Annotated in this window: 51 protein-coding genes (1 of these 51 only partly in view); 13 read left to right on the top strand and 38 right to left on the bottom strand. The window is 65.5% G+C overall.

The window, feature by feature from the left end:
- The 5 genes in view from ABIB95_RS20810 to ABIB95_RS20790 are tightly spaced (at most 10 nt apart) and all read left to right on the top strand, a layout consistent with a single transcriptional unit that may run on beyond the window.
- Positions 1-987, top strand: the 3' portion of a protein-coding gene (locus ABIB95_RS20810; protein WP_354241645.1) for an ABC transporter substrate-binding protein. Its footprint begins 255 nt before the window's first position; the window shows 987 of its 1242 coding nt (coding positions 256-1242); the start codon falls outside the window, past its left edge; it ends in the stop codon at positions 985-987.
- Positions 988-997: 10 nt separating this feature from the next.
- A complete protein-coding gene (locus tag ABIB95_RS20805; RefSeq protein ID WP_071911591.1) occupies positions 998-1873 on the top strand; it encodes a branched-chain amino acid ABC transporter permease in 876 nt (291 codons plus the stop codon).
- The gene (locus ABIB95_RS20800; RefSeq protein ID WP_354241642.1) at positions 1870-2868 is read left to right on the top strand and encodes a branched-chain amino acid ABC transporter permease; all 999 of its coding nucleotides are present in this window, start codon (positions 1870-1872) and stop codon (positions 2866-2868) included. The genes ABIB95_RS20805 and ABIB95_RS20800 overlap by 4 nt, the downstream gene beginning before the upstream one ends.
- Positions 2865-3620 (top strand): ABC transporter ATP-binding protein, encoded by a 756-nt coding sequence (locus ABIB95_RS20795; protein ID WP_354241639.1) that lies wholly within the window; start codon positions 2865-2867, stop codon positions 3618-3620. The genes ABIB95_RS20800 and ABIB95_RS20795 overlap by 4 nt, the downstream gene beginning before the upstream one ends.
- The gene (locus tag ABIB95_RS20790) at positions 3613-4332 is read left to right on the top strand and encodes an ABC transporter ATP-binding protein (RefSeq protein WP_354115746.1); all 720 of its coding nucleotides are present in this window, start codon (positions 3613-3615) and stop codon (positions 4330-4332) included. Before ABIB95_RS20795 ends, ABIB95_RS20790 begins: the two co-directional genes overlap by 8 nt.
- 27 nt (positions 4333-4359) lie before the next feature.
- Here ABIB95_RS20790 and ABIB95_RS20785 read toward each other — a convergent pair whose 3' ends face one another.
- From ABIB95_RS20785 to ABIB95_RS20675, 23 genes are all read right to left on the bottom strand, one after another.
- Positions 4360-4881, bottom strand: coding sequence for a hypothetical protein (locus ABIB95_RS20785; protein WP_354241635.1), 522 nt, complete (start codon positions 4879-4881; stop codon positions 4360-4362).
- Between the two features lie 15 nt (positions 4882-4896).
- Positions 4897-8079 carry a DUF6519 domain-containing protein gene (locus ABIB95_RS20780; protein ID WP_354241632.1) on the bottom strand — a complete coding sequence of 1061 codons (3183 nt, stop codon included), beginning with the start codon at positions 8077-8079 and terminating at the stop codon, positions 4897-4899.
- Between the two features lie 21 nt (positions 8080-8100).
- Positions 8101-10230 (bottom strand): hypothetical protein, encoded by a 2130-nt coding sequence (locus ABIB95_RS20775; RefSeq protein ID WP_354241629.1) that lies wholly within the window; start codon positions 10228-10230, stop codon positions 8101-8103.
- Positions 10227-12866 (bottom strand): putative baseplate assembly protein, encoded by a 2640-nt coding sequence (locus ABIB95_RS20770; RefSeq protein ID WP_354241626.1) that lies wholly within the window; start codon positions 12864-12866, stop codon positions 10227-10229. The genes ABIB95_RS20775 and ABIB95_RS20770 overlap by 4 nt, the downstream gene beginning before the upstream one ends.
- Complete coding sequence (locus ABIB95_RS20765; protein WP_354241623.1) at positions 12863-15409, bottom strand: putative baseplate assembly protein; 2547 nt, start codon at positions 15407-15409, stop codon at positions 12863-12865. Before ABIB95_RS20765 ends, ABIB95_RS20770 begins: the two co-directional genes overlap by 4 nt.
- On the bottom strand, positions 15406-15777 hold the full coding sequence (locus tag ABIB95_RS20760; RefSeq protein ID WP_354241620.1) for a GPW/gp25 family protein: 372 nt from the start codon (positions 15775-15777) through the stop codon (positions 15406-15408). The genes ABIB95_RS20765 and ABIB95_RS20760 overlap by 4 nt, the downstream gene beginning before the upstream one ends.
- Before the next feature lie 12 nt (positions 15778-15789).
- The gene (locus ABIB95_RS20755; protein WP_135216069.1) at positions 15790-16104 is read right to left on the bottom strand and encodes a hypothetical protein; all 315 of its coding nucleotides are present in this window, start codon (positions 16102-16104) and stop codon (positions 15790-15792) included.
- A gap of 9 nt (positions 16105-16113) precedes the next feature.
- The gene (locus ABIB95_RS20750) at positions 16114-16626 is read right to left on the bottom strand and encodes a phage baseplate assembly protein V (protein WP_063981952.1); all 513 of its coding nucleotides are present in this window, start codon (positions 16624-16626) and stop codon (positions 16114-16116) included.
- Positions 16623-17753, bottom strand: coding sequence for a hypothetical protein (locus tag ABIB95_RS20745; protein WP_354114052.1), 1131 nt, complete (start codon positions 17751-17753; stop codon positions 16623-16625). Before ABIB95_RS20745 ends, ABIB95_RS20750 begins: the two co-directional genes overlap by 4 nt.
- A 14-nt stretch (positions 17754-17767) precedes the next feature.
- Positions 17768-18118, bottom strand: coding sequence for a Base plate wedge protein 53 (locus tag ABIB95_RS20740; RefSeq protein WP_354241617.1), 351 nt, complete (start codon positions 18116-18118; stop codon positions 17768-17770).
- An 11-nt stretch (positions 18119-18129) separates the two neighbouring features.
- Positions 18130-18795 (bottom strand): hypothetical protein, encoded by a 666-nt coding sequence (locus ABIB95_RS20735; RefSeq protein ID WP_354241614.1) that lies wholly within the window; start codon positions 18793-18795, stop codon positions 18130-18132.
- Positions 18792-19340: a hypothetical protein gene (locus ABIB95_RS20730; RefSeq protein ID WP_354241612.1), complete on the bottom strand. Its 549-nt coding sequence runs from the start codon at positions 19338-19340 to the stop codon at positions 18792-18794. Before ABIB95_RS20730 ends, ABIB95_RS20735 begins: the two co-directional genes overlap by 4 nt.
- Positions 19341-19343: 3 nt before the next feature.
- Positions 19344-21704 (bottom strand): eCIS core domain-containing protein, encoded by a 2361-nt coding sequence (locus ABIB95_RS20725; protein WP_354241609.1) that lies wholly within the window; start codon positions 21702-21704, stop codon positions 19344-19346.
- Positions 21701-21934, bottom strand: a complete 234-nt coding sequence (locus tag ABIB95_RS20720; RefSeq protein WP_354241606.1) for a hypothetical protein — start codon at positions 21932-21934, stop codon at positions 21701-21703. Before ABIB95_RS20720 ends, ABIB95_RS20725 begins: the two co-directional genes overlap by 4 nt.
- Positions 21931-23907, bottom strand: coding sequence for an ATP-binding protein (locus ABIB95_RS20715; RefSeq protein WP_354241603.1), 1977 nt, complete (start codon positions 23905-23907; stop codon positions 21931-21933). Before ABIB95_RS20715 ends, ABIB95_RS20720 begins: the two co-directional genes overlap by 4 nt.
- Positions 23904-25253 carry a Pvc16 family protein gene (locus tag ABIB95_RS20710; RefSeq protein WP_354241600.1) on the bottom strand — a complete coding sequence of 450 codons (1350 nt, stop codon included), beginning with the start codon at positions 25251-25253 and terminating at the stop codon, positions 23904-23906. Before ABIB95_RS20710 ends, ABIB95_RS20715 begins: the two co-directional genes overlap by 4 nt.
- Entirely contained in the window at positions 25250-25897 is a 648-nt protein-coding gene (locus ABIB95_RS20705; RefSeq protein ID WP_354241597.1) for a KAR9 family protein, read from the bottom strand. Before ABIB95_RS20705 ends, ABIB95_RS20710 begins: the two co-directional genes overlap by 4 nt.
- Entirely contained in the window at positions 25894-26598 is a 705-nt protein-coding gene (locus tag ABIB95_RS20700; RefSeq protein WP_354241594.1) for a hypothetical protein, read from the bottom strand. The genes ABIB95_RS20705 and ABIB95_RS20700 overlap by 4 nt, the downstream gene beginning before the upstream one ends.
- Before the next feature lie 8 nt (positions 26599-26606).
- Positions 26607-27131: a phage tail protein gene (locus ABIB95_RS20695; RefSeq protein WP_071911630.1), complete on the bottom strand. Its 525-nt coding sequence runs from the start codon at positions 27129-27131 to the stop codon at positions 26607-26609.
- Between the two features lie 24 nt (positions 27132-27155).
- Positions 27156-28676 (bottom strand): phage tail sheath family protein, encoded by a 1521-nt coding sequence (locus tag ABIB95_RS20690; RefSeq protein ID WP_354241591.1) that lies wholly within the window; start codon positions 28674-28676, stop codon positions 27156-27158.
- Positions 28677-28712: 36 nt separating this feature from the next.
- Positions 28713-29081 (bottom strand): hypothetical protein, encoded by a 369-nt coding sequence (locus ABIB95_RS20685; protein WP_085405637.1) that lies wholly within the window; start codon positions 29079-29081, stop codon positions 28713-28715.
- A 233-nt stretch (positions 29082-29314) separates the two neighbouring features.
- Complete coding sequence (locus ABIB95_RS20680; protein WP_354241588.1) at positions 29315-30097, bottom strand: LuxR C-terminal-related transcriptional regulator; 783 nt, start codon at positions 30095-30097, stop codon at positions 29315-29317.
- A 248-nt stretch (positions 30098-30345) separates the two neighbouring features.
- Entirely contained in the window at positions 30346-32355 is a 2010-nt protein-coding gene (locus ABIB95_RS20675; protein ID WP_354241585.1) for a putative bifunctional diguanylate cyclase/phosphodiesterase, read from the bottom strand.
- 490 nt (positions 32356-32845) lie between these two features.
- On the opposite strand from ABIB95_RS20675, the gene ABIB95_RS20670 reads away from it, so the two are divergent.
- Positions 32846-34162, top strand: coding sequence for an alpha/beta hydrolase (locus ABIB95_RS20670; RefSeq protein ID WP_354241582.1), 1317 nt, complete (start codon positions 32846-32848; stop codon positions 34160-34162).
- Positions 34163-34181: 19 nt separating this feature from the next.
- Here the strand turns inward: ABIB95_RS20670 and ABIB95_RS20665 are convergent, their stop codons facing one another.
- Both ABIB95_RS20665 and ABIB95_RS20660 read right to left on the bottom strand, forming a co-directional pair.
- Positions 34182-34460: a Plug domain-containing protein gene (locus ABIB95_RS20665; protein WP_187387984.1), complete on the bottom strand. Its 279-nt coding sequence runs from the start codon at positions 34458-34460 to the stop codon at positions 34182-34184.
- Between the two features lie 63 nt (positions 34461-34523).
- Positions 34524-35894, bottom strand: coding sequence for a hypothetical protein (locus ABIB95_RS20660; RefSeq protein ID WP_354242041.1), 1371 nt, complete (start codon positions 35892-35894; stop codon positions 34524-34526).
- 125 nt (positions 35895-36019) lie between these two features.
- Between ABIB95_RS20660 and ABIB95_RS20655 the strand changes: the two genes are divergently transcribed.
- The gene (locus ABIB95_RS20655; protein ID WP_354241580.1) at positions 36020-36427 is read left to right on the top strand and encodes a hypothetical protein; all 408 of its coding nucleotides are present in this window, start codon (positions 36020-36022) and stop codon (positions 36425-36427) included.
- 179 nt (positions 36428-36606) lie between these two features.
- Positions 36607-37416 carry an ABC transporter substrate-binding protein gene (locus ABIB95_RS20650; RefSeq protein ID WP_354241578.1) on the top strand — a complete coding sequence of 270 codons (810 nt, stop codon included), beginning with the start codon at positions 36607-36609 and terminating at the stop codon, positions 37414-37416.
- On the opposite strand, the gene ABIB95_RS20645 is transcribed toward ABIB95_RS20650, so the two are convergent.
- The 3 genes from ABIB95_RS20645 to pstS form a co-directional block, all read right to left on the bottom strand.
- Positions 37390-38088 carry an ABC transporter permease gene (locus ABIB95_RS20645; protein ID WP_354241576.1) on the bottom strand — a complete coding sequence of 233 codons (699 nt, stop codon included), beginning with the start codon at positions 38086-38088 and terminating at the stop codon, positions 37390-37392. The two genes, ABIB95_RS20650 and ABIB95_RS20645, sit on opposite strands and share 27 nt — an antisense overlap.
- Complete coding sequence (arsC, locus tag ABIB95_RS20640; RefSeq protein WP_354241574.1) at positions 38085-38456, bottom strand: arsenate reductase (glutaredoxin); 372 nt, start codon at positions 38454-38456, stop codon at positions 38085-38087. The genes ABIB95_RS20645 and arsC overlap by 4 nt, the downstream gene beginning before the upstream one ends.
- 182 nt (positions 38457-38638) lie before the next feature.
- Positions 38639-39694, bottom strand: coding sequence for a phosphate ABC transporter substrate-binding protein PstS (gene pstS / locus ABIB95_RS20635; RefSeq protein ID WP_354241572.1), 1056 nt, complete (start codon positions 39692-39694; stop codon positions 38639-38641).
- A 244-nt stretch (positions 39695-39938) separates the two neighbouring features.
- Between pstS and ABIB95_RS20630 the strand changes: the two genes are divergently transcribed.
- The 4 genes from ABIB95_RS20630 to ABIB95_RS20615 all read left to right on the top strand — a co-directional run bounded on the left by ABIB95_RS20630 (position 39939) and on the right by ABIB95_RS20615 (position 44213).
- A complete protein-coding gene (locus ABIB95_RS20630) occupies positions 39939-40850 on the top strand; it encodes a 3-hydroxybutyryl-CoA dehydrogenase (RefSeq protein WP_354241570.1) in 912 nt (303 codons plus the stop codon).
- 135 nt (positions 40851-40985) lie between these two features.
- On the top strand, positions 40986-41450 hold the full coding sequence (locus ABIB95_RS20625) for a group III truncated hemoglobin (RefSeq protein WP_063981973.1): 465 nt from the start codon (positions 40986-40988) through the stop codon (positions 41448-41450).
- 264 nt (positions 41451-41714) lie between these two features.
- Entirely contained in the window at positions 41715-42368 is a 654-nt protein-coding gene (locus tag ABIB95_RS20620; protein ID WP_354241568.1) for a QcrA and Rieske domain-containing protein, read from the top strand.
- Positions 42369-42485: 117 nt separating this feature from the next.
- Positions 42486-44213: a methanol/ethanol family PQQ-dependent dehydrogenase gene (locus tag ABIB95_RS20615; RefSeq protein WP_354115723.1), complete on the top strand. Its 1728-nt coding sequence runs from the start codon at positions 42486-42488 to the stop codon at positions 44211-44213.
- A 165-nt stretch (positions 44214-44378) separates the two neighbouring features.
- Here the strand turns inward: ABIB95_RS20615 and ABIB95_RS20610 are convergent, their stop codons facing one another.
- From ABIB95_RS20610 to xoxF5, 7 genes are all read right to left on the bottom strand, one after another.
- Positions 44379-44639 carry a hypothetical protein gene (locus tag ABIB95_RS20610; protein WP_085405658.1) on the bottom strand — a complete coding sequence of 87 codons (261 nt, stop codon included), beginning with the start codon at positions 44637-44639 and terminating at the stop codon, positions 44379-44381.
- A 55-nt stretch (positions 44640-44694) separates the two neighbouring features.
- The gene (locus tag ABIB95_RS20605; protein WP_354241565.1) at positions 44695-47007 is read right to left on the bottom strand and encodes a xanthine dehydrogenase family protein molybdopterin-binding subunit; all 2313 of its coding nucleotides are present in this window, start codon (positions 47005-47007) and stop codon (positions 44695-44697) included.
- A 1-nt stretch (position 47008) separates the two neighbouring features.
- Positions 47009-47461, bottom strand: coding sequence for a (2Fe-2S)-binding protein (locus ABIB95_RS20600; RefSeq protein ID WP_085405661.1), 453 nt, complete (start codon positions 47459-47461; stop codon positions 47009-47011).
- Between the two features lie 649 nt (positions 47462-48110).
- Positions 48111-48674, bottom strand: coding sequence for an S-(hydroxymethyl)glutathione synthase (gene gfa, locus ABIB95_RS20595; RefSeq protein ID WP_063981977.1), 564 nt, complete (start codon positions 48672-48674; stop codon positions 48111-48113).
- Positions 48675-48707: 33 nt separating this feature from the next.
- Positions 48708-49817, bottom strand: coding sequence for an S-(hydroxymethyl)glutathione dehydrogenase/class III alcohol dehydrogenase (locus tag ABIB95_RS20590; protein WP_014493614.1), 1110 nt, complete (start codon positions 49815-49817; stop codon positions 48708-48710).
- 57 nt (positions 49818-49874) lie between these two features.
- Positions 49875-50396 (bottom strand): c-type cytochrome, methanol metabolism-related, encoded by a 522-nt coding sequence (locus ABIB95_RS20585; protein ID WP_502917849.1) that lies wholly within the window; start codon positions 50394-50396, stop codon positions 49875-49877.
- An 81-nt stretch (positions 50397-50477) separates the two neighbouring features.
- A complete protein-coding gene (gene xoxF5 / locus ABIB95_RS20580; RefSeq protein ID WP_063981978.1) occupies positions 50478-52289 on the bottom strand; it encodes a lanthanide-dependent methanol dehydrogenase XoxF5 in 1812 nt (603 codons plus the stop codon).
- Between the two features lie 513 nt (positions 52290-52802).
- Between xoxF5 and ABIB95_RS20575 the strand changes: the two genes are divergently transcribed.
- On the top strand, positions 52803-53771 hold the full coding sequence (locus ABIB95_RS20575; protein WP_014493617.1) for a helix-turn-helix domain-containing protein: 969 nt from the start codon (positions 52803-52805) through the stop codon (positions 53769-53771).
- Positions 53772-53812: 41 nt separating this feature from the next.
- Here ABIB95_RS20575 and ABIB95_RS20570 read toward each other — a convergent pair whose 3' ends face one another.
- From ABIB95_RS20570 to ABIB95_RS20560, 3 genes are all read right to left on the bottom strand, one after another.
- Positions 53813-54238 carry a hypothetical protein gene (locus ABIB95_RS20570; protein WP_354241563.1) on the bottom strand — a complete coding sequence of 142 codons (426 nt, stop codon included), beginning with the start codon at positions 54236-54238 and terminating at the stop codon, positions 53813-53815.
- Between the two features lie 134 nt (positions 54239-54372).
- A complete protein-coding gene (locus ABIB95_RS20565; RefSeq protein ID WP_354241561.1) occupies positions 54373-55362 on the bottom strand; it encodes a Bug family tripartite tricarboxylate transporter substrate binding protein in 990 nt (329 codons plus the stop codon).
- A gap of 100 nt (positions 55363-55462) precedes the next feature.
- Positions 55463-56485, bottom strand: a complete 1023-nt coding sequence (locus ABIB95_RS20560; RefSeq protein ID WP_354241559.1) for an FUSC family protein — start codon at positions 56483-56485, stop codon at positions 55463-55465.
- Between the last annotated feature and the right edge of the window lie 188 nt (positions 56486-56673).

The following is a 56673-nucleotide window of genomic DNA, read 5'->3' as shown; positions in this document are numbered from 1 at the left end:
GACGACAAGCTCAATGCCGGCGAGGCCGCGACCCGGACGCTGGAGCTGATCGAGAAGGACAAGGTCCACGCCGTGGTGGGCGCGCTTTCCAGCGCGGTGCAGCTCGCCGTCAACGAGGTCACCCGCGCCCGCGGTGTGATCTACGTCTCGATCAGCCAGTCCGACACGATCAATGAGGCCAAGGATTTCAGCAAATACACCTTCCATGAGGCGCTGAACCCGCACATGACGACCGCCGCCGTGGCGCGGCAGACCCTGAAGAAGGGCATGAAGGTCGCCCATCTCGTGGCCGACTATGCGTATGGCCATGAGATGCTGCGCGGCTTCAAGCGCGCGCAGGCGGCGATCGGCGCTGATAACGTTGGCGAGATCCTGCATCCGTTCGGCGCCGCCGACTATTCCACATTCATGCCACGGCTGATGTCGATGCGGCCGGACGTGCTCTGCATCTCCAATTTCGGCCGCGACCAGGCCAACGCGATCAAGCAGGCGGTGGATTTCGGCGTCAAGCAGCAGATGAAGATCGTCGTACCCGTCATCCTGCACAACCAGCGCCTCGCTGTCGGCCCCGACGTGTTCGAGGGCGTGGTCGGCGGCGCCAATTATTACTGGGGCCTGGAGACTCAGAGCAAGACGGCGGCCGCTTTCAACGCGGCGTTCAAGGCCGCCAATGCCGGCGCAATTCCGACCGATTACGGCGCCTACGGCTATTCCGGCGTCGGATCGCTGCTGGCAGCCATACAGGCCGCCGGCGGTACCGACACCGACAAGGTCGTCGATGCCCTCGAGAAGCTGCAATATGACTTGACCAAGGGCCCGCAGCATTACCGCAAATGCGACCACCAATCGGTGCAGTCGGTGCTGGTGCTGGAGTCCAAGAAGAAGTCCGCGATGGCGAATGACAACGATCTGTTTGCGATTCTCGCCAACGATTCTGGTTCCGACGATATGCTGCGCAGTTGCAGCGAGCTCGGCCACGCGACGTAAGCCTCAACCGATGGACCTGTCGCTGATCATCATGCAGCTTCTTTCCGGGATCGCCCTTGGGGCGGTCCTGGTGATCACTGCGCTTGGACTGACCATCGTATTCGGCATGCTCGGGGTGGTCAATTTCGCCCATGGCGCGCTGTTCATGATCGGGGCCTATGCGGGGCTGTATCTGGCATCGCTCACCGGCAGCTTCTGGTGGGGATTGCTGCTCGCTCCCATTTTGATCGGCGCGTTCGGCATGCTGATCGAGTTCGTCCTGATCCGCAGGCTCTATGGACGCTCGATCGACGATCCGCTGCTGCTCACCTTCGGCCTCAGCTACATCCTGGTCGAGGGCGTGCGCATCGTGTTCGGCAGCGACGGCATTCCGTTTCCGACCCCGCCGCAGCTCGTCGGCGTGCTCGATCTCGGCATCGGCTTCTTCCCGCGCTACCGCCTGTTCGTCATCGCGCTGGTGGCGGTGGTGCTGCTGGTGCTCTGGCTGACGCTGGAGAAGACCCGCATCGGCCTCATTGTGCGCGCGGGCGCCCGCGATCCCACCATCATGCAGGTGCTCGGCGTCGATATCGGCCGGGTCTGGCTCGCGATTTTTGGCCTTGGCGTCGGACTTGCCGCGCTGGGCGGTGTGCTCGCGGGTCCGATGCGCAGCGTCAATCCGGAGATGGGCTCGCTGGTACTGGCGGAGGCCTTCGTCGTGACCGTGATCGGCGGGCTCGGCTCGATCGTCGGCGCGGTCGTCGCCGGCCTCATGGTCGGCATCTCCATCAGCCTGGTGGCGCTGTTCGCGCCTGAAATGGCGACCATCGTCATGTTCGCGCTGATGGCGATTGTGCTGTTGATCCGCCCGCAAGGCCTGTTCGGCGTGAGAGGGAGGACCGCGTGACGTCACCATCGAGCGGCGAAGCGGTCGCCAAGCCCTCGTCCCGCGGGCTCGGCTGGCTTCTCGAGCAGCGCGTGCTGCTGTCGATTGCGGTGCTGGCCGTGCTGCCCTGGCTGCTGCCGTCGCAGGCGCTGGCCGTCAACGTCCTGATCTACGGCGTCGTGGTGATGGGCTACAATCTGCTGTTCGGCTACACCGGGCTGCTGTCGTTCGGGCAGGCGGCGTTCTTCGGAGCCGGCGCCTATTTCACCGGTATTGCGATCGGCCGCTATGGCGTGCCCTGGTTCGCCGCGGTGCCGATCGCCGTCCTCCTCAGCACCGGCCTTGCCGCCGCAATCGGCATCGTCTCGACGCGTACCCGCGGCATCTATTTTTCCATGGTGACGCTGGCGCTGGCCCAGCTCGTCTATTACGTCGCGCTGCAGGCCTCGTCCTTCACCGGCGGCGAGAACGGCCTGCGCGGTTTCACCGTCGACCGCATCAGCCTGTTCGGCTTCCCCGTCAATTTCCTCGACCCCGTCAACAAATACTATGTGCTGATGGCCTTCGCTGCGCTGGCGATGTGGTTCCAGTCGCGGATCCTGAACTCGCCGTTCGGCGCCGTCATCGAGGCGATCCGCGAAAACGAGCAGCGGGCGCGGGCGTGCGGCTATGACGTCGAGCGCAGCAAGCTGATCGTGTTCATGCTGTCGGGTGCGATCTCCTCGCTTGGCGGCTGCATGCTGGCGCTGCACCTTTCGATCGTGCCGCTGGATCTTTTGCACTACCAGACCTCGGGCATGATCGTGATGATGGTGCTGCTCGGCGGCGCGCGCAGCTTCTTCGGGCCCTTCGTCGGCGCGGCGAGCTTCCTGATCCTGGAGGATGTCATCTCGCTTTGGACGCCGCATTGGCAGATTTTTGTCGGCGCGATCTTCGTGCTGTTCGTGCTGTTCCTGCCCAAGGGGATCTGGGGAACGCTGCTCGACACGCTCGGCATCGGAAAGGCGCGGCCATGAGCGGCGAACTGCTTCGCGTCGAGGGGGTCGGCAAGCATTTTGGCGGCTTCGTCGCGCTCGAAGACATTACCGTGTCCTTTGCGGCGGGACAGCTCACCTCGATCATCGGGCCGAACGGCGCTGGCAAGAGCACCTTCTTCAACATCCTCTCCGGCGCGCTGGCCCCGACGTCGGGCACGCTGCACTTCAGGGACCGCGAGCTGAACGGCCTGCCGCAGCACCGCTTCGTGCATCAGGGCATCTCGCGCTCCTACCAGATCACGAACATCTTTCCGGACTTGTCCGTGCACGAGAATGTGCGCGTGGCGGCCCAAGCGCTGACCGTGAGCTACGATATCTGGCGCAACCGCGCCCGGCTGACGGAGCTGAATGCGCGCGCCGACGCGGCGCTCGAGGCGGTCGGACTGCTCGGCAAGCGCGCCGAATTGGCAAAATTCCTCTCGCACGGCCAGCAGCGCGCGCTGGAGATCGCGATCGCGCTGGTCTCGGAGCCCGAGTTGCTCCTGCTCGACGAGCCCACCGCCGGCATGGGTCCGGAAGAGACCAAGGACATGGTCGCGCTGCTCGAACGGCTCGCGGAGAAGCGCACGGTGCTGCTGGTCGAGCACAAGATGAAGATGGTGCTCGGCCTGTCCAAGCGTGTCGTGGTGCTGCATCACGGCCGTCTGCTGGCGGACGGCGCGCCCGACGAGATCAGGAGCAACCCGGAAGTCCGGCGGGTTTACCTCGGACAGAGTGAGGGCTATGGCTGAGACCGCGCTGCTCGAAATCGATGACCTCCACGCCTGGTATGGCGCAAGCCATATCCTGCACGGTATTTCCCTGCACGTGAAGGAGGGCGAGGTGGTCGCTCTCGTCGGCCGCAACGGCGCCGGCAAGACCACCACGCTGCGGGCCATGATGGGTCTGATGCCGAAGGCGACCGGCCGCGTGCGCTTTGCGGGCAAGGAACTGCTGCCGCTCCGCGCTCATCAGCGCTTCCATCTCGGTTTGGCCTATGTGCCGGAGGAGCGCCGCATCGTTCCCGGTCTCTCCGTGCGCGAAAATCTCCGCCTCGGCCTGGTCGCGGCCGGAAGCGAGATCGAGGAGCGCGCCGCGATCGACGAGATCGCCGAAACCTTTCCGCGCCTGAAGGAACGCCTCGATCAGGAGGGCGTCACGCTTTCGGGCGGCGAGCAACAGATGCTCGCGATCGCCCGCGCGCTGATCGCAAAGCCCAAGATGATCCTGCTCGACGAGCCCTCGGAAGGCATCATGCCCGTCCTGGTCGAGGAGATGGGCGTGCTGTTCCGCCGCCTGCGCGACGAGGGCAAGACACTGCTGCTGGTCGAGCAGAACGTCGAATGGGCCCTGCGGCTGGCCGACCGGGCGGTGATCATCGACCAGGGCGAGGTCGTGCATCAAAGCAGCGCCGCGGCGCTGCTGGCGGACAAGGACATCCAGGAGCGCTACTGCGCGGTGTGACGGCTCCGAGGGCCGCACGCGAGCAGGTCATCCAAGCAGCTTGCCGAGCTCGTTGAGCTTTGCGATCGCGGCCTTGCCGACCTCGGTGATGTTCTTCTCCGCGCGCGCGGCGAGCTCGCGATCGGCCTCGAAGCCTTTCCTGGCGGCATTGACGCTTTCGCGGATCTGGCCGCCCACGTTGGGGTCGCCGATCGCTTTCTTCACCGCACCGTCGTCGAAGGCCTTGACGGTCTGCTCCTGATCCGCTAGCCGCGCGTTGCTGCCGGCTGTGGTCTCCTCGAGCGCGAGGCCGAGCGCCTCATCCAGGAGTTCGTGCAAGGCTGCGAGCGGACCCTCGGTGGCGGAGCTTGTGGTGCTGACCTTGAAGCCCGGCGTATCCGGCACGAACAACACGGTGCCGCGCGCGAGCCTGTTGAGATCGGCATGCGGATTAGCCTGCTGCAAGGCTTTCAGCGCAGCCTCGCTGCGAACCTGGCTCAGATTGGCATGCAGCAGCTTCTCGCTGACAGCCTTGAGTTTCGTCTCGTCTCCAACGATGAAGGTGCGCATCGAAATCTCCGCGGATTAGCCGATCACGTTGAGTGGCGCCCACGGCGTGTTGGCAATGCCGCCGGGGATGATGATGTTGCTGGTCGTGATGTTGCCGATCACGGTCACTGCCCGCGCGCCGGTGAGGCGGATCGAGCTTTCGCCGCCGCGCACCCGGTTCGCGCTGATGATGGCGACCGCGCTCTCCAGCGAAACGGCGACGCTTCTGCTGCCGGATTCCACCCGGTTGTCGTTGAACAAGCATTCCTGGCCGGCCACGACCAGAACGGCGGGTGCTGGCCCGCGCGCGGCCAGCATGTTGCCGATGATGCCGGCGCGCGCGCCCTCGGTGTCGTTGGCGGCAAGGCTTGCCCTGACGAACGCATAGTCGGCGCCAAGCGCGAGGATCCGCCCGTCGCCGAGCCGGATCGCGACCTTGTCGCCGGCCTGTCCGAACGGCACCTTCGGATTGACCTCCGCCGTGGTGAGCGCGAACCAGTTGCCGTCCGAATTGTCCACGCCCGGCGTGAGGTCGCGCTGCACGCTGTTGTGATTGACCTCGATCTGGGTCTGCGGCGCGCGCAGCATGATGCCGGCGCTGGTGCCGACAAACCCCTTGGCGGGCGCGACCTCGACGATCTCGTTGCCGCTCACGCGCGGGCGGTTGACGCCGAAGGTGACGACGCCGGCGCGCAGTGCCGACTTGACCGCCGTCAGGCCGATCGCGCGAACCAGATTGCCCGCAATCGTCGCGCTGTCGGCGCGGATCACCTCGATGCCGACCACGGTGCCGTTCTCGCTCTCGGTGACCGGCTCGATGTTGCGGATGTGGTTGTTCTCGATCGAGACGGCTGCGGCGTCGGTCGCGCCGCCGAGCATGATCCCGGCGCCGCAGGCGTCGATCGCGTTGAGCTTGATGATCAGGTCCTGTGCTCCGGCAATCACCTTGATTCCGGCCGTGCCGAAGCCGTGGATCTGGTTGGCGAGGATATGCGCGGTGGCGGTGCTGCGGCGGTCGAGCCCGGGGATCAGCCCGATGCCGACGTGATCGCCGGGCGACCAGTTGCGCAGCTGGTTGCGCTCGATCCACAGCCCCGCCGCGGCGCAGGCGATACCGTTGGCCGTGACGTTGCAACTGTTGCCGTCGATCGCCAGCGAGGCGCCGGGAAGCGCAAGGCCCTGCGCGGCGATGGCGGTGTCGGTGCAGCCGATGATCTCGTTATGCGCGATTCGCGTGGCGAGCAGATGCAGCACCTCGTCGGCGAAGGCGATCGCGCCGCGCTGGCACAAGAGGACGTTCTCCTCGATGGTCACCGCGGCCGTCAGCAGGAAGCCGGCACCGTTCTCCACGCCCTTGAGCGCGCCGCCCGCAATCCCAACCGGCGCGAAGATCGCGTTCTCGGCGAGCTTTGCAGCGCCAACCACGCCGCGCAGCACCACCGCCGGGAGCTGTGCATTCTCGGTGCCGAGTGCCGCGATGGCGAGACGGGTCAGGCCGAGGCCGATGCAGGTCGAGACGTCGATGGTGGGATCGCGTGCGAGCGAAAGGATCGCGAGGTCCTCGATTGCGATCGCAAAAGAGTCCTGGATGGCGAAGGTGCCGGTCGGCGCCACCAGCAGCGTCGCCGGGCCCTTGCCGGCGATGCGGACCGATTTCGCCTGGTTGATCGCCACGGCCTCTTTGAGCACGTAGCGGCCGGGGCCGAGGCAGATGGTGCCGCCGGTCTCGCGCACCTTGTTGACGGCGTCCTGAATGGTGAAGCTGCCGCTCTCGTGCTGCTCGACGGTGACGCAGGCCGTGCAGGCACAGTCGTGGCCTTCGCCTTTCGGCGGCCACGGGTGGCGGCAGTCGGTGACGCTCTTGGCATCGACATCCCAGATGCCGAGCCGTGCATAGTGGTGATGGATGCCGCGCGGCGGGGCGCGGTCGAGCAACTCGACGCTGGCATCTGCCGTGCGCGCGGCGAAGGCCCACCAGTCGCCGGCACGACAGCCCGCAGCCCCGGTCGAATCGAAGCTCACGGTGACGCCGTCCTCGAGCAGGACGGTCGTACCCGCGGCCGGCACCTTGATTACGCCGGTCGATCCGGCGGCATCGAGATCGCCGATCTGCACCGGTGTGCCGCTGGCGTCGGTCCGGAACACCTTTCCTTTCTGATCCCAGCGGCGCACCCGCAAATTGGTCTGCTTCGGCCAATCGCTGTTGGGGAACCCCGACGGCAGCATCAGGCCCGGCAGTGCCGGTGTGAAGCTGATGCGGCGGGTCGCTTCGGTGACGGTGATGCGGCGCATCTCGCCGCCCTTCTGCGAGGACTCTCTGGGGTCGTCGATGATCTCGACCCAGTCGCCGGTGTTGAAACGCAGCACGTCGTCGCGCCCGAGACTGTCGAGCTCGAGTTCGGTGGCCGAGATCATGCTGGCGACGCGCGAGCCGACGCTGGCATTTTCGCGCGACCATTTGAAGGTCGCAGTGCCGCCGGGCTGGCCGGGGTCGTGGATCTCGACCCGGTAGAGCTGGTTCTCGAGGCCGCGGAAGCCGCCGGTCGGCGGCAGCTCGCAGGGGTCGGTCACCGGAGCTGCGTCGAACGTGCCTGTCGTGAGCACGCCGGTCGATGGCGCGATCACTGTGGTCCAACCCGGCATGTCCTCGTCGGGCGTCGCGCAGCTGGTGTTGGCGCCGGCATCAGTGTCGAGCACGCGCACCTGCCACACCGTCTGGAGCCGCGAGCTGGTCTCGACGCCGACGGCGATCTCGACCAGTTCCGGCCGCTCGAGCCAGGTCAGCTCGCGATTCCAGACGTCGAGATAGACGAGATGACGGCCGGCGGTCGGCAGTGGCGGCCGCACCTTGGCCGGCAGATAGGGCTGGGTCTCATAGGCCAGCTTGTCGGTGAAAACAGTCTCGGCCATGAGATCGTCGAACAGGCGCTTGCCGGGATCGGCAAGGCCGTGGTTCTCCGCGAGCAGACCGTCGACATAGAGCCGCCCCTTGCCGATCTCGAGGGTATTGCCGGCAACGCCGAGCTTGAATGCATCCGGGGTCGTCGAGGACACCGTATCGCGGTCGAGAATGTCGCTGGCGAGTGCACGCAGCCTGCGATCGAGGATCGCCATCAGCTCGTTGGCGTCGCCGTCCAGCAGCACCGCGCCCTGTTTCAGCTCCACGCCGGCGAAGTCGAGCAGCGGGTCGAGACGAACGCGTGAGAAGTCGGCACCCATGATAGCCTCCGATGCATTCGGTCAACTCGCGAAGAACAGGCCCGCGTGCAGCCCGAAACGTAGATATTCATCGAGCCGCAGCCTGAGATTGGCCTCGCGCTGCGGCTGGAATAATGCGTTGAGAACGCCGATCTCGCTGTCATTGTCGCCGCCGGCGCGGATCGTGAGGCTCGTGGCGCCGCGCAGCTGCCCGTAAGCGGGATCGCCATAACGCAGCGAGGTGAACAGCGGCAGCGCCGTGGGCGCCGTGTCATTCGGCACGCAATGGAAGCGCCGCGGCGTGATCGAACCCGCGGGCACGTAACAGAAGCGGACGCAACCTTCCTGGCGACGCTGGACCAAGAGCGGCGCGATCCACTTTTCCGCGGGCTTTGGACCAAGCTCTGCGAAGAAGATGGTGTTGGAGGCGAGCTTCAACAGTTTCGTGTGAACCTTGCCGATGACGGTGCATTGGGCGACCGTCAGTTCGGCGCCGGGGCTGCCCGCGGCATCGGCGGCAAAGGCGACGTTCGCCGGCACGCCGGCATCGATGATACAGTCGGTCAGCGTTACCTCGGCATCAGTGACGGCGCGGATCGGGCCGACGATGCAGCGCTCCAATGTCACTTTGGCGAAGGGATGCTCGATGATCAGGCTCGGCTCGCCCGGCGAGGCCGGACTACCGTCCCCATTCAGGGTAAGCCCAGGCACCAGCGTGCAATCGCGCAGCAGCAGCTCCCGCGGCTCGACATCGGCAAAGGCCGCCAGCCGCAACGCGCCGCCCGATATCACGAGCCCGTCGAGCGTGAGGCGACCGCGCGCGCCGATGTCGAGCGTGATCTCGCCGCCCGCCGCCAGCAGCGGGCGGGTCTGGTCATGCGCGGCGACCACGACATGGTGCGGCGTGGCATCGCCGGTTACGTCGTCGACCACAAAGGTCGGCGTCTCCTTGTAGGTCAGGCTGTCGCCGATGATGAGGCGGCCACCGGTCCTGATCAGGTTGAGCTTGGCCTGCCACGCGCCTCCGGCATCGACGGTCTGCTCGTTGCCGATATCGCCCGCGGCGGGTACGCGCGGATACTCGCCGCCGCCGATCTGCCGCGCAGTGCCGTAGTGGAATGTCGCGAGCAGCGGTCCGTCGGCGGGATTGCCGAGCAGCACACGGCCACGCTCGGGATCGAAGCCGATCGTGCCCGCCGTCACCTGCGCCTCATGGGCCCAGCCGATGACATTGCCGCCGCCATCGAGAATGTCGCGGAGATCGCAGACCCGCACCTTGGCCGTCGGCACCGGGATGGGCGGGGTGCCCGGCGTGAAAAACACCAGGCTCTCGCCGTCGCCATAATCGTCCTCGCGCTGTGCGTCCGGCTGTGCGGTTGCCTGTGCGGCGCGCACCGCCATTGCCATCAGCCGCACCGATAGCGGCTCCGGCGCATTGATCGGCTCGGCGAGATGGGAGATGTCGGACTCAGCCTGCGCGGATCGAAACAGCCGCATGTCCGCGCCGAGCGGGTTGAGACGGAATTTCCGGCCGGTCGCGTCGCCGGCGTCAGGCGTCAGCGGCACCGCCGTGAGCGACAGCGACAACAGCCGCCACAGGAAGATGCCGATATTGGGGATGTTGTAGCGGCCGGCGCCCGTTTCCGGCCGCCGCATCTCGGCGGTGTGCGCGATGCTGTTGAAGGCGTCGTCGCGCCGGAACAGCGCCGCCGTGTCGCGCAGATTGCAGGTCGCCGGCGCATGCAGTCGGATGTGCTTCATGTATTGCGTGGTGGCGAGCTGCTCGAAAAATTCGACCGCATGTGCCGGCCAGCCGGTGACGTCCTGCGCGAGCTCTTCCAGCATCAGCGCGGTGCCCTTGCGGCGGCGGAAGGCGATGGTGTCGGCGACTTCGGCACGCGGCGAGGTCAGCTCGGTGCCGAGCCCGCGCAGCGGCCGGTAGCCGATGAGGTCGCCGATATAGGGCGTCACCCACTCGGCGCAGGTTTCGATGAACTGGTCATCGTAGAGCTGGTCGATTGACTCTTCCAGCGTGGCGAACTCGCGCGCAATTGCCGCCAACAGAGCCTGGAGCGGACCGGCCTTTACCGGATCGCCCGCAAGCGCGGCGTCGCGCAACCGGTGCAGCGTCGGCAGCAGGCTGTAGAGCCGTTCGGGGGTGAGGCTGTTCATGCCATCTCCTCCAGGAGGTCGAACGGCGCCGGGTTCAATGTCAGGAGCTCGCTCGGTCTCGCCACGCCCTGGTCGATATGCATCCGCGAGGCGAGCAGGCGGACCTGGCGCGAGGGAATGGTCTGCGCGAAGGGCGCCGTGCCGCCATAGAGCTGGACGAGGTCGACAGCGACGACGCCGGGCACCGATTGTGCCGCCGCGATCACGTCGGATTGCTGCACCGGCTGGCCGAGCTCACGCGCGTCGAAGGCGAAGTGCGCGCGTAGCGCCGCCTCGACCGCGGTGAGCACGGCCTTGGCGTCGAAATCGGGATCGCGCTTGACCTTCAATCCGATCCGGAACGTGCCGGGCTGGTAGGGCAACAGCATCACGGCGACGTGCGGATCGCCGCCGGCTTTCAGCGCAGCGAGCAAATTGGTCCATACCGGGCTTGTCGAATTGACGGGAGCCCCGGGTGGCCCCGCGATCGTGATGGCGATGGTCTTTCCGCGCGGCAGTTGCAGCACCTGCGCCTGCGCCTTGGCAATGCCGGTGAAGGCGCGGGCAAAATCCTCATAGTCAAGGACGGACACGACGCGGCCGAGCGTGCGGGCGCCGAGCGGCATGCTCCGTCGCGCCGCATCCGCCGGCTCCGGATCGTTGCCGCCTTCGGCCGCGAACGGGTTGCTCACGCCCTTGAGGCCGAGCGGGCGCGACAGCAGTTGGCTCAGCGTCTCGGCGCGGACATTGCCGGCGACCCCGATGCCCTTGCGGTAGGTGGCGCGGACGTTGTTGAGCCCGCTCGGCAGCCGCGCACCGCTGGCGCCGTCGCCGAATTTCACGAGATTGCGCCCTTGCTCGTCAATATCGAGCGCAAAGACGCGATCGGTCGCGGCTGTGCCGAACAGCGTCGCGCGCTCGTGCCATGCGATCTCGCCGACCCGCAACGTCAATTCGCTCGCGGCACCACTCTCATTGGCGGCGGCGCGATAGGTCAGCGGCACCTGTTTCAGCTCGAATTGCTGGAACGGCTGGGCAGCATCGCCCGAGCCGAGGATCTGAGTCACCGTCTCGCCATGCGAGGCCGGCACCACATTGCCATGAACCACGACGCTGCCACGGTCGAGGCTGCCGGCGAGCGGCGGATCGATCTGAAGCATGCAGCGGCCGGCGTCGACAGCCTGGGCGAATACGAGGTTGGCCTGCACAACAACGGCCTGGCCGTCGGAGACGCGATTGCCTCGCACGATCAGCCGTCGCCCTGCGACGAGGCCATCGGCACTGACGGCTGCAGGGATGCTGCTGCCGGTCGCGGCATCATCGACGGCGTAGGGCGCAAGCGCGAGCTGCTCGGACTGCACGAAGGCCGTGATGCGACGAACTTGGTCCTGATAGCGGTCGTAATGGGAGCCACGCAATTGCAGCCGCGTCACCTTGCCGGCTAGCGCGAACTCCGCGCGCGACGTCTCGTCCGCATCGGCGATCTGGTAGACGTCGAGATGCGGGCCGAGATCGAGGATGACATCCGACTTGCCGAAGGCCTTGATGATGACCTGGATGGAGCCCCTGGCTGCCATCGAAAGCACGACGTAACCACCGGCGCGGACCTCGGAATAGACCGTATCGAGATCAATGAAACCGCCGCCCTGGGCCGAGCCCATCGGCGAGATCGTGTAGTCGGGCCACTCCGGCGCGCCACTCCCGCTCGGATAGTTATTGCGAAAGTCCGTCGACATCGACTTCCACATCGGCGCGTTGTGGCCGAAGGGTGCTGCCCGCTTGCGCAGCGCATAGACCTTCGAATCTTGCGCGGCCGTGACCCCGGAGAGGCCGGCCTGCCAGGTGATTTTGGTGCGATCGAAATCCGACTGCAGCTCGACACTGTCGATGAAGCGGAAATCGCAGTTGCTGTCATTCGTACCGGGATTGAAGGCATCGCCGACGATCAGCAGCGCATCGCCCGGCTTCAGATTGTTGCGCTGGCCGGCGAGGTACATGACCGTGTCGCCTTTGTCCGGTCGGCGTGTCTCCGCCAGCCACGGTCGGATCGCATTCCAGGCCGGCCGTGCGGCGTCCAGTCGCTCGACCGTTTCGAAGGTCTGCGGCTTCTCGTCCGGCCCCGGTACGCTCTGCACTTTCGTGCCGATCTCGATCGACACCTGAGCGGGCACGCCGGTGACGAAGCTGCCCGGCTCGGGCGACAGTTTTGGCGGCGGCGCGGGCGGCGTTTCCAGCGTGAAGGCGAGCCAGGTCTCGGCGGCGACGCCGGGCCGCAGGCGGTAGCCGATCAGCCGGCCCATCTCCTGGAGCGACACCCGTTCCAGCGCGGTGCGAAGATAGGATTCGTTGGCGATGCGTTCCTGGTAGAAGGTGAGCACGTCGGCAGCGCAGGCGAAGGCATCGATCAGGCCGATGGTGAAGTCGTCATCGGCGCGGCTTTGCAGCTTGCCGAGCGGTGCGAACGCGGCAGAGGACAGCGCTGCGTGCAGGCTGTCGCGGAACTGGGCGTAGTCGCCGACGCGGTAGGCGATGGCGGAGAGGCCGTAGCGGTTCGAGATGCCTTGCGGCGTCTCGGCTTCGACGCCAGCGCAGCAGCCGCAGCTCTCGCTGCCGGCAGGCAGGGCATGAGGCTTGATGGTTGGAACCGGTAGCGTCACTTGCCGCCTCCCGCCTCGATGATGAGCCGGCCGCGCTCGCGGAAACTCGGATTGTTGGCGAGCTGCGCGATCTCGAGGCTTCCGATCGGGATCACCTCGTCATCCAGCGAGGTCGCGAGCGGCGAGATCAGCCGCTGGAATTTTTCCGCCTGAACCGCCTCGACGCCCTCGACCGCTTGTGCGGCTGCGATGATGCGGCTGAGATAGACGGGATCGCCGAAGGTGAAATTGTCGGGATGGAACAGGCCGAGCGTGCCGTCGGGCAGCACCGCGCTCGACAGCACCGTCCGCACGGCCTGCGCGACATCGGCGCGGAAATAGTCCGGCTTGACGCAGACATGCAGTGTGACGTCGAGCGGCACATAGCGCGGCGGTCGTACGTCGAGGTCGTAGCCGGCCATCCTGAACCGCTCGAGATGGTTGCGCAGTTGCGTAGCGAAGGGCACGTCGACTACGCCGCCGCCGAAGCGGTCGGGCGTCACGAACACGGTGTGCCAGCTTCCGGTCCAGCGGAACGTTGCGGCCGCGCGCTGCACGTCGGCGCGTCGTTCAATGGCGGCGGCGTAATCGGCCGCCGTCACCGCGCGCTCCTGGGTACGGAACGCCTGTGGGGCGTCGCGGCGGGCGGCTTCAATGTCCTCGGGCTCGACGCCGCCGGATGCGGGAAGCGGATTGCGTACGGCCTCGAACACGCCGTCCGTGGTGCTGACGATGTGGGCGATGGCTTCGGCGCCGACATTTCCGGATGTGCCGTTGCCGATCCGGTAAGTCGCCGTGAATGCGGTGTCTTCGGCCGGGCGCTTGCCGAGCAGGCCGTCACCGAACCGCAGCAAGGCCTCGCCGTGGTTGTCGATCTCGACCACGACATGCGGCGCGTTGCCGGCGCTGTCGATGAGGTCGCGTCGCGGCAGCCAGTGCTCGGTGATGCCGGCGACTTGTCCCGTGAGATCGACGATGGCAGGCGTGGCGTCGCGCGGCGACAAGAGCGAAAATGCGCTGGCCGCCCACCACGGCTTGTCGTTGCTGACGGGAACGGCGAGCAGCGCGCCGAGATCGAAGGATTGCGTCAACGGGCTGTTTGCCAGCACCGGGCGGAAGCGCGGCGGCAGCATGACGTCCGGGGACGAGGTGCAGCAATTGCCCGGCGCGCGCGATGCCTGCTTCAAGCTGGCGCGCGGCATCACGCCGAGCTGTTCGGGCGGCAGCGTGCGGCCGTGATCGACGAGCACGATATTGCCGCGCGCAACACTGATCGCGAGCTCGGGGCGGTCCTCCACCGTCAGGCAAAGCGGGAAGGGCAGCGCGTCGGCCTCGCTCCAGGCGATCTCGGTGACGTCGACCGGGCCGTCGACCGGAGGCTCGTCGAACAGCCCGCCGGACGGATCGCTCGTCAGCGTCCTCTCGGTCAGCCGCACCGCACAGCGATGGCCGGGATCGGCATCGGCGGCAGACAACGTCGTTGGGCTGATCACCTCCTCGAAGATCAGGATATCGCCGATGGCGAGCGTATCAATGTGGCCGCGCAGCGTCGCACGCGTGGTGCCGCGCGGCAGGCAGCATCCGTTGTTGCCCCAGGCATAAAAGGTGAGGCTGTTCTGTTGCTGATCCAGCTCGGCGGGCGCGACCGCCTCGAACATCTCGGCGCCGCCTTCGATCGCATCGCCGAGCGCGCGCGAGCCCGGCGTCAACGCCACGTCCAACCCGGGCACGCGGGTGAGCAACTGCGTCCCCTTGGGCAGTGCGATCTTCTGCCCGTTGACTTCGAAATGCACGAACGCGCGGGCGCTGCAGCCCTCGTGCAAATGATAGTCGACCAGCCTCGCATGGCGCCGCACCGAAATGCGCTGCCGCGCGGTGGCGAGATAGGCTTCGTTGGCGACCGCATCCTGGCGATAGGCGAGGTTGTCGGCGGCATAAGCGAGCAGCTCGACCAGGGTCACGCCGAGATCAGCGGCCGAGCGCTCCTGCCAGCCGGGCACGAGCAGGCTCAGCCTGTCTAGCATCAGCCGGCGAAAACCCTGATAGTCGCGCGCGAGATAGTCGATCTCCGGCCTCAAGCGCGGCGTGGGCGGGCACGGCGCGGTGTCCGCGCAGTCATAGTCCGAGGGACATTCGACCTTGAAGGTGAAGTCGATCGCCGACAGCTTGGGATCGAAACCGGCCGGCGGCAGGGCCGAGCCGGAATTGGCAAAGATGCCGAAATTGTAGATCGAATAATCCCCGCTGCTGTCGGTCCGGACGACCAGTGTGCGGGCGAGATCGTCGACGGTGTCGACCAGGCCCGGCTCGGCCTCGGCCGGCAGCGCGTCGGCCGGCGCACACCAGACCACGCTGACGGTCGCGATCCGCTCGCCGCCGGTGATGCGCAGATTGTCCGGCGAGAGCGTGAAGCCGGGATGCAGCAGCCGCACCAGCAGGGTCTGTTGTCGCGGCGCGCCGGGCGGAGAAGCGAGGTCGAGCACCTCAATGAATGCGATGGCGTTGGCGCTGCCCTTGGCCTCGAGCACTTCGAGCCGGCGCGGATCGCAGCAATGTTGCTTCATGCCGCGCCTCCCGGAACCGCAAAGCTCGCGACGTGGCTGGTGCGGTCGGCCAGCACCACGTAGCGGATCTCGACCCGCAGCACGGCGTCGTCATTGATCACCTCGACCGAGGTGACGGCGATCAGATGCGACAGGTGCTGGTGGAGCGCGGCCTGTGCCAGCATCTGCGTCGTCGCGGCGAGCGTCACCGAGTTGGGCTCGAACACCAGCGCCAGGAGTCCTGCGCCGAAATCCGGCCGCATCACCCGCTCGCCCTGCATCGTGAACAGCACCTGCTCGATCAGGTCGCGAATGTGATCGGAGCGGCCGGTCGTGGCCGTGCGACCCTGGTCGTCGAAATGATAGGGCAAGTCGAGTTCGCTGCTCACGCCGTCCTCCCCTCAGGTTGCCAGCACGCGCGTCTGCGCCACGACGGGCAGCATCGGGGTGCCCGTCGGCGTGCAGACGGATTGCCCCATCATGGTCGCGGCCGGTGCGCCGCCGATCATCACCCGTGCGGCGCCCACTACCATCTGCGCCGTGACGCAAGGCGGCGCCGAGCCGGTGAGCGAGCAGGCCGCGATCGCATAGGGGCTGGTGAGATTGACCGCGGGCTGGCCCGACAGCATCACGCGCGGGAACGGCGCGATCGGCGTCGCCTGTCCGGCATGGCTGCACAATACCGTGGCGCCGAGATGCAAGACGGGAGCGGGCATGTGCGTCTCCTAGATCACGGTGAGCGCGCCGAGATTCACGTCGACGGTCGGTCCGGTCATGGTGATGACCGCGCCTTTGCCGTTGGAAATGGTGATACCGACGTCGCTGACCGAGATCATCGCGCCCGTCGTGGTCTGCATCAGGATGCCGCCGGTCGGGCCCGGCACGTCGCTGATGGTGAGACCGTTCTTCAAGGGGGTTTGCAGGGTGATGCCGGGGACGCCGGGTGGCACTGCGTGCGCCAGTACCGGCACCTCCGCGGCACTGCCCCAGTAGCACCCGACCCAGATCGGATAGTCGGGGTCGCCGCGCTCGAACTCGATCCAGACCCCGGCGCCGATGATCGGCACCGTGAAGAAACCGGCATTGATGCCTGCGGTCGGCACGCAAGGCATCGCCCAGCTCGTCGGTATCACGGCGCCGACGTCGGGCACCATCACCTGGATCCGGCCGATCTGAAGCGGATCGATATTGTTGATCACCACCGCGCGATACTTTCCGAAAAGTGGCGCATCGCTCATGTCGGCACCTGCGGAACGGTCGAGATCAGCGCGTTGCGTGCGAGCGAGAATGATTGCTTGTAGGAGCCGCGCTCGATCTCGTGGGTGACGTTCTTGACGTAATAGAGCCCGTCGAACGGGAGGCCTGCGCCGCGTACGCCAACCAGTTGCCGCGACTTCAGAACGCGGCCATATCTGGCGACGTCGAGCTTGCCGCTCCCGAACACGCTGTCGCTGTGCTGGCTGGCGTAAGCGAGCCCCGCCATCAGCGCCTGCGGCGCGGACAAATGCGCGGTGTTGGAGAGCTTCTCGATCTTCGGCGGCAGCGGCGGCACCACGCCGAGCGGCGGGCTCATCGGCGTGATGTCGGGGATCGGCACCGGGATCGGCGCCTTGCTGTTGGCCTCCTGGAAGAACACGATCGGCATGACCTTGCGTTCCTTGTCGAAGTTGAACGAGATTTCCTCGACATTGGTGAGCGCGTCCATGTTGGTGGTGAGTGCCGGCTGCGGCGCGCCGAAGCGGATTTCCGGTCCCCAATAGGCCTTGGAGGCACCGGGCGCGGGACCGGCTTCGAGATAGAAGACGTAGCCGGCTTCGCCCGCGAGCTTCTTGACGTAGGCGTAGTCGCTGCCCTTCTGTTGCGGGATCTGCTGAACCGGGATCGGCGGGATGTCGAGCACGCTCGGGATCACCATCGGGATCACGCCGAGCGCCGCGTATTTGGCGAGGATCGCGAGCACCCGCACCGACGGCGGCATCGCCGGGAAGGGCAGGCCGGGCAGCTCGATGATGTCCATCAGCGCCGACATGTCCTTGCCCTTGATCACCAGCTTGCCGACGCCGCCGCTGCCCGGCTGCGTCTCGACATTGGTGACCATGCCGTCGATGACGGACTCGGCCGTGCCGTTGATGGTGACGATCAGTACGACGCGCAGCAGCGGCGGCAGCGCGCCGCCGCCGGCAAGCAGGAAGATGGTGCGCAGCGGCGAGCGCACCGGCAGGTCGAAAGTCAGCTCGAATCCACTCTGCGCATCGCCCGATCCGATCTCGATCTTGGCATGGGTCAGCGTCTCCAGCACCTCGCGCGGCGCCGGCACCGGCGCCGGGCCGATCTGGAGCGAGAGCTGGACGCCGCCTTGCATCATCGGAAATCGTCTCCCTAAAGCCCGTTCGGGCGCGGGATCTGCACGCGCTCACCGGGCGTGTCGGTGAGTTCGAGCGGATCGGTCACGACATTGGCGTCGGCGATCCGCCAATACAGTTCGGGGTCGCCGAGCGTCGTGGAGGCGAGCGTGTCGGGCCGCTCGCCGGCATTGACGATGTGTTCGCCGGCGATGCCGATATCGCGCGCCTGGGGGATGAAGCGGCGCAGCACATAGGCGACACCGGGATCGTCCGCGCTGCGCTTGAGCCGCCCGATCGCGGCGCCGTGATAGCGGCTGTTCGGCGGAAAACTGTTGTCCGGAAACGCTCCGGCATCGATCAGCATCTGGACGGGATCCGAGGACATCATGTGCTCCGTCAGGGCAGGCTGGAAAGACCAAGCGAGGCCAGCGAGGCGCTGCCGGTCAGGCCGGCGAGCGTCTCGCGATTGCGCAGGTAATTGAGGAAGATGGTGCCGCCGCGATGCGTGAAGCCGAGATCGTCGGTGCTCATCACATGCAGGCCGAGCGAGACTTTTGCGCGGATCGGGTTAAGCGCTGGATCGAACGCTTCCTCGACGATGGAGAACTCGGCGACGCGCACCGGCGCGACCCGGTTCTTGCTCCAGACGAACAAGGTGAGTGGCGCCTCCGGCGGCAGGATCTCGAGCGTGCCGCGATCGGCCTGGCTTGCGATGCCGAGCAGATCGTCGACGCTCGGATTGACGAGGGCCTCGAGCACCGCGAGCTGCGGCGCGATGCCGAAGGCGATCGCATTGGCATGCGCGTCGGGATCGGCGAGCTGGTCGGTCGCGTCGATCTCGGCGTCGAGCTTGATGGTCTCGATCGCGGGCCCTTTCAGCCGGAACGGTTGCGCCCGCCCGCCGGCCGCGCCGTCGCCGCCGGTGCCCTGCACCTGGTAGCTGCGGCTCAGCGTGTCCGGATTGTACTGGAGCGCGATCTGCCGTCGCACCGTGCCGCCGCCCGGCGCCAGCACCACGAGGCCGCCCTTGATCAGTTTTGGGGACGAGGTGAGGCCGGTCATGGCGAATCGTCCTGCGACGGTCCACGCGATGGCGGCAGCCGCTTCTGTCGAAGATCGAGCCGAAGGTCGCGCTGATAGCGTTCCAGGCCACATGGCGTGAATGCCGCGATCCGAAGCGGCGTTTCGATGGCGCGGTCGACGTAGAGCGTAAGACCCCGCTTTACATAGACATACTCGTTGCTCTCGACTTCGAACGTTCCCTGGAACGAGTTAAGCTTCGCCTCCGGCTCGCCGAGCCAGCCAAGCAGCGATGACAGCGGCTCGAGGAGATCGACATTGGTCGCGTCGATCAAGACGACGACGTCGCCTTCCGCCCATACCCGCATGCCGCGTGCAAAGCCTCCGGCCGCGGCACTGAACCAATTGGTCTGGTGCCTGGCGCTGCCAAGAAGACCTTGGCCGTGCGAGGATCGATCGACATTGAACACGGCGGTGACGTCGTTGAGGGAGGTCTGCTCGACGAGGCCTGCGAAAGCGCGCAGATCACGGCGGGCGAAGGACTGCAGCGCTGACAGGGCGGGTACCGTGGTGGGGGTGGCCTGCATGGCTCAACCTCCGATCTTCGCGACGTCGCCCTGGAAATAGGCGGCGTAAAGATTGCGGATGCCGACGATGTTGACGAGCTTCACGGCCTCGGCATACGAGGCGTAGCGTCGGCGCGAGGCTGGTTTCACCGTAATTGGCTTCAGCTTTGCATAGGCGGGGCCCTCGACCGCCTCGCGCAGCCTGGAGTCGTTGACCCTCGGCGCGACATTTTCCCAGACGATCTCGTCGAACAGCGAATCGACGCCTTCGATCAGCGTGTTGTTCTCGTTGGAACCATCCCCGAAAGTGTTGGCGAACGTGTCGTATTCCGTGGTCCGCAGTGTGTGAATGTATTCGTGGATCAATGTCTGGAACATGTCCCACAGGAAGTCCCGGTCATCGACAGGATCATCCTTCTTGAAGATCTGGATGTTGATGTTGCCGAAGCTGGCGGACGCGTCCCAGCCACGGTCTATCTCGTTCAGCTTGTCGACCTGCGCGTCGGTGCTCGTGAAGTCGTCAGCAATCTTGTCGAGGATAATCGCCTCATCGCCTACCGGATTATTGCTGGAATCGAACTGCGGCGAAGCGTTCAATTTCCGGTTGGCCGCACGTATGTCGCGGTCCGACTGGAAGAAGTAGAGTACGAGGGCCTTCGCCATCTTCCTCTTTTCGATGCTGTCCATGCCAGCGAGATCAGCTTCGGTGTCGGCGAACAGATCATGGATGCTGCCGCGTGTGAAGGCTGTATCGGCCTTCAGTTCCGGATGTTTCGATTTATCGTAGTAGGCGCCGAAGACCTTGTCGGTTTCGTCCTTGCTCGCCTTGCCGATCCGTTCGAATTCAGCGAGCGCATGCACCTTCGTCGGGTCGCCGTGCTCGGTGGTACCCTTGTCCTTGACCATCTCGTCCCAATAGCGCTGGATCAGATCTGGCATCATGGCGCGGATGGCGTTGTCATATGCCGTCTTTCCTGCGGGGGAGTTGTCGAACGGCAGCGCGACGCCGCCGGAGTCCACCTTGACGTCGGGCTTCAACGCCTTTGGAATATCGGCTTTCTGCGCGGCACCCGGAGCGGCCGTCTTTGACAAGTCGCCGGCGCCGGTGATGAGCGTCACGTCGCGGAAAACACGTTGAAGGAAGACGTCGTAATTCTTGAGGATCCTCTTCGTGGCTCCGGCCTTCTTCTTCAGTGCGTCCTTCTTCGCCGGGTCGCTTTCGGCTTCGGCCTGCTCGCCGATGTCGTCGAGCCGACGAGCCAGATCGCTGCGCTCCCGGCCGAGTTCCTGTGCCGCCTTCTCTCGCACGGGCGGATCGAGAGCGAACACCTCGGCCGCGACGGCGGCGATCTCCTCGTCATTTGTCGCCGTCGCAATCCGGATCTTGATGGCCATGGTATCGTAGGCGAAGGTCGGCGCGCCCTTGCCCGGTTCGCCCTGCGGTTCGACGTCGCCCTTGGCGAGCGCGTCGCGTCCGCCGCGAAAGCGGGTTGCGAAGAAGCGCTTCAACCTCTTGTACTCGGCGCCGTCGATGTCGGATTCGAGCTCGGTGACGCTGAGTTTGCCTGAACCGAACATGATCCGCAGAGCGGCAATGTCACTCAGTTCGAGCAGGTCGAGGATGGCGTTCTCGTCGTCATCGAGTGTGGGGCCGTCCTGCATCTCCAGGATCAACAGCGCCTTTTGCAATGGATCGAGCTTGAACTCGGCCTGGCCGGCTTTCCACCGACGGACGATCGCACGCGCCTTGTTGTCGCTGTCGAAGCTGCCTTCGATCGCTGCGGACTTGGCGATCTTGTCGAGATAGGCGAGCAGCTCCTTGTCGCCGAAATTACCCTCGGCGCCGAAAAACACGGCGATCGATTCGTACCAGGCGAGCCGCTGCACCGCCGCCGGCGGCACGGTCGCGCCGCGCTGCTGCACGACATGGGCGAGCTCGTGCGCCAGAATGAGCCGGCCACGCGGGCTTTGCGGATTGTATGCGCCGTCGCCGAACACGATGTGGGCGCCCGCGGTGTAGGCGGTTGCGCGGATCGCGCGGGCTGAGGCTGCGGCCTGCGCGTCGGTGTGGATCCGCACATGGCTGAAGTCGGAACGGAACTGACGTTCCATCGTCTCGCGCGTCGGAGCGCCGAGAGGCGAGCCTGTCGATCCGACCACCTCTGATACCGCGGCCGGCGCGGCCGGTCCCGTCGTGCCAGTGGAGCGTGGAAGCGGCGATAGCGCCGGCGCCGGGCCAGCCGGCTGCGATGGCCGCAGGGCGTTTTTGGCCGCATGCTCGGCTTCGCTCTCGAAGCGGTCGCGGGCCGGACGAAGCTCGAGCGAAGGCGCATGGGCCGGCGAGGATGGCTTCGGCACTGCCTTTGGTGCGGCGTGCACGGTCATGGCTTGCCTCGCGGAGCGCCGGCGCCGGATATCGTGGTCAATCGTGCCGCGATCCGATCGGCGACCGCGCGCGGCGCCTCCACATGGGCGGCGCTCGCCTCGTTGGCGGACCCCGTGAGCCGGTGTTGCAAGGCCTGTCCGATTGCGTCGGCAAGTCCCGCAGCTTCGGAGTGTCGCGACGCGTCGACGACGAGACGTCCAATCCGGATATCGATACCGGCATGTTTCATGGCCCGACTCCCGGCCAAGGCCGCTCGAGCTTGGAGAACTCGGCACGCACCGCGGCGTTGATCGCGTCCTGCTCGATCCGTCCGCTGTCGCCGGCGGCGGACAGGAAGGCGGCGTTAAGCGCGATGGCGCGGATGTTGCCGCCGGTCAGTTGCAGCCTGGCAAGGCCTGCAAAATCCACCTCGCCGAGCGGTGCATCGGCAGGGAATTGCATGCGCCACAGTGTTTCGCGCGCAGCGGCGTCAGGGTAGGGGAACTGGACCACGTAGCGGATGCGGCGCAGGAAGGCGCGGTCGAGCGCGCTCTTCATGTTGGTGGTGAGGATCACGAGCCCGCGATAGGTCTCGATCCGCTGCAAAAGGTAGGCGATCTCGATATTGGCGAAGCGGTCATGGCTGTCGCGCACCTCGCTGCGCTTGCCGAACAGCGCATCGGCCTCGTCGAACAGCAGGATGGCGCCACTGGTCTCCGCGGCCTCGAACAGCCGGCTCAGATTTTTCTCGGTCTCGCCGATATATTTGCTGACCACGCTGGCAAGATCGATGCGATAGAGATCAAGTGCGGCCGCGCTCGCGATCGCTTCGGCCGCGTAAGTCTTGCCGGTGCCGGATTCGCCGGCGAACAGCGCGGCGGCTCCGAGCCCGCGGCCGTTATGCGCGGCAAAGCCCCAGTCGCCATGGACGCGGGGCCGGTGCTGCAATTCATTCGCGATGGCGCGGAGCTGCGCGGTCACCACCGGTGGTGCGACCAGGTCGTCGAAGCCAACGCGGCTGTCGATCCGCTGCGCCAGCCCGTCAAGCCCGCCGCGCACCGCGGCGCGGCAGAGCCGCCACACCGCCGGCCCGAGCAGAGCGGGATCGGCCTGTGTCTCGGCGAGGGCTTCGGTGGCCACGAGGCGCAGGTCGGCGGCGGGCACGTTGAACTGCCGCAGCGCCGGACGCAGCGCGGCTGCGAGCGTGGCGGCCTGCTCACGCGAATGCCCCCGCAAGGCGGCGACCTGCCGCGCGGCGGCCGGGACATCGGCAACCTGGAGCCGCAGGATACGGCGCTGCCGCAATCGCGACAAGCGGGCCGGCTCCGGCGCGTTGAGCACGATCGCGGGTCCCATCAGGTGAGAGAGCAGCGTCATCGCATGCGCCTCGGCATCCGTCGCCTCGATGGGGCGGTCGAGCTCGAGCGCGATGATGGCATCCGAGAGGGCGGCCTCGCGGTCGAGTAGGCGGGCGATCTCGGCAAGCTCGCGCGGATCGTGCGGCAGGTCGCAGGCGTGCAGCCACAGGCCGTTCGCACCGAGGCAGGCGAGCGCCGCGCGCGCGAGGTCGCGCTGCGGCTCGATCTCGCCGCGAGCGTGACCCAGGGCGGCCAGAGCGGCCGCGCCCGTGCCGAGCGCCTGCGCGATCGTATTCGCCTGTGGTGTATCGGGCTCGATGGATCCGACGGGCTCGCAGCGAGCGAACCCGATCAGGCGGGCATCCATCGCGGGGACGCCGGTCAGGTAGTGCAGCACGCGTTCGTCGATCTGGATCGGACGGCGGAGCGGCGCCTCGCGGCCCTCGCACACGATCAGGCGCCAGCGCCGCAACGGCCGGAGCGGCGAGAGCGCATCCCAATGTGGTTCGCTCAGCATCTGCATGGCGAAATTGAACGTCGGCTGCGTGCTCGCGATGGCTTCGGGCGCTTGCGCCATCGCCACGCCGACGAGGCGACGCAGCGCGCTGTCGAGCTCGACGCCGGCCGCGAGCAGCACGACGTCGCGCTCGAACGCTGACAGGCCGAACAGCTTTGTCAGCGCCTCGAGCGCGGGCTCGAAATCATCGCCGCATTCCGGCGGAGGCGGCTCGGCGTTGGCCGATGTATCGGGCAACTGCCGTGCGAGGCGCAGGCGCAGCGCAGCGAACTGTGCCGCCAGCCATTGCTGGTTGCGGCTGGCCCAATCGAGCCCCGGCTGCACTTGCGGTCTGTCGTGCATGTTCATGGCGGCACGCTCAGGGTTTGCGAGGCATCGAATGCGGGCGCATCGCCGCTGAGATCGAGCAGGAGGCTGTCGACGCCGTCGATGCGCAATCGCGCCGGATAGGCCCCGGCAGCAAGCGTCGCGGGGAAGTCGAACACCAGCGGATCGGTGGCCGCGCTGCGCGGTTTGGCGGTGGCTTCCGCCGTGCCGAGGACGAGGCTCGCGCGCTGCCGCGGCTGCACCTGCGGCCGCGAGAACAGGGTGGCCGTGACGCGCAGCGGCGCAGTCTTGCGCAGCACGGTCGCCGCGGGCAGCGAAAGTCCGGCATCGGCTGCAATGACCAGTGCTGGGGCGATGACCAGGGCCACCGCGTTGGTCTCGCGCTCATTGGCTTCGCCGGTCGGCAGCAAGCGCAGCGTGAGGCTCCATTGCCCCGGCGCGAGCGCGGCCTGCGCGGCGGCATCGTTCGGCAGCGTCACGGTGAGCTCGGTGCCGTCGTCGTTGGGTGCGCCCGGCACCAGTTCAAAAGGAGCTGGAGATAGCGGGTGCGCCAGCCGCACATGAAAATTGCTGCCGCTGAGGCGAATGCCGGAGAGCACCACGGGCTCGCCGAGCCGCGCGCCGGCCTGCTTCTTCTGTGGCGTCGCCGCAAACAGCGTCGGCAGCGGAGGCAACGTGTCGGGATTGACGACGACGCCGCGGTCGCGCTTGGTGGCGGGATCGATGATCCCGCGCGACAGCACCGGCAGCGGCGAGACTGCGGGCTTCGTGGCTTCGATCAGCACCACCGACACCACATAGGCGGCCGTCGGCCGGTAATGCGACTGGATGGCCGCCCATAGTCGTGACATCTCCTCCGGCCCCATCACGGCCGGCGTGATCTTGATCAACTCGGCCTGATCGGCGAGGTCGGCGGCAGCGAGCGCCTGGAACGCCGGCGGCAGCATCGCGACGTCGAGCGGATTGGGATTGAGCGCGCGCTGCACGGCGGCGCGATCGAGCACCGGGCGCTCGTGCAACAGATGCATGCCGTAGCCGAGCAGGATCTCGGCCTGGCAGTCGACCCGCGCGTAGGCCGTCAGCAGATAGTGCAGGTCGAGTGCGAGCGGTGCGTTGGTCAGCCGCTCGCCGCTGGTCGAGGACCGCGACGGCAGGGAGCGGTTGCGCCAGCCGGGGTTCGGCGTCACCTGATGCAGGAACAGATTGAGCCGCGGCTGCTCTTCAGGGCTGGCGAGGTCGATCGTGTCGGGCGCAACAGCACTGACGTTCACCGTCCCACCGACCGCGGGCCCGGCCTCGATCAGCCCGTTGTCGAGCAGATTGCGGAGCACCGCGCTGACCGCGCCGATCGCGAGCGGCGAACTCATGCGCGGCCTCCGGGTCCAGGGCGGCGCAGATAGTCGGATAGCGACACCGACGGCTTTGGTGCGGGCTTGACGGTGCGTGCCGTGCGTGGGGGCTCCGGCGAGCGGATGTCGATGCGGTCGATCGTCACCTTGATCACCGGCGGTGTCTCGCGCCGGCGCTGCGCCTGGCCGGCGAGCACGGTCTGGCCGAGCGGAAGCGCCGGCGGTGTTACAGCCTCGTTTCGGGGGCGGGGCGTTTCGCGCAAAACCGTGTCACGCGGCTGTGTGCCGCGTAGCGGATCGCGCGGGGCGGCAGGCAGAGGGGCATCGACAGGCGATCTTGACAGCGCGTCGGTCGATTGAAGCGGCTGTGCGGCAGCATCGACCTTGGCTTCGAGACGTAACGGTGCGCCTTCGTTGTCCGGCTCCATTTGTCTGCGCTGCGGCGCCTGCACGCCAGTGGCAGGATCGTCTGCGCCGGTCATGTTCGGCAATTCCGCCGGCGAGGATGCCGGTGTCTGCCTTTCATCCTGTGTCGTCTCGTGCACCGGAGCATCGTCGTTCCGGGGCGGGGCGGCAAAACGCGGCGGCAGGGCAACGCGTGCTGCGCCGGGAATCGGTTCGCCGCGGCCGATGCGCGCGAGATTTTGCAGGAGGCCCGTCATGACGCGCCCGCAAGTTGCAGGTAGGCGGCGCGGCGGGTGTGCGGCAATGCCAGCACCTCGGCTTCGTTCCATCCATATTCGCGCGCGAGCGCGTCGACCTCGAGCAGGGTGCGCTCGGCCGTCGCCTGCACCTCGGTCCAGAGCGCCGGCGCGATGTCGACCACGGCCTGCCAGGCGTGGCCGCAATCGGGGCAGTCGAGCGCGAAACTGAGCACCGCTCCGGGATCGCAACGTTCGAGCTCGGCCTCGACCCTGTGCAGGACGTCCTGCGCAGCCGGTGGCGCCTCACCGAGGCAGCGCGCGAGCAACAGGTTTGCTGCGGCGGCGGAATCGCAGGTCGCGGCGAGGCTTGCAAGATCGGAAAGCGTGGGCAGTCGGAGTGCCAGCTCGCTGCCCCCGTTCGTGATACGCGGCGGCACGGCGTCAGCCGGTGGTGCAAGTCCGTCCGCGAGCATTGCACTGTCGGCCGTGAACTCGCAGTCGGTGTGACAAATGGGGCAGGCGGCGCGCAGCCGCCACGGCGCGCCGAACAACCGCGTGCGCAAGGCCAGCAGAGCGGCATTGCCTGTGCCGATCGAGTCTGTCGGCGCTGCGCCCGCCGCCGCGAACAGGGCATCGTCGCGCTGGCGCTGCGCACGGCCGGCGGCCCGGTCCCACAGCGCCAGGATGTCCTGCTCGCGTTGTGCGGTGGCGGAGAGCATGAGCGGTCTCAGGCTGGATCGGTGAAAGTGGGCTCGGACGGCTCGGCGACCGCCTGGTCGCGCTCCCATCCCTCGTTCTCCAGCTTGATGTGCTGGATCGCCACCGCATTGGCGTTGGCGTCGAGATCGGGCAGCGATTGGTATTCGGAGACCCAGCAGCGGAATAGCTTGTAGGCGAGCGCGAGCTGCCCGGCCTCGTTGTAGACCTCGAGGATGATGTCCTTGCGGAAATCCTTCAGCGAGACCTCGGCGCCAAGTCCTGCGCCGAAATGCCAGACCTTGTTGGCCCATTTCTCGAACTCGGTGTCGTGGGTGACACCGCGATCGAGCGTGATCGCCTCGAACTTGCTGCGGCCGGGCGACTTGCGTCCCGTCGAGGGATCGCCGCCCTCGCGGTGTTCGACCACCTCGGTGGTGCGTTTCAGCGCCGACACCTTGCTGATGCCGGCGACGTAGCGGCCGTCCCATTTCACGCGGAACTTGAAGTTCTTGTAGGGATCGAAGCGCTGCGGATTGACCGAGAACTGTGCCATTTGCTTGCCTCAGGTGTCTTTGCCTCAGGTTGGAATGTCGCCGGCGATCTGCTGGATCTTGATGACGACGAACTCGGCGGGCTTCAGCGGCGCGAAGCCGACGATGATGTTGACGATGCCGAGATTGATGTCGGCCTGCGTCGTGCTCTCGCGGTCGCATTTGACGAAATAGGCCTCGCGCGGCGAGCGGCCCTGGAACGCGCCCTGCCGGAACAGGCCCTGCAGGAAGGCGCCGATGTTGAGCCTGATTTGCGCCCAGAGCGGTTCGTCATTGGGCTCGAACACCACCCATTGCGTGCCACGGTAGAGGCTCTCCTCCAGGAACAGCGCCATGCGCCGTACCGGAACGTATTTCCATTCCGAGCCGCGGTCGTTCTGGCCGTGCAGCGTGCGCGCGCCCCAGACCACGTTGCCGTAGACCGGCAGCGTGCGCAGGCAATTGACGCCGATCGGATTGAGCTGGCCGTTCTCGGCGTCGCTCAAGCTCAACGCGAAGCCGACGCCGCCGTTGACGCTGGCATCGGTGCCGGCCGGCGCCTTCCAGACCCCGCGCGTGGCGTCGGTCCGGGCGTAGACGCCGGCGACGAAACCGCAAGGTGGAAAGTCGCGCACGACACCGGATTGCAGCGGATCGGCCTGCATCACCCACGGGTAGTACAGCGCGGAGAAATTGCCGTCCGATCCGGTCAGGCCGGCCTCGCCGTTGGCGCCGCCCATGTTGGCGACCGTCTCGTTCTGGAGGCTGTCGATGATCAGGAACGCACGGCGGACGTGGCAGCGTTGCTGTAGCTTGGCGAGTGCGCCCTGGGTCGTTGAATTGACATTGGTGAGGCCGGGCACGCAGACCAGGTTGAACAGGTCGATGCGGTCGACGATCCCGCCGGTCGCGAACAGCGGATCGATCGCGCTCACGAACGGACCGTCATTAGCGGAGAGGACCGTGCCATCGGCGCCGCCCGTAAATGGTTTCGTGGCCGGGGTCGGCACCGTCGTTGACGCCGTGGTCAGCTTGTCCATGAAGGCGGAGCGGCCGTTGACGACGCTCGGCGCGTAGCGCGGATCCGCCTTGTTCATCGACAGGTCCTGGAACGTCTCCACGATGTCAGTCCTCGGCGACGGGCCGATGACATCGAGCCGGAAGCGGGTGCTGTCGTCCGCGCGCAGCGTCAGTCGGACACTGTAGGAGTTGGCCCACAGACCCGGCGAACTCGCCTCGATACCGAGATCGTTGATCGCGCAGGTCGCGGTCTTCGCGTCGTTGGCGGGCGTTCCCGAATTGAACAGCGCGATCCGCACGACGTAGGCGTCGCTGCCGCCGTTGTCGAAGAATTGGCGCACGGCGTAGCCGAGATTGGCGCGGCGGTCGAGCCCGCCATAGGCGCGCTCATAGTCGGCAAAGCTCGAGATGCGCACGGCACGGTCAACGGGGCCGCGCGGCGCCCAGCCGATGAACAGCGCGATCGACGTCGCCACGCCCGAGATCGAGCGCACGCCGCTGGAGATTTCCTCGATATAGACGCCGGGTTGCAGAAGGGCTGAGGGCATGTCGGCTCCTGTGATTAGGCGGTCCGTCTCGCTTGGTCAGACCGCGGCGATGGTCTTGCCTGGCCGGCGGGCGCGCCGCTGGCGCGGCCTGCGCCTCGGGCCGGGCGGATCCCGAATGGCTTCCGACAGGGATTGCGTCGTGATCTCGGTGATGGCCGTGCGGTGCGGCCGCAGCTCGTAGAGCGCGCCGCTTTCGCCGCTTGCGACGATGGTCACGACTTTCATCCGCGGCCGGCTGTGCAGAAGGCTCGCGAGGCTGTCGCGCTCGTCCGGGGCCTTCTGTGCCACCACGAGGACGTCGGCCCGGGTGCGGCGTGCCTCCGTTGCCAGATTTGCGTCGTCACTCGTCCCGACTACGGACAATGCCGGATCTTTCGCGACGACATGCTCGAGAAGATCGGTCATCAGTCTCGGAAATCCCGCAATGAGGATGCGTCTCTGTCGCAATGGCCACCTTTGCGGTGAGCCTTGCACAAGGCGCGACGGCGCGATTGAGCCAAAAGGTCTAGCGAGGATGGAGTTGATGGTCCGGACCATGCCCGCGGCGGTGAGACCGCGATGATGCAAACGGCGCGTAATTCACCGCGACATGGCGGCTTCGCGCGCGATGCCGGCCCGAAGGATCTAGGCCGAAAGGTCTAGCGGGTCTGGATCCGCGACGATGCAGGCGCGGGCGCGCCGTTCGCGTGCAGATGCTTGCTGATCTCGCCGCGCCGGCGAATCTGCAATTTGCTGAGCACGTTGTGCATGTGGTTCTTCACCGTCGAATTGCGGATCCGCAAGGCTCGTGCGATCTCTTTGTTCGACAGCCCTTCGCCGACGAAGCGAATGATCTCGTGCTCGCGTGGTGTCAGCGTGTCGACGCCGGCGGCCGGCGCTCGCGTGACGGTCCGCGCGGAGAGCAGCGCGAGCCGGCCGAACAGGGCGGCGGCGACCCTGGGCGAGCACACTAGCTCGTCGCGCATCGCGTTATGGACGGCGGCGACGACGTCGCTGATCGAACCCTCGCGCAGCACGAAGCCGGACACGCCGGCCTCCGCGCAGGCCAGGATATCCTGCTCGGCTTCGGCGACCGCGATGGCGACGACCTTCAACGCCGGCGCCAGGGCGCGGCAGGCCGCCGATTGCCGCAAGCCCTGCGGCGTCGCTATGTCGACCAGCAGCACCTGCGCGCCGCTGTCGATGACTTGCTCAGGCAGTGTCGCAAGATCGCCGTGTCCGGCGATGCGTAAGCATTCCTGCCGGGCCAGGCAGGAACGGAGGCCTTCGCAGAGCAGGCGCACGTCGCTGAGAATGAAGAGGCTGATGGGTATGAGGCCGCCGGCGTCCGGCTCGGCGGGCGGCGGTGATGCATGCGAAGCGGTGAGGTGGGAATGCGGCGGGGCGTGGCGCCCTGCCGAAAATAACGCATTGGACGACATGCCTGCCTCCCGATTGCCAACTCACAACCGTGTTTGCCGCCGCGCCCAGTTGAAGGCCACCAAGATCAAAAAGTTGTATATTAAATATCTTTCCCCTTGAAATTGAGTATCGCGCGTTTTGACGTCGCTGACAAGCACCGACACGGCATCCCAGCATGTCGGGGGCGTTTCGACGCATGTGAAGCGGACGATTGACAGGCAGCAATTTAATTTATCAGCGCTACGCGTGCGGATTGAGATCTGGCCTCTCAGGCCACGACCTTGGCGCCGGCGGCGCCGAGACGCTGGCGTTCCTTTGCGAGATGATCGCCAATCGCATCGCCCGACATCGGCTTTGCGAAGTAGTAGCCCTGGATGAAGTCGCATCCCAGGCGGCGCAGGCTGTCGAGCTGGGCGCGGGTTTCGACGCCCTCGGCGACGCAAGCGATCTCCATGTCGTCGCACAGGCCGGCGAGAGACTTGATGATCTTGTGACTCACCGGATTTTCGTTGATGTCGGCGACGAAGCTGCGGTCGATCTTGATCTTGTCGAGCGGCAGCCGATGCACGTGGCTCAGCGAGGAATAACCGGTGCCGAAATCGTCCAGTGAAATGCCGCAGCCCATCGCCTTCAGCGTCGCGATCGATTGCTGCGCGCGCACGAAGTCGAAGGTGACGGCGGTCTCGGTGATCTCGAAGTCGATCCGGTGTGGCGGCAACCCGCTTCTCTCGATGATCGAGATCAGCGGCAAAATGCCCTCGGCGGCGCAGACATCGTGAGCCGAGAGGTTGAACGACAGGCGGATGTGGTCGGGCCAGGTCCTTGCCGTCGCGAGCGCGCGGACCAGCAGCGCCTGCGTCAGCGGCCGGATCAGGCCGATGCGCTCTGCGGCCGGAATGAAGTCGGCCGGTGAGACCAGGCCGAGGCGGGAGCTGCGCCAGCGCGCCAGGACTTCGAAGCCGGCGGTGTGCTCGCTCATGGCGTCCACGATCGGCTGGAACACCAAGTCCATCTCGGTGCTGAAATCGGCGGTGCGGAGCAAGTTCTCGATGACGCCGCGGCTGCGGATCTCGGCCTCGAGCTCGCTCGAGAAGATCACGGTGCGGCCGCGCAGATGGCGCTTGGCGTGATAGAGCGAGTAGTCGGCGCATTCATAGAGCGCTTCGGCGCTGGTCGCCGAGCTTGGGAACAGCGCGAAGCCGATCGAGCAGGACAGCCCGGTATGGGCGGTGTCGAGCTGGTAGGGCAGCTTGACCTGTTCGCCGATGCGCTGGCCGAGCCGCATCAAATCGTCATCTTCGGGATCGCCGCACACCACGAGGCCGAACTCGTCGCCGCCGAGCCGGGCAAATTCCACCCGCTGCGGGCCGAAGCCCTCGCAAACTTCGCGGATGCGGCGCCCGGCTTCGATCAGGACGCGATCGCCGACCGAGTGGCCGTAATTGTCGTTGATCGGCTTGAAGCCGTCGAGGTCGATGATCCCCACCGCGACGCGAACGCGCCTGCGCTCGGCGTCGGTGAAGGCGCTCGACAGCTCGGCGAAGAAGCGGCGGCGGTTGGGCAGCTCGGTGAGGGAATCGAGATTGGCGAGGCGGAAGTTCTCGTCCGAGAGCGCTTGCGTTGCCGCCTGCTGCGCCAGCAGCGATTTGCGGCTGGAGACGAGATCGGCGAAGTCGCGGTAGTAGATGAACAGCACCGTCACCATCGCGCCGGAGACGAGCAGGTTGTTGACCGCGATCGCCTTCAGCGTCGGTTCGCCGGTCGCCCAGAAGAACAGCACATAGGGAACGTCGACGACGAGCGTCACGATCAACGCCGCGGAACGCAGATGCATCAGCGAGAAGATGCAGCCGATCACGGTCACCGCCATGTAGAAGGCGACCTGGCTCTTGGCGAAGGCGTCGCCGTAAGGGTACAGCGCAAAGGACCATGCGGTGAAGCCGGCGCCGATCGGCAATGTCATCCAGTTTGTGGCGCGCAGATTGCGCAGGATATCGGCATCGCTGCGCACGAGATGACGCTGGCGCAGCCACCAGAAGGTGCGCAGCGCCGCGAGCACGGTGAGCACGCTCGGCACGATCATCGTCAGCCAGTCCGGCGCCACGTTGACATAGGTATAGGCGACGGCGATCGTGTTGCTCATCAGGATGAAATAGAGCAGCGGGATCTGCTTGGAGAAGGCGTCGAACTGCGCGCGCGTCAGGTCCGGGTTGTCGGCCGGCACGCGAAACAGCCGCATCGCGGCGGCGAGCTGAGACTTCAAATTGACGACAGGCATTGCAATACGCGCCCCGGATCCCTTCAAAACGGCGGCGATCTTGCACGACGGGGGTAAAGGTCGCGTTAGGTGGGGCTGCACGAAAAGCCAGCGCAGGTTGCGCGCGGCCGTGGGATTTTCCAGCCGCGTGTATTGGTGAGGCCGTGTTAAGGATATCCGGCGGCCGAGGCGCGTGTCTCAGGCGCGCCTTGCCCGCAGCCACCCGCAGCTACGATCCGCTAACCATGCGAGACCTTGGCTTTCACATCGGCGACGGCGCATGGCCGCGCGATCAGCCGACGCACGTGCTTGCGCAAGCTACGTCGTGCGAGGTGCAACGGCCTCGTGTCCGCGATAATTCATGAGCAAGCACGGAATAATGGTCGCCTTTCGGTTTGAGCATGGCGGCTATCGCTGGAATGCGGCCGCTTGCTGTTTGACCGCGCGCAGGCGGCCCGCCATACTTTGCGTCAAGGCGAGCCAGAAAGACTTGCCGGCACCGGGAGCTGAAATGACCAATTCATTCTCCGTCCTCGCGGGGACGCTGATTTCCCTTGTCTCCTTCACTTCAATTGCACTGTCGCAGCCGGCCTGCGTCACCCAGAACATGGCTGTGCCGCCCGGGGCCAACACCACCGATAAGGCGGCACCGTTCTTCATCGACACGACGGGCCTCGACTTCAAGACGGCGCCGCCGACGCGCGATCCCTCGAACCCCAACTATCCGCGCGCGACGGAGCTGCCCGACGGAACGCTGCCGCCGCCCGGCGCCGAGGGCAATTTCATCATCGGGCCCACCCACAATCCCGCGCCGGAGACGATTGCGAAGGAAGGCGTACCACGCGGCATGACAAAATCCTTCACGCTGACGTCGAAGGAGAGCACGATCTACAATCCCGGCCTGATCCGCGACGACGTCGCCGGCTGCACCAATTCCTCGATCATGACGACCGTCACCGCGCCGGATGACAAGTCGCACATGATCGTCACCACCAGCCATCCTGGAATCTGGTCGCGCACGATCGACGTCTACGTGCCGGCGCAATATGTACGCGGCACCGAGGCGCCGTTCATCGTGGTCGGCGACGGCGGCTCCAACGCCTACAAGGACCTCGCCACGACGCTCGATAATCTGATCGCGCAGCGCCGCGTGCCACCGATGATCGCGATCCAGATCGGCAATGGCGGGCAGGACGCGCAGGGCAGCCAGCGCGGCCGCGAATACGATGCGGTGTCAGGCGACTATGCGCAGTTCGTCGAGCGCGAGGTGCTGCCGCTGGTCGAGAAGAACGCCGACGTCAAGTTGACCAAAAACCCCGACGGGCGCGCGACGATGGGCCTGAGCTCGAGCGGTGTTGCGGCCTTCACCATGGCGTGGTTCTATCCCGATCTCTATCACCGCGTGCTGGCGTTCTCGCCGACCATGGTCAACCAGCAATGGCCGCACGATCCGTCGCTGCGTGGTGGTGCGTGGGAATATCACAGCGCTTGGACCGGGCCGGCCACGCCCAACCTCATCTCCAAGGCGGGCGTGCTGACGCCGGCCGAGCCGCCCGGCGTGCCGCTGATCGTCGCCGCGCCGGTAAAGCCGATCCGCTTCTGGTTCTTCGGCGGCGACCAGGATCTGTTCTATCCGAATCCGACCATTCCCGACGGCATGCATGACTGGACCCTGTCGAACGCGCTGACGGCGAAAGTGCTGGCGGAGAAGGGCTACCACTACCAGTTCCTGTTCGTGCGCAACGCCAAGCACGTCGACCGGCCGACGATCGCGCAAACGCTGCCGTCGGCGCTGGAGTGGGTCTGGAAGGGCTATCCGATCCCCTGAACGCGAAGTCGCGCGAAATCTAGCGGCCAATCCCAATCGTCACGCCGGCGGTCGAGCGCATGGCGTCCCGGAGGGTCGTCGCGTTCATGTCGTCAAGGATCTGACGTGTCAGCACGGTGGTCTGGCCGGGCGTGTTGAGGATCGTCTCGCCGCGCGAGGTCGAGAGCCGGTCGGCCTTGTAGGGCGCGGCCCGATCGGTGGCGGGCGCATGGTGCGGGCGTTTGCCGGACGCCGCAAAGGCCCCTTGCGAGATGCAGAGAGCGGCGATCACGATCAGGCGCAATGATCTTGCGGGCATGCGGCCTCCCATGTCCAAGCCGTCAGCCTAGCATATGGCGGGCATGGTCGCAGAGGACAAGGGTCAGGCGAGAGCGGCCCGGCGCTCCCGTACCGGTTCGCGGGGCCGGTCGGGGTTACGCGGCTCGGCGAGCCGGGTAAAGCTGCGCTGACCCGCCGACGCGGGCGCCTCGACGACGACGCCCTCGCAGACGATCTGCCCGTCCAGCATCCTGAATTCGAGCTTGTCGTAGCGTGGCATGGTCTCGCCGGGCGCGGGCGGCAGCAGCTCGACGCGGCCCTGGATGTTCAGCGTGGCGTCGCCGGCGCCGTGAAGCCGCGGATTCCACATCCTGATCCCGGTCTCCGTCCAGCGCTGCCGGATCAACGTGGCGCGGTCGACGGGTTCCACGACCTTTGTGCGCGTCTTCGGCGCGCTGGGGATCACCGGCGCAGGAGACTCGAGGACCGGCTCCGGCGCGACATGCGTGACGACGCTCGCTGTGTCGGCAGAGGAACCCGGCGCGGCGATCGCTGCGATCGGGGCGGGATCGTTGGCCGGGATCGGCTCGATCTCCATTGCGACGATCGGGAAGGCCGCGCTGTCGATGCTGCTCTCGGAGACCTCCTCCGCCGAGACGTCGCTGTCCGCAAGCGCGACGCACGGGTCCTCCACGACAGCCGGCTCCACATCAGCGACGTCAGAGGAGGTATCGTCGTTGACGGCGAGAACGGGGGCATCAACCGGAGCGATCTCGATGTCGATAGAGGAGACCAGCGCCTCCTCTGCGACGACAAGCTCCACCTCGGTCGCGAGTTCGGGAGATGCATCACTGCCGATGACGGGCTCGGAAACGTTGGCCTGCCGGCTCTCGGCCTCGACAGGCGACAGCAGCGCCTCTTCAACGATGACGGGTTCAGCGATCTCCGGAAGTTCCACAGGTGGGGCGCTGCTGACGAGCTCGGGTGCATCGACCGGCTCGCTCTCGATCTCGACAACCGGGACCGGTGTCTCTTCTACGACGACGGGTGCGACGCTAGTCTCAAGCTCCGCAGGCGGATCGCTGCTGACGAGCTCATGAGCATCAACGGTCTCGCTCTCCACCTCGACTGATGAGACCGAAACCTCTTCGACGACGATCGACTCGACCTCTGTCGGCGCTTCCAAGGATGAATCATCTGCGACGCTGATATCAGTTGGCGCCGCGGACGAGCTCTCCGGGATGACAGAGATAGCGGCGCCATCTTCGGCGACCGGAGCCGCAACGGCGATCTCGGTGTCATTGGGCAGCGGGTTGGTGCTGATGCCGTCGGGAGCCGGAACAGCTTCTGCGATGTCGGCAACGATTGCGGGCGAATCGCTTGGCGTGATCGGCGCGACATCGATGCTGCCGCCGTGAGGCAAGGGCCTAAGCCGGGTGAACGCCCATTTCACCGCGGGAATGCGGCGCAGCAACGATATCAGTCTCGAAAGCACAGGGAGTTGTCCAAGAGGTACCCGGCGTGAAGCAATCGCTGATTCGCCAGCAATGCAAAAAACTGCCCCGGCCGTCACATCGATGTCAATGTAGGTGGGACCAATTGCAGAACATCCGTACGTCCACCGCGCGGGAAAGGGCAACGCAACTGCCGTGTCGGATGCGACAATGCACCACCGCCGGGTCGCGGGCGGTCGCGCCTAGGATGGGCGGGACAGCAACGCAAAGCACGCGCATGTCCGATCCTCCCGACGACAGGATCGTTCCGATCCGCTCGTTGCAAGGCGCCCGGCTCGACGCGCGCTTTGACGCAACGCTTGCCGACCTCGAGGCGCGCCGCGATGAACTCGTGCAAATCATCTCGCGTCTCACCGACGGCTTGAGCGTGATCGATCAGGCCGCCGCTGGCGGATCAGCCCAGTCGGCGCGCGATCTGCTCGATCTGCTGGCCACGGTCAAAGCCCAGCTGAACGAGGTGACGGCCATCATCGACAAGCTGCGGTCGTCCTGAAGCTCCGGCGACAAGCTTTGGGTTGCCTGGCAAGAACGGTGGATGAAGGAGCCGGACCCGCAGGGCTACCGCAGCGTCATGCGGTACTGCCCCGGCCGCTGATCCTGCGCCGAACGTCGGACTTCCCTGCGTCATCCTTCCCGCCTAAGCTCAAACGTCTGGGGAGTGAGGACAACGCAATGAGAAAGCTTGCCGCCATCGCAGCGGTTCTGGTTTGGTCGACATGCGCATTCGCGCAGGATCGCACCATCACCGTGGCCTCGACGACGTCGACGGAACAGTCGGGCCTGTTCGGTTACCTGCTGCCGTTGTTCTCGAAGGCGGAGGGCATCGAGGTGAAGGTCGTTGCCGTGGGCACCGGCCAGGCGCTCGACATCGGGCGGCGCGGCGACGCCGACGTGGTGTTCGTGCATGACAGGCCGGCCGAGGACAAGTTCATGTCGGAAGGGCAGGGCGTGAAGCGCTTCGATGTCATGTACAATGACTTCATCATCGTCGGTCCGAAGAGCGATCCCGCAAAGATCGCCGGCGGCAAGGACGTCACTGATGCGCTGCGCAAGATCGCGGCGACAAAGGCAACCTTCATCTCGCGCGGCGACAAGTCCGGCACCCACGCGGCGGAGCTGAGATTGTGGAAGGAGGCGGGTGTCGATATCGGTGCCGGCAAGGACAGCTGGTATCGCGAGATCGGGCAGGGCATGGGTCCGGCGCTGAACATGGCCTCGTCGTCGAACGCCTATGTTCTGTCAGACCGTGGCACCTGGCTGTCGTTCAAGAACCGCGGCGAGCTTGCCGTCCTGACTGAGGGCGACAAGCGGCTGTTCAACCAGTATGGCGTCATGCTGGTGAATCCGGCGACGCATGCGAATGTGAAGGCGAAGGACGGACAGGCCTTCATCGACTGGCTGGTTTCGCCGAAGGGGCAGGATGCGATCGCTGGCTACAAGGTCGGCGGCGAGCAGCTATTTTTCCCCAACGCGTCCCACTAGCAGGAAGGCGACGGTCGACACCGCCACGCTGAGCGCGAGCAGGATCAGCCCGAGCCCGAGTGCCAGCGGCATGTCGCCCTTGCTGGTCTCCAGTGCGATCGCCGTCGTCATCGTGCGCGTGAAGCCGCGGATGTTGCCGCCGACGATGATGATGGCGCCGACCTCGGCGATCGCGCGTCCGAACGCTGCGAGAAAGGCCGTCAGCAGCGAGGTTCGGCCGAGCGCGAACAGCAAGCCGATGCTGCGCAGCGTCGATAGTCCGTCGATCCGCGCGAGGTCGCCATACTCGGCCCAGAGCAGGCTCGCCGGCCGGTGCACCAGCGCAACCACGATCGGGGTCGCGAGCAGGGTCTGCGCGATCACCATGGCGGTCGGCGTGAACAACAGTCCGGCTGCCCCAAGCGGGCCGGACCGCGACAGCAGAAGATAGAGCGCAAGCCCGACCACGACAGGCGGCAGGCCGAGCAGCGCATTGGTCAACACGATGACGATCTGTCGCCCGCGGAATCGGGTGATTGCGAGCAAGGCCCCGAAGGGCGCGCCGATCAGCAGCGCGACGATGCCGGCGGTCAGGCTGACACGAACCGACAGCGCGACGATGCCGAGCAGTTCGGCGTCGGCCTCGCCGATCAGCGTGAGCGCGGCGCCGATGGATCGCGCGAAATCGTTCATCCGGCCGAACGCTGTTGCGCCGGCAGGAGATCAAGCACCAGATCCGAAGGGCGGCAAAGCCTGACGTCGTTCGGGGTCACCGCGATCGGCCTGTTGATCAGGATCGGATGTATCATCATCGCTTCGAGCCGCTGGTCATCCGTCTGTGCCGGGTTGTCGAGCCCGGGCTCCGGATAGGGCGCCGCCTTTTCGCGGACCGTCTCGCGCACCGAAATCCCCATGCGCGCGATGGACTGTTGCAACGGGGCTCGCGAGGGTGGCGTCTTCAAATATTCGACCACGTGCGGCTCGATGCCGGCACTCCTGATCGTGGCAAGCGCGCTGCGCGACGTGCCGCAGTCGGGATTGTGGTAGATGATCACGACCATTCGAAAGTCCCCGGGCTTGGACCTTCGCGCGTTCTCGCCGCTGCGAGCCGGCAACAGGCCTTTCGCGGGACTAGATCACGATTCACGGCGAGATTTCCAGAAGGATCGCGGTCGCGTGGCTGGCACTGGGAACGTGGATGCCCGGGACAGGCCCGGGCATGACGGCCGCTCGTTTCCAGGCTTCAGCGCTTGACGTTAGCCGAGGCCGAGACCGTGGGGTTTGTCTCGATGCTCTGCTGCCAATAGCGTTCGATCTGGTCGACCAGGGCAGGCGGAAGCGGAACGTAGTTCAGCGTCTCGGCCTGCGTCTTTCCGTTCTCCAGCGACCAGCGCATGAAGTCGATGGCCGCTGCCGATCGGTCCTCGGATTTCGGCGCTTTCGGCATCAGCACGAAGGTCGTGGCCGTGATCGGGTAGGCGTCTTCGCCGGGCGCGTTGGTGAGCACGAGGTGGAAATCCTTCTCCGCCTTCCAGTCCGCGCTCGAGGCCGCGGCCTGGAACGATGCGGCGTCGGGGACGACGAAATTGCCGGCGCTGTTCTGCACGACGCCAAATGAGATTCTGTCTAGCCGTTGCAGCGCGTAAGTGTATTCGAGATAGCCGATCGAACCGGGCACGAGGCTGACGAGCGAGGCGACGCCGTCATTGCCCTTGCCGCCGAGACCAAGTGGCCACTCGACCGAGGTGCCTTCGCCCACGCTCGCCTTCCACTGCGGGCTGACCTTCGAGAGGTAGTTCGACCAGTTGAACGTCGTGCCGGATCCGTCGATGCGATGAACCACCGTGATCGCAGTGTTCGGCAGCCTGATGTCGGGGTTGATCGCGCGAATGACCGGATCGTTCCATGATTTCAGCTTGCCGAGATAGATGTCGGCGAGCATCTGGCCGGTGAAGCGGATCTGGCCGGGCTTCACTCCATCGATATTGACGACCGGCACGACGCCCCCGATCACGATCGGGAATTGCATCATGCCGAGCCTGTCCAGCTCCCTGGGATCGAGCGGCATGTCGCTTGCGCCGAAGTCGACGGCCTCTTTCTTGATCAGGCCGACGCCGATGCTCGAGCCGACCGCTTGATAGCTGACGGTGTTGCCGGTCTTCATCTTGTATGCGTCGATCCATTTCGCCATCACGGGCGAAACGAAGGTTGAGCCGGCTCCCTTGGTCTCGGCCGCCAGGCTTTGCGTGGCGACGAGCAGAGCGGTGAAGAGGACGGGGAGAGTGAGATGCTTCATCATAGGGCCGAGGCTAGCAGGCCGGGCGCGAAGCAGATGTGGCCTGTGTCACAAAGTCCTGGCCCGGTGCTCGCTGGCGCGCCCTCGGCACCCCCTGCAGCGGCCGGGCAAAATGCGCAGAAATCAGCCCGCCGGGGCATCAAATCGCACCTCTCCGCGGCGGAAGAGCGGCTTTATTCCCGCCCGGGATGCTTTAAGGAGGGGGCAGGATCAGGTCGCACCCGCCCGGCGGCGGTGCTAGACCCTGATGCAGAAACAATGGGGCGGGGCCGTCTGGCACGCCCGCAAGGATGAAGGATACGAGGCAATGATCAACACCGTTGGCATCATCGGGGCAGGGACCATGGGGAACGGCATCGCGCAGATTTGTGCCGCGGCCGGGCTCTCGGTCGTGATGGTCGACATCTCCGATGCGGCGGTGAACCGCGGGCTGTCGACCGTCGGCGGCAGCCTCGAGCGCCTGGTCAAGAAGGAGAAGATGTCGGCGGCCGATCGCGACGCGGCTCTCAAGCGCATCACTGGCACCACCGACCGCGCGAAGCTCGCCGATTGCGACCTCGTCATCGAGGCCGCGACCGAGAACGAGGAGCTCAAGGTCAAGATCCTGAAGGACCTCTGCGCCACGCTGTCGCCGCGCACGCTGCTCGCGACCAATACCTCCTCGATCTCGATCACGAAGCTTGCCGCCGCAACCGATCGTCCCGATCGCTTCATCGGCATGCACTTCTTCAACCCGGTGCCGGTGATGGCGCTGCTGGAACTCATCCGCGGCTTGCAGACCTCCGACGACACTCATGCCAAGGCGCTGGATTTCGCCAAGCGGGTCGGCAAGGTGGCGATCACGGCCAAGAACAGCCCCGGCTTCGCCGTCAACCGCATCCTGTGCCCGATGATCAACGAGGCGATCTTTGCGCTCCAGGAAGGGATCGCAACCGCTGAGGAGATCGATGCCGGCATGAAGCTCGGCTGCAACCATCCGATCGGGCCGCTGGCGCTCGCCGATCTCGTCGGGCTCGACACCATGCTCTCGGTGATGGAGGTCTTCTATAAGGGCTTCAACGACCCCAAATACCGTCCGGCCCCCTTGCTCAAGGAAATGGTCGATGCCGGCCATCTCGGCCGCAAGACCGGCCAAGGCTTCTACACTTACGGTGCCTGATGGCGCCGGCGGCGGGTGCCCGGCATCCGCCGCCCGATCCCCGCAATTTGCGCTGTGACAAAGACGCCGCGCGCAATTGGCCCGACAATGTCGAACGGGCGGCCTGCGGGAACAAATGAACGGATAACGAAGGACATGTCGGATCGACTGAAGGCCGAGCGCGAGGCGGCGGCCGCGCGGCGGAACCTGCTGACCCAGGATGCGATCGAGCGCACCGGGATCACCGAGGAGATGATCGGGGAGCTCGTCACCCGCTTCTACGGACGCGTGCGCGAGGATGCGCTGCTGGGGCCGGTCTTTGCGATCGTGCAGAATTGGGACGAGCATCTCGCCAAACTCAAGGATTTCTGGTCGTCGGTCGTGTTGATGAGCGGCCGCTATCATGGTTCACCGATGCGGGCGCATGTGCCGCTCAGCCTGGTCGGCGATCATTTCGATCGCTGGCTCGATCTGTTCGAGCAGACCGCGCGCGAGGTCTGTCCGCCGCCGGCGGCCGCGCTCTTCATCGACAAGGCGCGACGCATCGCCGACAGTTTTGAGATGGCGTCGGCGACCATCGCCGGCCGTATCGCTGCGCCGCGTCACGTGCTCCGGTCCTGACGACAGCAACTCTGCCTGTAAAACGTGCAGTTGTATCGCTTCGAGGTTGTGCTGCGCGGCCAATAACGCGTTGCACCAATTCCGGCATCATCGGTCTGATCTGCAAAATCATCATGCCGATCGCGCGATGCGACGTTGCAATTGCAAATATGCGCTGGAACGCCTTCATTTGCGTTCAACCAAAGCGAGCAAAGACATATTGATGCGCTGCGGCACCAACTCTCCGCCTTTTTTTCGGCAGAGTTCCAGCGCCTGCTAACGTGCATGTCGCGCGCATCGTTCAACACCACTCCCTCATCATCCGAGAGCACCGCGGAACCTGAAGTCGACGCGGGCATAGAACAGACGCGGCGAACGCTGCTGCTTGGCGCGCTCGCCACGACCGCCTGCCTTGGTTGTTCCACGCAGGCGCGCGCGGGCGAGGATCCGCCAGGCTCCGACGAACGTCCGCAGAAGGGTGATCTGCTCGTCTTCTCCGAAGGCGACCAGGAGGGAAAGCTCATCACTGCGGCCGATCTCCCGGCCGGTGGACCGCCGGTCCATGCGTGGCCGAAGGATCCCAACACATCGGTGGTGCGCAGCGCATCGCGCCTCAACGAAATCCTGATCATCCGGCTCGATCCCGCCGAGCTCGACGAGAAGACCCGCGCACGGGCCGTCGATGGCATCCTGGCCTATTCGGCGATCTGCTCGCATGCAGGCTGTCCCGTCACCGCCTGGGTCAAGAGCGATGTCGGCGACAAGGACGTGTTCAAGTGCATGTGTCACAACTCCGAATACGATCCCCGCGAGGGCGCGCAGGTCGTGTTCGGACCGGCGCCGCGGCGGCTTGCCGCGCTGCCGCTCGCGCTCGCTGACGGTTCGCTCAGCGTCGCCGGCAACTTCATCGGAAAGGTAGGTGGCGTGCAGCCAGGATGACGGACGGTGCGGGTTGTGCCCGCGTCACGAGAGGCCGCATCCGCCGATGGGCGGACGACGGGACGAACGACAAGAATTCAAAACAAGAATTCAAACGGATGAAAAAGGGGAACGTTCATGACCAGGAAGCAATGGTTACTGTCCGGCTTCGTCGCCTTCACGTGCCTTGTCTCGACCGTCGCCGTCGCCGGCCCGATCGAGAACTACGCCCCGGTCACCCAGCAGCGGCTGGAAAATCCGGAACCCGGCAACTGGATGCTCTATCGGCGCACCTATGACGGACAGGGCTACAGCCCGCTCGACCAGATCAACACCTCGAACGTCAAGAATCTCACACCGGTCTGGACCTTTGCCACCGGCGTGGTCGAAGGCCACGAGGCGCCGCCGATCGTCAACAATGGCGTGATGTTCGTAACGACCCCGATGGGGCAGGTGATCGCGCTGAACGCGAAGACCGGCGACGAATATTGGCGCTACAAGCGGCAGCTTCCCGACGACCTCTTTCAGCTGCATCCGACCAACCGCGGCGTCGGTCTCTGGGAGGACAAGCTTTATCTCGCCACCACCGACGACCATGTCGTCGCGCTCGACGCCAAGACCGGCAAGGTGGTGTGGGACACCAAGGTGCAGGACTACAAGAAGGGCCAGTACATGACCCTGATGCCGCTGGTCGTCGAGGGCAAGGTCATCGTCGGAGGCTCCGGCGGTGAACTCGGCGTGCGCGGTTACGTCGCCGCATACGATGCCAAGGACGGCAAGGAGTTGTGGCGCACCTTCACCATCCCCGGCGAGGGCGAGCCCGGTCACGATACCTGGCAGGGCGACGACTGGAAGACCGGCGGTGGCTCCGCCTGGATGACCGGCAATTACGACAAGGACACCAAGACGATCTACTGGGGCGTCGGTAACGCCGCGCCATGGCCTGGCGAGACGCATCCCGGCGACAATCTCTACACCTCCTCGGTGCTCGCGCTCGATCCCAGCAATGGGAAGATCAAGACCTACCACCAGTACCACCAGAACGATTCCTGGGACTGGGACGAGGTCGAAGCACCGATCCTGGTCGACCTGCAACGCGACGGTCGCACCATCAAGAGCCTGATCCATCCGGGCCGCGACGCGATCTTCTGGGTGCTCGAGCGCACCCCGACCAAGATCAACTACGTCGCAGGCTGGCCCTTCGTCGCGACCGATGTCTGGAAGGGCATCGATGCCGAGAGCGGCAAGCCGATCGTCGATCCTGCGCACAAGCCGGTCATCGGCAAGCGGGTCGAGTTCTGTCCGTCGCTGTGGGGTGGCAAGGACTGGCCGTCGGCGGCCTACAGCCAGAGGACCGGCCTCGTCTACGTGCCCGCCAACGAGAATTTCTGCGGCGGCTTCACCGGAGAGAAGGTTCCGCTCAAGGCGGGCGAACTCTGGCTCGGCACCAAGCCGGAGGACATCGGCCTAACGACGAAGCCCGGCGCCGATCATTTCGGCGAACTCCAGGCTTGGGATCCCGCCACCGGCAAGAAGGTGTGGCAGCACAATTTCCCGAAATCGCAGTTGTTCGGTTCGGTAACGGCGACGGCAGGCGATCTCGTCTTCGTCGGCGGCACCAACGACCGCAACTTCCGCGCCTTCCACGCCAAGACCGGCGAACTCTTGTGGGAGCAGAAGACCAACTCCGGCATCATGGGCATGCCGGTGTCCTATGAGATCGACGGCACGCAATACATCTCGATCCAGTCGGGGTGGGGCGTGGACGCGCAACGCATCCAGGATGCGCTCGCGACCAACAATATCGGCATCGAAGCCAATGTGCCGCAGGGCGGCGTCATCTGGGTGTTCGCGCTGAAGAAATAAGCTCCGCGGGCGAATCGAAGGAAGCGGAGCGGTGAGGGGGCAATGCGGCGGATGCCAACATCCGCCGCATTTTGCCATGAGATGGGATGGTTACCCGCGCCACAAACTCGTCATGGCCGGAGCAAGCCCCGCCATGACGATGGGAAAACGTCTGCGAGCGCCAAGTTACTTCCCCTGCCGATCAACCTTGTCCTTTTCCTTCTGGTTCATCTCCTGAACCTTCGGATCGGAGCTGGTCTGCCCGGTGGTCTGCGTGGTCGAAGGCGGCGGGGCGCCGACGTTGGGAAGCGAGTTCTGCTCCGGCGCGGTGGGGCGCGTGGCGGTGGTCGGCGGGGTGGTGTTGCTTTGAGCGAACGCAGCCGTGGTCGTCATGAAAAAGGCGCCCGACAGCAACGAGACTGCGAGCGCCTTTGAGATGTTGGTCATCGATCTGCTCCTGTCAGATCGATGGAAACGGCGCGAGGCCGCTCAATGTTCCGCTTTAGGCCTCCAATTGCTTGCCGAGCGGAAGGCTGCGGATACGCTTTCCGGTCGCGGCGAAGATCGCGTTCATCAGCGCGGGCGCGAACGGCGGAACACCGGGCTCGCCGACGCCGCTCGGCGGCGTGTCGGGTCCGGGCGGGACGATGTAGACGTTGGTGACAAGAGGAGATTCATCCATCCTGAGGACCTGGAAGTCGTCGAAGTTCTTCTGCTCCACCTTGCCGTCCTTGAAGGTGATCGCGCCGTATTTGGCGACGCTCAGCCCCATGATCGCCGCGCCCTCCATCTGCGAGGCGATGCGCTCGGGATTGACATAGGTGCCGCAGTCGATCGCGGTGTCGACCCGCGGCACCGTCAGCTTGCCCTTCTCGTCGACGGCCACCTCGACGATGGTCGCGATGTAGCTGACGAAGCTACGGTGCACGGCAATGCCGAGGCCATGGCCTTTCGGTACCTGACGGCCCCATTCGCCCTTCTCGGCGACCAGCTCGACCACCTTGCGGAGACGCGCGGTGTCGATCGGGTAGCTGTCATAGGGCTCGCCGTAGTTCCACATGTCCTTCACCGCCGGCTTGACGATGCGGGGACTGCCGATCAGCGCGAGCAACGTCTCCTTCTGGTCGCGCCCGGTCGCCTGCGCGATCTCGCCGACCATCGACTGCACCGCAAAGGCCCGCGGGATGTTCGAGACCGAACGGAACCAGCCGATGCGGGTGAACGCCGCGGCTTCCGGGTTCTCGCAGGAGATGTTGGCGATCTCGAACGGCATGTCGACGAGGCCCATGCCGAGCTCGAAGGGTGCCTGGTGGTTTGCACCCGCGGCGAAGGTCGAGGCGATGCTCGGGGCCACGCTGCGGTGGCGCCAGGCGATCACCTTGCCGTTCTTGTCGAGCCCTGCCTCGATCCGCTCGACCGAGACGGTGTGCAGGAAGTCGTGACGGACGTCGTCCTCGCGCGTCCATTGCACCTTCACCGGCGCGCCGAGCTCCTTCGACAGCAGCGCGGCCTCGAGCGCGAAGTCGCATTTCGACTTGCGGCCGAAACCGCCGCCGAGCAGCGTGACATTCACCGTGACGTTGTCCTCGGGAATGCCGAGCGTCTTGGCGACGTCCTCGCGGGTGCCGCCGGGACTCTGCACCGGCGCCCAGATCTCCGCTTTGTCACCCTTGACGTCGGCGACCGCCACCGGCGGCTCCATGCTGACATGGGCGAGGTGCGGCAGATAGTATTCGCCGACGACGACCTTGTCGGCGCTCTTCAGCGCAGCGTCTGCGTCACCCTCCTGGCGTACGACGAGGCCCGGTTTGCGCGAGGCTTCCTCGAGCTCCTTGCGATAGGCGACCGAGTCGTATTTGCCGTTGGCGCCGTCGTCCCAGGTCAGCTTCAGCGCGTCGCGGCCCTTGATCGCCGCGCCGGTGTTGCGCGCGATCACCGCGACGCCGCCGAGCGGCTGGAATTTCGACGGCCACGGCCAGCCGCGCACCTGCATCACCTTCTCGACGCCGGGGACCTTCAGCGCCGCGTCCGGATCGAACGAGACCAGCTTGCCGCCGGTCACCGGCGGGCGTGCGATGACCGCATATTTCATGCCTGGCAGGCGTACGTCGGCGCCGTAGCGCGCCTTGCCGGTGGTGATGTCGTGGAGATCGACGATGCTGATCTGGCCCTTGCCGAGATAACGGAAGTCCTTGGGGTCCTTCAGCTTGAGGCCTTCGATGCTCGGCACCGATTCTTTGGCTGCGTCCGCGGCGAGTTCGCCGAAGCCGAGCTTGCGGCCGCTGGCGCTGTGGACGACCTCGTGGTTGACGGCCTTGACCTCGGTCGCCGGCACGCCCCAGCGCTTGGCCGCGGCCTGCTCCAGCATGGTGCGGGCGGAGGCACCGATCTGGCGCATCGGGATCAGATAATGCCGCGTGCTGCGGGAGCCATCGGTGTCCTGGTTGCCGAACTTGACCTCGTCGCCATGGGCCTGCTGCACTTTGACCCTGGACCAGTCAGCCTCCATCTCCTCGGCGACGATCAGCGGAAGGCTGGTGCGCACGCCGGTGCCCATTTCGGCACGATGGGCGAGGATGGTGACGGTGCCGTCGGGAGCAACGGCAACGAAGACGCGCGGATCGACCACGACGCCGTGCGGCATCTTGCCGGCGCCGGTCTCATAGGCAAACGCCTGGCGCGACATCACGGGGGCGGCGAGCACGAAGCCGCCGGTGACGCCGAGCCCCTTCAGGATGCTTCGGCGCGAGACCTTCTCGACCCGAATGTTCTTCTCGAAGCCACGAAGCTTCCCGGGTTTGTCGATGAAATTCATGTCACACTCCCGTCGATGCGAGATGGACTGCGTTCTCGATGCGCTGGTAGCAGCCGCAGCGGCAGATGTTGCCGGCCATCGCTTCGCGGATCTGGTCGTGTGACGGCTTGGGATTCTCCATCAGCAGCGCTGCGGCCTGCATGATCTGGCCAGCCTGGCAGAAGCCGCATTGGGGCACGTTGACCTGGCGCCAGGCCTTCTGGACGGGGTGGTCGCCGTTCGGATGCAGCCCTTCGATGGTGGTCACCTCGCGCCCGGCGACGTCGTTGATCGACGTGATGCAGGCGCGCACGGCCTCCTTGTCGACGATGACGGTGCAGGCGCCGCACAGGGCCTGGCCGCAGCCGAACTTGGTGCCGGTCAGGCCGGCCTCGTCACGCAGGAACCAGAGTAGCGGGAGATCCGGGTCGCCGTCCCAGCTCTGTTCCTGGCCGTTGATCTTCACCTTGATCATGATGGTCCCTCGCTCTTCATAAGCTTGTCGATTGAACATTGCCGACACAGGTCGGCGCACTGCCCGTTTCGTCGTGTCGTCGCATCCCGGCCTGTTCTCCTGCGCGGGCAGATCCCGGCAGCAAGCAGGAATGCGAATCGTGATGTCCGGATGTGCTCGATACCTCCCGTCTTATTCTTGATTGATTGAATTCGCGCGGCATCGTGACGACGCGATCGTAGCAGAGACCGCGCCGGCCCGGCGTTCACAGCCGGGTGTTGTTGAAGGGAAAAGTTGCAACGAAGGTTTGTCAAAAGCAGGGCGCGGCATCACACCCCTGCGCCTGCGAAATGTGCACGACGAAAAAAGCTTCGTCCGGCGGAGACTGCGCGGACGAAGCAGGATGCCTCAGTCGAGGGAGGGAGAACGCAGCGGCGCGGACTTCGAGGGGGAAGTGGGCGGCACTGCGCAGTCATTCAGAGACCAGGACTGAGGAGCTCATCTGAGGAGCTCATGGCGCTCGCGTCTGCCTCGTGCGATGCGGCGGCATCGCAGCGATTTGGTCGAGGGCCGGACCGTCCGGCTCGCTGGCGATGGTCGGGGCCAGCGAGCGGACGGGCACGGCGAAGGTCTGACGGCCTTGTTCAGGCGGCCTTGTCAGGCAGCCTTGTCAGGCAGCCTTGGCTTTCGCCACGTGGGTCGCGATCGCGTCCATCAGCGCCGGCGACAGGCAGTCATAGGGCTCGAGCCCGATTTCCTTCAGCCGCGAGCGGATGCCTGCCATCTGTTCCGGCTTCACGCCGGATTCGATCACGGAGGAGACGAAGGCGGCGAATTGCGGCGCCTGCGAGCCCTGCTCCTGGAACAGCTCGGGATGGATGAAGTCGAGGCCGTAGAACGGGTGGCCCTTGTTCTCGATGCGGCCGTACATGTGGGTGCCGCAGGCCTTGCAGGCGTGGCGCTGGATCACCGCCGAGGGATCGACGATCTGGAGCTTGTCGCCGTTCTCGGTCACGCTGACGTTCTGGCGCGGCACCACGGCGACCACCGAGAAATTCGCGCCTTGCGGCTTCCAGCACTTGGTGCAGCCGCAGGCGTGGTTGTGGGCGACGTCGCCCTTCACGGCGACCTTGACCGGGTGGTCCGTGCATTTGCAGACCAGCGTGCCGCCGGCAAAGCTGCCGCTGCCCTGTTTGACGCCGTTATCGATCGAGGGATGGAGTGCAACAGTCATGGGTCGATCCTCCTTGGGTGTGACGCTTTCGAGCTAGAACACGACGACTGAACGGATGGATTTGCCCTCATGCATGAGGTCAAAACCCTTGTTGATCTCCTCGAGCTTGAGCACGTGGGTGATCATCGGATCGATCTGGATCTTTCCGTTCATGTACCAGTCGACGATCTTGGGCACGTCGGTGCGGCCGCGCGCGCCGCCGAAGGCCGTGCCGCGCCAGTTGCGCCCGGTGACGAGCTGGAACGGGCGGGTGGCGATCTCCTTGCCGGATTCGGCAACGCCGATGATGATCGAGGTGCCCCAGCCGCGATGGCAGGCTTCCAGCGCCTGGCGCATCACGGTGGTGTTGCCGGTGCAATCGAAGGTGTAGTCGGCACCACCGTCGGTTAGGTTGACCAGATGCGCGACGATGTCGCCGGTGATCTTCTTGGGGTTGACGAACTCGGTCATGCCGAACCGGCGGCCCCAATCCTCCTTGGAGTCGTTGATGTCGACGCCGATGATCTTGTCGGCGCCGGCCATCTTGGCGCCCTGGATCACGTTGAGGCCGATGCCGCCGAGGCCGAACACGACCACGTTGGAGCCCGGCGTGACCTTGGCGGTGTTGACGACGGCGCCGACGCCGGTGGTGACGCCGCAGCCGATGTAGCAGCTCTTGTCGAACGGCGCGTCCTCGCGGATCTTGGCGACGGCGATCTCCGGCAGCACGGTGAAGTTCGAGAAGGTCGAGCAGCCCATGTAGTGGTAGACCGGCTTGCCCTTGTAGGAGAAGCGGCTGGTGCCATCAGGCATCACGCCCTTGCCCTGCGTCGCGCGAATCGCGGTGCAGAGATTGGTCTTCTGGCTCAGGCAGCTTTTGCACTGCCGGCACTCCGGCGTGTAGAGCGGGATGACGTGGTCGCCCGGTTTCACCGAGGTCACGCCCGGTCCGATCTCGCGGATGATACCGGCGCCCTCATGACCCAGGATCGACGGGAAGATTCCTTCGCTGTCGAAGCCGTCGAGCGTGTAGGCGTCGGTATGGCAGATGCCCGTCGCCTTGATCTCGACCAGGACTTCGCCGGCCTTCGGTCCTTCCAGATCGACTTCGACGATCTCGAGTGGTTTCTTGGCTTCGAAAGCAACGGCGGCACGTGTCTTCATCGTAAACTCCTCAAATTCTCGCAGGACGCCACGAGGTGGTATCGGTCCTGGTAACCTTCATTTCTTGCCCATGCAGGCGTCTTCCGCCTTGGTGTAGGTCTCGTTCTTCTCATCCTTCTTGGAGGGACGTTGACGGCCCCACGCCTCGTCGGAGCGGGCGCGCAGATAGACGTAGAGATCGTCCATGTAGCAGGCGACGTTCGGGTTGTCGCCGAAGGCAGGCATGACGTTCTCCTGCGCGGTCGAGATGTTCTTGCGACCGGAGGCGACGACGCCGAGGAAGTCGCCGTAGCTCATGGTCTTGACCGAATCCTTCAACGCCGGTGCGTAGGTGGATCCCATGCCGTCGGGGCCATGGCAGACGTGGCAGTCGGAGTGATAGCGGCGATATCCGGAATAGGTGAACCAGTCCACGGTGCCGTCGGCCGAAATCTTGTAGGTCGGGTTTCCTTCCTTATCGAGCCACTTTCCGTCGTCTTCCTTCTTGAGGGCGGTCGGGTCGCCCGGACCGTCCGCAACGGCAATTCCCCCCGAGGTCACGAAGATGGTCGCAGCGATGACAAAGCAGATTTTACGCAAGAGATGATCCTCGAAGGCGTTCGGTGGAGACGAGCCGGCGCGTGGAGTTGATCCACGCGCCGGAGCGACACGAAGGTGAGGCTAGTTCGCCGCTGGCAGCGAGAACACGGTCAGCGTACCGCCGAGTGCCGTGTAGTTGCTGAGAGCCGCGTAGCCACCGACTGCGCCGAGACCGGCGGTCGGATCGGTCAGACCAGCTGCCAGACCGATACCGGCCCAGCCGCCCACGCCGGAGAGCACTGCGACATACTGCTTGCCGCCGTTCTCATAGGTGGTGACGTTGCCGATGATGCCGGAGGGAGTCTTGAACTTGTAGAGCTCCTTACCGGTCTTGGCGTCGACCGCCTTCAGGTAGCCTTCGAGCGTGCCGTAGAACACCACGCCGCCGGCGGTTGCGAGCGCACCCGACCAGACCGAGAACTGCTCCTTGTTCGACCAGACGATCTTGCCGGTCTTGCCGTCCCAGGCGATGAAATTACCCATATGGGTTTCACCCTGCGGCGGATACATCGAGAGCGTCGCACCCACATAGGGCTGGCCCGCGGTGTAGCTCACCTTGAACGGCTCGTAGTCCATGCAGACGTGGTTGGTCGGAACGTAGAACAGCTGCGTGTCCGGCGAGTAGGCTGCCGGCTGCTCGTCCTTGGTACCGAGCGCGGCCGGGCAGATGCCCTTGGTGTTGTGATCCTCGCCGCCCTTTTCAGTCGAGGCCGCGTCGAGAACCTTCGGGCGGCCATAGGTCGGTGAGTTCTTGTCCATGTCGACGCCGGAGGTCCAGTTCACCTTCGGGTCGTATTTCTCGGCGACCAGCAGTTCGCCGGTGACACGATCCATCGTGTAGGCGAGGCCGTTGCGGTCGAAATGGGTCAGCAGCTTGCGCGGTTGGCCGTTGATCGACTGATCCGAGAGGATCATTTCGTTGACGCCGTCATAATCCCACTCATCGTGCGGCGTCATCTGGTAGACCCACTTGGCCACGCCGGTGTCGGCATTGCGGGCCCAGATCGTCATCGACCATTTGTTGTCGCCTGGACGTTGCTTCGGGTTCCAGGTCGAGGGATTGCCTGATCCGTAATAGATCAGGTTCAGCTCAGGATCAAAGGAGATCCAGCCCCAGGTGGCGCCGCCGCCAATCTTCCACTGATCGCCCTGCCAGGTCTTGAGGCTGGAGTCCTTGCCGACCGGCTTGCCGAGAGCGGTGGTCTTCTCGGCATCGACCAAGATTTGATCATCAGGCCCTCCCGAGTAACCGCGCCAAGCCAACTTGCCCGTTTTGAGATCGTAAGCCGTCATGTGAGCCTGGACGCCAAACTCGCCACCGGAAATGCCAACCAGGACCTTGTCCTTGACGACGAGCGCCGCAGAGGTTCCGGTCTCGCCCTTAGTGGGATCGCCGTTCTTCACAGACCAGGCGACCTGGCCGGTCTTGGCGTCGAGCGCAACCAGTGTGGTGTCAGCCTGATGCAGGATGATCTTGCCGTCGCCGTAAGACAGGCCGCGGTTGACCGTGTCGCAGCACATCACCGGGATGACGTTCGGATCCTGCTTCGGCTCGTACTTCCAGATGATCTTGTTCTCGTTGGAAAGGTCAAGAGCATAGACCTTGTTCGGGAACGGTGTATGGACGTACATCACGTTGCCGATGATCAGCGGGCCGCCTTCGTGGCCGCGCAGCACGCCGGTCGAGAAGGTCCAGGCGACCTGGAGCTTGCCTACGTTTTGTGCGTTGATCTGGTTCAGCTTGGAATAGCGGGTATTGGCGTAGTCGCCCGCCGGCATGACCCAGTCTTTGGGATTCTGCGACATCTTGATCAGCTCGTCATTGGCTGACGCGCTGCCGACGGCGAGCATCGCCGCGGAGCCAAGATAGGTCGCCATTAGCACCTTGCGCATAGTCATTCCTCCGTTGGTCTCGTTTATTGTTTCCGAAGCATTGCTTAATCACCGGGCTTCTCGTCCGGCGTCTGCTCGTGCAGGGCGGTCACGTTTGGGACCAGAAACGATGCTGTGCTGTTTCCTCCTCCGGATGAGAGCTACGGGTCCACGTGCAGGAGAGGCCCGTTTTTGTTGTTCCTGCCGCAATCCCTAACGACTTCGTCATCGGGAAACTTGCCCAAGAGGGAAGCCGGTTTGCTTGACAGCGCACGGACGCAAAGTTTTTGATTTTGCAGTAGCGAATTCAGCGGCTTCCGCGCGCCTTCGCGGCGCCTTCGGCGCTCAGGTTCCCCTTGACGGCGCTGCAACTAAGGCGGAGGATTAACCGTCAAGGGTGGCAATGGAACGATCGCGCTCGTTGCAAAAGACCGCTCAAATTCGAGGTAAACGTCACGCAATCATAGCTGAGGGCTCCAGCAGCGCTGGTTGCGATTCGCGTCGAATCTGCAGATGAAACCAGCGGCTGGATTAATGTCCGACACCATTCACACGCTCTCGACGACCGGCCTGACGCCGAAGCGGCAGATCCAGAGCTGGATCGACGGGCTGACAAGCCTGTGTGGGCATTTCGACGTCGATCCGCTTGAGGCGTCCTCGCTCGAGGGCCGCATCGACTACACGAGCGTCTCGCGCCTGAAGCTCTGCCAGATCGAGGTCAGCCAGCATCGCATCGCGCACACGCTGGCGCGCGCCAAAGCCAATGAACACCCGTACATCAAGATCCACTTCCAGACCTACGGCGTGTCCTATTTCGAGCAGGAAGGCCGCCACATCGAGCTGAACCCGGGCGACATCATCGCCTATGACGTCTCGTGTCCGCATTCCATCATCAGCCCCGCCTTCACCCGCCACGACGTGGTGATCGTGCCGAAGGCCTTGCTGCGCGACCGTGGATTCCCGTCGCAGCGGATGCCGGCCTGCAAATTGTCGGCGAAGACCGGGACGGGGAGGATCGCCCATGATTTCGTCCATGCCACCTTCGACGAGGCGGCCAAGCTGTCGGCGAACAGCGCGGTCGGTGTCGCCGATTCGCTGATCGACCTCTTGCTGCTGCCGTTGCGCGAAGCGGACACGATGTTCGACCGCGTCGGGCCCGAGGCAATGTACGTGCGCGCACAATTCTTCATCCGCGAGCACCTGCGCGATCCGGATCTGTGCATCGACCAGATCTCCGCCGAGCTCGGCTGCTCCAAGCGCTATCTGCACATGCTGTTCTCCGAGCGCGGCACCACGGTGAGCGACTACATCTGGCAGGCGCGCTTGCAGAATTGCCGCCAGGAACTCGAGGCGCACGGCGGCAAGACCATCACCGACGTCGCCTTCTCCTGGGGCTTCTCCAGCTCATCGCATTTCAGCCGCGTGTTCCGGAAATATTTTGGCGTGGTGCCGTCCTCGATCCACAAGGCCCAGCAGGGCGCCGCGGCCTCGGGCGAGCATTAGGCGAGCGCCGCAGCCGACGCCGGCCGCGCCGGCGATATCTCTCAGGCCGATATGGCGATGTAGGGAATGCTGGTCACGAGAGCGACGAGCAGCACCGCGTTGCCCAGCATGCCGCTCCAATGCAGCCGGCGCAGGCGGCGCGGGGCTTCAGCATCGCCTGCGTCCCTCGCGCGGAGCTGGTCGTCGATCCGTTGCATGAACCAGCGGCGCCCGTAGATGGCCAAGGCTGCAATCAGGCCAACGCCCATCGCGGCGACCAGGCGACCGTCGAGCAGGAAAGCCAGCGCCCCGATCACGCCGGCGACGCGCATCACCAGAAAATGGGCGTTGAACATCCCACGCAATAGCTGGGCGACGGGCTGGATATCGAGCTTCACCAGCAGGAAGGCGGGCGAGGCCAGCGTGAAATAGCCCATCGGAAAGAGCAGGATGATCATGACGGCAACGGCGACGCCATCCGGTGTCATGCGATCGGCCTTTCTTGTCCGCCGGTGAGGGGGACGGCACCGGCACACAATCATAGCGGGAAAATGCGCTTCCGACACTAGGCTTTGGTCGGATGCCGGGCTCCGATGGGACAGCCCCGCGCGCCGCGCAAGGTTCAGGCCGGCTCGAGGCCGAGCGACCGCGCGCTCTCGATCCAGATCGGCAACTCGTGCTGATACAGGGCATTGGTCTCCTTGAAGCCGATGGCCGGCTCGAGCACGAAGGTCGCGAGAACCTCCTTCACCTTCGGATCGCTGTTGGCGGCGACGCAGAGCGCCGCCAGGCGGTCGACCACCGGCTGCGGCGTCGCCTTCGGCACGGCCCAGCCGGAGAAGCCGCTCACGGTGAAGAATTTCGACGTTGCGCCCTGCTCCGGGAGGGTCTTGATGGCGGGGATCGCGTCGACCTTCTTCGAATGCACGGCGAATACAGTGCCGCGATCGCTTTGCAGAACGGACTGCGCCGCCGTGTAGCTGCCCATTGCGGCATCGAGCGTGCCTTCCAGCATCCCCGTCCACATCGGCGCTTCGCCGCGGTAGTGAACCGGCTCGATGGAAAGACCGTACTGCTTGTTGAGCTCGTTGATCGTCATGTGCGGGGCCGAGCCCGCGCTATAGGTGCCGAAGTTGACCTTGCCGCTCTTGCGGGAGAAGGCGACGAAATCCTCCAGCGTCTTGACCCCGGTCTTGGGGTTCGCGACCAGCAACAGGCCGGCGCCCGGAATGACGCTGACCAGCGTCAGATCCTTGTCCATGTCGTAGCCGGGATTCTTCATCACGACCCGGTTCATGATGTAGGTGGTCGAGATCGAGCACAGGATGGTGTGGCCGTCGGGCTCGGCGCGGGCGACCTCTGCCGTGCCGATCGCGCCGGAGGCGCCGGGCTTGTTCTCGACCACGACGGTCTTGCCGATCTGCTTGGAGATGAATTCGCCATAGGCGCGCGCGAGCAAATCGGTCTGTCCGCCGGCGGGATAGCTGCAAATCATGCGGATCTGCCGCGACGGCCAGCTACCTTGCGCCGAGGCGCCGCGCGCGACGAAGGGCATCGCGAGTGCACTGGTACCGGCGGCGATGAAGTGGCGGCGATCGAATTTTGCGGGCATGATTCCCTCCTGATTTTTGCCGACCCTACTGCATCAGGCTGGGGTGGCAGGCGAGACAGATTGGCGCATTCGACAAGGCCGCGCGGTGCCCATTTGCGTGTCATCCGGGCGATCGGGTCTTCCGCATCACCCGCAGCCAGACGATCTCGGTCAGGGCCACCGCAATCAGGCCGAACGTGCCGCCGATCAGCACGTTGACGATGCGCTCCTCGGCGATGCCGCTGGCGCCGCCGGCAAAGGATGCGGCGAGCGCGATGAAGCAGCAGCGCAGGCCGAAGCCGACGATGTAGCGGGAGAACGAGATCAGGGTGAGGGTGGCCGCGAGAATCGCGATGGCGTAGCCGACGCGGCTTTGCGGCAGTGCAAGGCCCGCGAGAAAGCCGAGCGGCGCGCCGACGAAGGCGCCGATCGCCCGCTGCTTCAGCTTGCCGGTGGACGCTGTGAGGTCGCCGACCACGACGCTTGCGGCCGACCACATCACCCATTGCCCCTGCGCGAGGTTGAAGATCTCGACCAGGGCGGCTGCGGCAAAGACCGCCATGGCGGTTGCCGCTGCGGGCAGAAACCAGTCGGTCGCGGGCGGTCCGAACGAGGTCGCGGCATTGCCGGGCTGCCGCTGGTCGTAAACCTGGATCGCGCAGACGAGCGCCAGCGCGATCGGAGAGGAGGCGATGATCACGCCGGCATGACGCATCGCTTCCGAGGCGCTCACGCCCTCCCGCACCTCGCAGGCGAGATAGACGGCGGGGATGAACACCCAATTGCCGAGTGTGCGGAAATGTTCGCCGTAGCGCGTCCCCGCCACCGCAAGGAAGCCGGCGAGCGCCGTCAGCACCACGAATAGCGGCTTGACCGGAGCAGCAAGGAAAAGCGCGGCAAAGGTGACGAGGATGGCGAGATAATGCCACGCGACGACTTTTGGCGGAAAGTGCTGCCTGAGCGCTGGAATGAGCAGCGAGACCGCGACGGGCCCCAGGTTCAGCAGCGCCGTCTCGCGCGTGATGAAATAGGCGGCGACCATCGGGCCGATGACGATCAGCGCGCGCAGGAGCTCGCCGGTTTTGACTTCGCGGGAGAGGAGATCGCGCAGGTTGGTGGCGGAGGGTGTCGTGGGGGGATTCACGGGGCACCAAAGGGGCGAACGAAACACTATGCATACCACGGAAATGTGGTCGGCACTTTGGCGTGTGGAGCGACGGTCGCGCCACACCCTCGCTGTCATCGCCCGGCTTGATGTTCAGCCCGGGGACATGACCGACGGGTGTTCGGGGACATAGCCGACACTTTTTCCGCTCGCCAAGTCGATGATAG

It is taken from the genome of Bradyrhizobium sp. LA2.1, from assembly GCF_040547725.1.
GTDB classification, from domain to species: domain Bacteria; phylum Pseudomonadota; class Alphaproteobacteria; order Rhizobiales; family Xanthobacteraceae; genus Bradyrhizobium; species Bradyrhizobium barranii.
The sequence above is the reverse complement of the archived record's forward strand: the minus strand, read 5'-3'. Positions and strand labels throughout refer to the sequence as shown.

Coding starts and splice junctions, on each gene's coding strand:
- ABIB95_RS20735 (WP_354241614.1), bottom strand. CDS start 18,795: ATGACCGGCCTCACCTCGTCCCCAAAACTGATCAAGGGCGGCCTCGTG.
- ABIB95_RS20630 (WP_354241570.1), top strand. CDS start 39,939: ATGCAGAAACAATGGGGCGGGGCCGTCTGGCACGCCCGCAAGGATGAA.
- ABIB95_RS20705 (WP_354241597.1), bottom strand. CDS start 25,897: ATGACGGGCCTCCTGCAAAATCTCGCGCGCATCGGCCGCGGCGAACCG.
- ABIB95_RS20790 (WP_354115746.1), top strand. CDS start 3,613: ATGGCTGAGACCGCGCTGCTCGAAATCGATGACCTCCACGCCTGGTAT.
- ABIB95_RS20725 (WP_354241609.1), bottom strand. CDS start 21,704: ATGACCGTGCACGCCGCACCAAAGGCAGTGCCGAAGCCATCCTCGCCG.
- ABIB95_RS20620 (WP_354241568.1), top strand. CDS start 41,715: ATGTCGCGCGCATCGTTCAACACCACTCCCTCATCATCCGAGAGCACC.
- ABIB95_RS20750 (WP_063981952.1), bottom strand. CDS start 16,626: ATGAGCGATGCGCCACTTTTCGGAAAGTATCGCGCGGTGGTGATCAAC.
- ABIB95_RS20565 (WP_354241561.1), bottom strand. CDS start 55,362: ATGCCCGCAAAATTCGATCGCCGCCACTTCATCGCCGCCGGTACCAGT.
- ABIB95_RS20610 (WP_085405658.1), bottom strand. CDS start 44,639: ATGACCAACATCTCAAAGGCGCTCGCAGTCTCGTTGCTGTCGGGCGCC.
- ABIB95_RS20650 (WP_354241578.1), top strand. CDS start 36,607: ATGAGAAAGCTTGCCGCCATCGCAGCGGTTCTGGTTTGGTCGACATGC.
- ABIB95_RS20795 (WP_354241639.1), top strand. CDS start 2,865: ATGAGCGGCGAACTGCTTCGCGTCGAGGGGGTCGGCAAGCATTTTGGC.
- ABIB95_RS20675 (WP_354241585.1), bottom strand. CDS start 32,355: ATGCCTGTCGTCAATTTGAAGTCTCAGCTCGCCGCCGCGATGCGGCTG.
- ABIB95_RS20740 (WP_354241617.1), bottom strand. CDS start 18,118: ATGTCCTCGGATCCCGTCCAGATGCTGATCGATGCCGGAGCGTTTCCG.
- ABIB95_RS20625 (WP_063981973.1), top strand. CDS start 40,986: ATGTCGGATCGACTGAAGGCCGAGCGCGAGGCGGCGGCCGCGCGGCGG.
- ABIB95_RS20695 (WP_071911630.1), bottom strand. CDS start 27,131: ATGGCACAGTTCTCGGTCAATCCGCAGCGCTTCGATCCCTACAAGAAC.
- pstS (WP_354241572.1), bottom strand. CDS start 39,694: ATGATGAAGCATCTCACTCTCCCCGTCCTCTTCACCGCTCTGCTCGTC.
- ABIB95_RS20785 (WP_354241635.1), bottom strand. CDS start 4,881: ATGCGCACCTTCATCGTTGGAGACGAGACGAAACTCAAGGCTGTCAGC.
- ABIB95_RS20670 (WP_354241582.1), top strand. CDS start 32,846: ATGACCAATTCATTCTCCGTCCTCGCGGGGACGCTGATTTCCCTTGTC.
- ABIB95_RS20600 (WP_085405661.1), bottom strand. CDS start 47,461: ATGATCAAGGTGAAGATCAACGGCCAGGAACAGAGCTGGGACGGCGAC.
- ABIB95_RS20775 (WP_354241629.1), bottom strand. CDS start 10,230: ATGAACAGCCTCACCCCCGAACGGCTCTACAGCCTGCTGCCGACGCTG.
- ABIB95_RS20745 (WP_354114052.1), bottom strand. CDS start 17,753: ATGATGCAAGGCGGCGTCCAGCTCTCGCTCCAGATCGGCCCGGCGCCG.
- ABIB95_RS20665 (WP_187387984.1), bottom strand. CDS start 34,460: ATGCCCGCAAGATCATTGCGCCTGATCGTGATCGCCGCTCTCTGCATC.
- ABIB95_RS20805 (WP_071911591.1), top strand. CDS start 998: ATGGACCTGTCGCTGATCATCATGCAGCTTCTTTCCGGGATCGCCCTT.
- ABIB95_RS20605 (WP_354241565.1), bottom strand. CDS start 47,007: ATGAATTTCATCGACAAACCCGGGAAGCTTCGTGGCTTCGAGAAGAAC.
- ABIB95_RS20680 (WP_354241588.1), bottom strand. CDS start 30,097: ATGTCGTCCAATGCGTTATTTTCGGCAGGGCGCCACGCCCCGCCGCAT.
- ABIB95_RS20615 (WP_354115723.1), top strand. CDS start 42,486: ATGACCAGGAAGCAATGGTTACTGTCCGGCTTCGTCGCCTTCACGTGC.
- arsC (WP_354241574.1), bottom strand. CDS start 38,456: ATGGTCGTGATCATCTACCACAATCCCGACTGCGGCACGTCGCGCAGC.
- ABIB95_RS20710 (WP_354241600.1), bottom strand. CDS start 25,253: ATGAGTTCGCCGCTCGCGATCGGCGCGGTCAGCGCGGTGCTCCGCAAT.
- ABIB95_RS20755 (WP_135216069.1), bottom strand. CDS start 16,104: ATGCCCGCTCCCGTCTTGCATCTCGGCGCCACGGTATTGTGCAGCCAT.
- ABIB95_RS20780 (WP_354241632.1), bottom strand. CDS start 8,079: ATGGGTGCCGACTTCTCACGCGTTCGTCTCGACCCGCTGCTCGACTTC.
- ABIB95_RS20765 (WP_354241623.1), bottom strand. CDS start 15,409: ATGAAGCAACATTGCTGCGATCCGCGCCGGCTCGAAGTGCTCGAGGCC.
- ABIB95_RS20720 (WP_354241606.1), bottom strand. CDS start 21,934: ATGAAACATGCCGGTATCGATATCCGGATTGGACGTCTCGTCGTCGAC.
- gfa (WP_063981977.1), bottom strand. CDS start 48,674: ATGACTGTTGCACTCCATCCCTCGATCGATAACGGCGTCAAACAGGGC.
- ABIB95_RS20570 (WP_354241563.1), bottom strand. CDS start 54,238: ATGACACCGGATGGCGTCGCCGTTGCCGTCATGATCATCCTGCTCTTT.
- ABIB95_RS20575 (WP_014493617.1), top strand. CDS start 52,803: ATGTCCGACACCATTCACACGCTCTCGACGACCGGCCTGACGCCGAAG.
- ABIB95_RS20730 (WP_354241612.1), bottom strand. CDS start 19,340: ATGCAGGCCACCCCCACCACGGTACCCGCCCTGTCAGCGCTGCAGTCC.
- ABIB95_RS20645 (WP_354241576.1), bottom strand. CDS start 38,088: ATGAACGATTTCGCGCGATCCATCGGCGCCGCGCTCACGCTGATCGGC.
- xoxF5 (WP_063981978.1), bottom strand. CDS start 52,289: ATGCGCAAGGTGCTAATGGCGACCTATCTTGGCTCCGCGGCGATGCTC.
- ABIB95_RS20715 (WP_354241603.1), bottom strand. CDS start 23,907: ATGAACATGCACGACAGACCGCAAGTGCAGCCGGGGCTCGATTGGGCC.
- ABIB95_RS20685 (WP_085405637.1), bottom strand. CDS start 29,081: ATGACCGATCTTCTCGAGCATGTCGTCGCGAAAGATCCGGCATTGTCC.
- ABIB95_RS20590 (WP_014493614.1), bottom strand. CDS start 49,817: ATGAAGACACGTGCCGCCGTTGCTTTCGAAGCCAAGAAACCACTCGAG.
- ABIB95_RS20700 (WP_354241594.1), bottom strand. CDS start 26,598: ATGCTCTCCGCCACCGCACAACGCGAGCAGGACATCCTGGCGCTGTGG.
- ABIB95_RS20690 (WP_354241591.1), bottom strand. CDS start 28,676: ATGCCCTCAGCCCTTCTGCAACCCGGCGTCTATATCGAGGAAATCTCC.